Here is a 57,671-nt window from a genome sequence, read left to right as displayed (position 1 = left end):
ATTTATATTGAATATTAACGCCATAAAATAGGCCTGAACTGTTTTGGATTTTATTTACTTTGATGGAATGATAGTGAATATTAGACATAAAAACACCTCACAGACAGCAGTTTACTTCATCTGATTCAATATAAAACTGAAAATACATTATCTTATGTTTAAATTCTTATTTGTTCGTCTCAAATTGAACGTCTCTTTAATCATTTAAGCTTTTACGCCTTTTCTATGATACTTACTCCATTTACTATAAAAGTATTCCTCTCATTCCCCTTGCAGTGTATATTAATAGCTTTCCCTCTAAAATAAGCTAGCAAAAAAACCATCTGTATAAAAGATGGTTTAAGCCTGTTACTCATATATCCTCCCCACTCTGCCAAAATAACCGATTGATAGAATGCCTAATTACTTTTACTTCTTTAACTTTGTGTAACAGGAGCATTGTTGAAATCTATGTGTTCAGAAAAATTGGAATCAACGACGTCATTATCGTTAATAACATTTACCATTTGAGAGGCGAAGTTATTATAGCCAATTATTTCACCAAACCCCGTATTACTTTTCCAATTCACTTCCCAATCTGATTGAGTATTTTCTCCTGTGAAAATACCAGAGTTATTAGAAATATACGTAACATTAAGATTAGTAAATTTTATAATCAACTTTTCTCAACTTCTTTCATCTTCTTTTTCCTAGAACTGAGAAACTGGCTGAGGATTAATATTTTCAGGCTGAGTAATTGGCGTATCACAAACATCCTGATCATTAATGATATTCGTGCTGCCCAATATAGCTGAATTTATAGCAAAACCGTTTCCTAAGTTAAATTTACCTTGGGAATTCCAATCTGGCTGGCTATTTTGACCTGAAGCAATTACTGAATTGGACACCATACTTACCACGTTTATTTGGTTGAAAATGACGGAAACAGGCATTAGTCCATTCCTCCGCTTTCTAAAATTTTAATGTAGTATATGCGTCCGTTTAAAGTATGGTTCAATTGATTTTCTGCAATTAACATGTTCGTTAAATCTATCGCCACTAAATTCATATATGTTCTTCTCGTAAACCCTTTGTACTCCCCTACCTAGTAAGTTTAAAACGGGAGTTTTTTAATCGCCCTGAATAAGGTGAAGCATTCAGGCATCACTTCTTCTTTGTAAGCGGCCATGTCTTGTAATTTGTATTTAGAACATAGTTTTATCAAATAAAGAAAAGAGATTGAGACATCACGAGATCAATCCAATCCCAGAAGAAACGAACGGGATAAAAAATCGAGTATGAATCGCCTATGACACTGCTGTTGATTTCGGTGCAATACCTTACTTTTTATAGGATGATGTTGAGCTTCCTCGCCGTTTGCGCTCCTTCGGCGAGTTCTTATCTATTTAGCTTTTCTACACCTTGTCCTTCAACCAACCGCTAGAATCAGCTACATACATAAGGTCTACGTTCAGCCTATCCATGAAAAAATCCGAACGATTCACCGCTCGGATTCTTCAACTAATATACGTTTGTCTCAGCCTCTTTAAAGTTCTTTAATATATTCAATGACCGAATCTGGAAATTCGTTTCGAATTCCGCAATTCCCACAATAAAATCCGCTATATTCGTCTGTCGCAACGTACTGTCTTAAAAGAAACAATGTTAACCTGTTTGGGAGACCGCATTCTGTGCAAAACGCCAAGTACTTGCTGCGCTGTCTGTTTGCTGACATACGTTTCATCCTTTCGATTAACTATAGAAAGCGTTTTCTTATTTATATGGAGCTTTCTTATCAGTTTATGACAGCAATTACCGCCTATCTCCAATTGTTGTCGCGGCGAGAAGAGCGAAAAAAGCGCAGAATTAAATTAATGACAAGCACAATAGCCAAAATGTTAATTAATAACCCAAAAATCCCGCCCAGTGCCCCCATATGACCAAGCAAACCTCCAAATAAAAGTCCTGCTAGCCCTCCATACAGAAGTCCACGGGCGAATCCCCCCCGGTTTGAACGAGTAACACCTCGATTTACCGTTCCATTTCTGCGGTTTGAAAAATTAGATCTCGGCTCATTTTGTCTAACGCTTGGCTGTCTATTAAACGAACGCTTTCCCGAACGATACGACCTTGCACTTGCGTTATAGTCATCGTGATAGGAAATATATTCAGCTAAAGGAGATAAACTTAGCGAAAAGATTAATGCTACAGCGATCAGTATTTTTTTCATCTGTTTTTTCCTTTCTTGACCTAATAGTAACTGTTTATTATAGTGCGCTGTTTCATGCATATCATACGTTTTGGAACAAAAGGGCAATTCAGCTTCATACAAATTTTTTAATCGGGTATCATAACGTTATACTTTGTCCTAGAAAGGAGCGTGCATGTACATGATACGAAGAATTAGTATACTGCTTCTCACACTGTGCTTCTTATTTAATGGAGCCCTTCCTGCACTATGTAAAGCGGAACAAGTAAAAAATATAGCTGTGCGTGACCGTTTGCTTTATCAAGGTAATAACCACCTAAAGCAAACCGCCCTAACATTTGATGATGGACCGGATCCGCGCTTTACTCCACATGTATTGGATCAATTGAAAAAGCATGGTATTAAAGCAACCTTTTTTCTTATTGGGGCAAAAGCTCACGAACATCCTGAGCTGGTGAAGAGAATGGTAGCTGAAGGTCATGCTGTTGGGATTCATACCTATTGGCACCCCAACTTACTAAAAGAATCGACTGAAAAGTTTCACTGGGAAATTGCCAAAACTCAGGCTATTATTAAAAACATTACCGGGTTTGAAACACAGCTGTTTCGTCCTCCCTATGGAAATTTAACGCAAGAAATGATCAGCGAGCTGCCAAATGAAAATGTCTATGCGATTAACTGGTCTTCTGATTCATTAGACTGGAAGCAAATCCCAGAAGCGGAAATCACCAAGAATGTATTTAAGAACATGCACGCTGGAACAATTGTTTTGATGCACGACGGCGGCCATTGGACCATGGATCTTTCCAACACCCCAAAGTCGCTGGACACCATCATTCCTAGACTTAAACAAGAAGGATATCATTTTGTGACCGTCCCAGAACTTTTGCACATCCCTTATCCAAAAAATTAAGCTCCAACGAGTTTCTGATTTAGAAACTCGTTGGAGCTTTACAATTTTCTTTAATAGAAAGTAAATATGCCTCCCCCTACAAAAAGAGCGTGTCAAAAGATCTAATACAAATCCATCTTAAAACTCAAAAATATGCCTTATTCCTTCAAAACGTTATCATACTAAAGATACAAAAGGAGGCATTCTTTTTTTGTTCCATCACTCTACAATAGAGGGAATTTACGGATAACCTCTAAAATAGGTTTTAAGTTGCATAATTAGGAGTAAATATTACTATAACTACTCTCATATTTTTAGACAAGCTGCATATGTATAAAATGAGAGAGTCGAACGCATTCCACATATCCCTAAATTTCTTCTTCTCACAAAAAAATTGACGAACTTTTTTTGTCAACAGGTGCGTATAGATATGATAGAATTCCTATATAATGACCTGGATTCATTTCTAAACAAGGAGTTTTGACTATGATTAATGAACAAGAGACGTTGTTATTTATTAAAGAACTTGGCCGCTTGTTGAAAGACTATCAAAACTGTTCAAACGCCTCTGTAAAAAGTGAAATATATAAAGATATCGTGTTGTTGAGCAATGTTATCCAGTTAGATCACGTGAACGTTTCTTACGCTTAGAAAATCCTTTTTATTTCTTTATAAATTTCAGTTTTTCTACCATAACTACAGAAAAGGAAGAAAGGAGACGATTTCCATCCATCTCTTTTCTTCCTTTTCTCGTTCTCATATTTTTATGGTTATTTAGAACATAGTTTTATTAAAATTTCCATAGAGTTTTTCGAGTGTCTTCGGTCCAACTATTCCATCTACCTGCAAATAAAGTGCTTGTTGAAAAGCTTTTACCGCTTTGAGAGTGGAAGACCCGAATATACCGTCTGCTCCTCCAAAAAGAGAATAGCCTAAGTGAATAAGCATACGTTGAATTAACTGTACTTGATTTCCTCGATCTCCGTATTCAATTAGCACTCTTGAAACCTTTTCCGTCTGTTTCTCAGGTTTTTTTCCACTTCGAAGCTCCGACAAAGATAAACCGAATGTATATTGAAAATGAGGATAATCTTTTAAGCTTTTCCAATCTCCTCCCCATTCCAACCCGATCCTTTTTCCTACCTCTCCCGCTTTGTTCCATCTTCGATCAATGGTCCAGTCAACTTCTCCGTTGTTATCAAGCAGCGCAATATCAATAGCTAGTCCATAATTATGATAAGAATAGCCGCCTTTGGCATTAGTCACGATACTTCCTGGTGTTGTTCGGCCTTGTGAATATAGTTTGCGCTGCTGCTCTATCGATCTAAATCCTTCAGTGATCACAATAAATATACTTTCTTTATATGCTTGCCTAATGAGTTCGTACGCTTTTTCTTGCACTATTTCATGTACATTCTGCAGCTTATTTTCTGCTTTTTTTAACAGCTTGTCTAATGATAAATCGCTCATACTCCCCACTCCTTAACTAGATGGCTTCTCCTTATATATACGTATAAGACGAACTCTAAGGGAGGCATCCAGTATCAGTTTATGCGGAAAGTAGTTAAGTGGTGCAACAGTGACGCCTGCTGTGTAGAGCTGCTGTTATTTCAGTACCCAGTGGCTGATAGCCTTCGCTACTCCGTTATTGACATTTGTATCTGTCACCCAGTCCGCTGCTTCTTTTACAGCTTCCTGAGCATTTCCCATGGCGATTCCACAACCTGCCGCTTCAATCATAGCCATATCATTTAAGCTGTCTCCCATTGCAATGACTTCATCCATTGAAATGCCCAAACGTTCACATACAGTCATGATCCCTTTTGCTTTGTTAATACCAAGTGCATTAATTTCTAGATTCGTTAAACTAGAATTGCTGATTTCAAAATCTGAAATGCCTGCTATTTGTTTCAGCACTTCTTCTCGTAAAGCATCATCTGGAATATCGTAGCCAAACTTCAGCCATTCCTGTGAAGCAATATCTTCTGGAAATTCATCTCTCCATACTTTATCCGTCGTCACAGCCCAGAAGTTAAGCTTATGCTCTTGCGTTAGATTCCACATTTTCTCAATGTGTGAAGCATCAATTAACTTTCGTTCTACAAGCTGTCCAGATTCATCCCAAATTTCACTTCCGTTTACTGTAATAAGGTAAGAAGACAGCTGAAGAGACTGCGCGTATTCACGGCATGTTAAAAGAGATCGCCCCGTGCTTAATACCACATGAACACCTTGTTCTTGAGCTTTAGCAATGGCCGCACGATTTTCTTCAGAAATTTCTTGCTGATCGTTCAGCAGGGTTCCATCCATATCTAGTGCAATCAGTTTAAATTCTTTCTTTTCATTTGTTTGCATCTTTCTCTCTCCTTCTCATCAATAGTAAGTATGACATTGCGCTGAGTATTTAACTTATACTATGTAACTCTTACTATAACTGTAGCACAGGAACATTTCACTCTGCATCAGATAAGCGCTAAAATGGTCAATTATTCTATGGGGAATAATTGAAGGAAAGCAGCATACCTTTGCCGTAATTTATATTTAAAGCTTTTCATTTTTATTTATTTCAACTAGAATTTTGGTAAAAGGATGTGAATGTTATGAACACTATTATTTCACCGGCTGACTTACATACTGCATTACAGCAACCCCAACACTCCATTGTGTTGCTTGACTGCCGATTTACCCTTGGAAAGCCTGAGGCAGGAGCAGATGCTTATCAAAATGAGCACCTCCCGGATGCTCATTATTTGGATTTAGAAAAAGATTTGTCCTCTGTGGCTACTTCTCACGGAGGCAGACACCCGCTGCCCGATGTTCAAAAGCTCGCTCAGAAGCTCGGCAACTTAGGAATTAATGCTGATTCCAGAGTCGTCGTTTATGATGAACAAAACGGAATGATGGCTTCAAGAGCATGGTGGCTACTGCGATATATAGGAATTGAATACGTACAAATTTTAAATGGAGGTTTTAATAACTGGAAACAATCGGGATATGAAACAACTAAGAGCGTTCCAGCATCTTCTCCTCAAACTTTTGTACCTTTCGTTCAACAAGATTGGGGAGTTGCAGGAGTTGAATACGTAAAAGAGAATCTTCATAATCCTAATGTTGTTCTTGTCGACTCTCGTGAAAAAAAGAGATATCTCGGCTTAGAAGAACCCATTGATTTTGTAGCAGGACATATTCCAGGCGCCATTCATTCTTTTTGGCAAGATGTGTTAACTTCAGAAGGTTTATGGAAAACAGATAAAGAGTGGAAGGAGATGTTTTCAGCTATTGATTCTCACGCTGAAATCATTGTATACTGCGGATCGGGTGTATCTGCTTGCCCTAACGTTTTGGCTTTAAAATCAGCCGGTTTTCCAAATGTAAAATTATATGCCGGCAGCTGGAGCGATTGGATTAGCTATCGTGACAATCCAATCGAGAAAAACAGATAGACAAAGAAGGCTCAGTCTCACCAAAAGTATAGAGACTGAACCTTCTTTTTTTGTATTTTTCTTATTAGCCGCATGCTATTTACTGAGCCTCAACATAAAATCATGAAGCCGATCTAAGGTAAGCAAGTTTTGATTACACGCTTCGCTATCTTGACAAATATAATTTCCTCGTTGGGTAAATGTTCCTTGAACAGTTCCTTTGATTTCAGCAGTGAACATACCGACTTCCTCGTAGCTGTGGCAAAGTGTGCATATTCCCTTCTGGTTGATAGGCTTAAATGTTCCTTGAATACCTTTTAGCTTCTCGGTATACGGATCCTGCGCTACGATAAACTTTTTGTTTGAGCCTTTATCGACCCAGCTAACATATGAAATGCTCCCTAGATCAATGGTATCAACTGAAGGAATCTTTAACTTTTTCACTTTCGGAAACAATTTTTTCACGCCAGCTTCTGTAAACGATTTAAATGGAATCACGTAAGGCTTTATCGTTTCTAAAAACACCTCTGCTTGTTCTTTATTTTTAACTTCAGCAACCGGTAGCAATAACTCTTCCTGTTCCTCAGTAAGAACTTCAAACGCGTTTAATACTTTTTCTTTTGCAAGAGCTTTTAAAGCCTGCAGCACATCGGAATTGTTCACTGTTCCATATCCATTGATAAGAATTTGCGTTTGGCTTTTGATAAAGTTATATTGATCATTTCTTATAAACGCTTCCACGATCTTCACTCCTTCTTCAGGTAATCAGCTACTTTTTACTTTACCGTATGGATTCCTTTTACGAAATGTAAAAAATAAATCAGAAATAAACTATACCTAAAAAAGCGCGGGCATTCAGTCGCCCGCGCTTGATTTTTACCGTTGCTTTTTATATACAATTTTTTTGATGGTTTCGGTTGATAAGAAATATTCACGGGCTAGCTCCTCGATTGAAGCTCCTTTTTTGAACAACGTCTTAATCTGTTCGTTTCGCTCGTCAATCAACTTTCTTCCACCAGAGCAAGTGCCCCATTTCTTCCTTGCCTTCTGCGGCTTTGGAATATAAATGGTTTCTCCTTGAATATATTTTTGAATTTCACTAATCAGCTCTTCAGGTAAAATATTTGTTGCTTTTACATACGTCATTTCTGCCAGCTCCTTATGTGATTTTGCTTATACAATAAGGGGCAAAGCCGTATATATTAGAAATGAGATATGCTCGGTTAGGCGATGTCTATTACTAAACCGTCCACCCCATGCAAAGTATCGCCTCTCTAATATCAGGCTTTGCATGAGACGCTGCAGTATCCGGTAAATATCTTTTATTCACCATTTATTACACCTCCGCTTTACATCGAATGGAAACCAAGCTTGTAGAAAATTACAATTATTGGCTCAGATTTTATTATAAGCTATCTGCAATCTTGCAGACAATACCTTCTTACTTATAAAGATGACACCGTAAATAAAACGAACTTGCAGTGAGCTCGTTGTTCTCCCTGCAAGTTCGTTTTATTTTTGTTATGAACGCTTCTGCTTTTTGTTAGCTGAACTGCTTTGAACACCTTGTTCAGAAGTGGTCGTCCCTTGTCCTTCTACATTTGGTGAACCTAGCTCTGATTTTGAGCGGTCTTTTTTAATTTTACTCATGTCACTCACCTCCAGTTTGTAGTGTACCCTTTGTACAGCTACATATAAGGAGACGCGTGCTGTTTTTATTGTTTCTTGAGCATAAATAGCCATAGAAACGTTAAGGCTTGCTTTAATTCATTTGGGAGCTGTCCAATCAGCTTATCAGTAACATTTCGCTTATATACACCTTCGCCATCGATTACTTCCCAACCATTTTCTTTTGCAAGCTGTTCAAACTCCCACGGCATCATCGTATTGCAAATAACGTCTTCCCCATATAGCCTTTGATAACTGTTGGTACGAGGCTGAGCAGTTGGCCCAAGAATACCTACGCATGCATATCCTCCTGGTTTTACAACTCGGTACAATTCCTTCAAAGCTAATCGAGGATGCTCAGTCCATTCTAACGCATTGATTACCATAACCCCTTCTACTGATTCAGAAGACAGCGGGAGCTTCATAATATCAGCTTGAGCGAACGACAAATTTTCACTTTTATGCAGCTGCGATGCTTTTTGAATCATTTCTTCCGATAAATCAAGACCGATTGTTTTGTATCCAGAAGCAGCTAGAAGAGATGTCCCAAACCCATCACCGCAGCCCACGTCTGCCACTATACCCCCTGATTTAAGATGTTTTTGAACAAATGGAATCACTGTTTTCCGACTTCCGTTTTTCCACATTTCTTCACTTCGGCTATTCCAAAATGATACTTTTTGGTTCCACTCGTCTTGAGCTTGATCATGCCAATTAAATGTTGTCATTTTTTATCCCCTTTGCACTCTTTTCTTTACCTTATCACTTTTTATAATGAATAAAAACGACTATTTCAGCAACCATATAGATGTAAAGGAAGGTGTTTATTTGTATGAAAGAACGTTTCGTTGCAGTACGTAAAAATGCAGACGGTGACCTCTTAGAATTCCAAACGGCTTCAGGAGACGTTTTAACCTATGAAGAAGCGTTAAAGAAAGTAGAAGCTGGGGACGTTGAGCATGTGAGTACCTTTGTAGGGAAAGACGGCGGTACGTATATTCGCAGCATTCCTGACCATGACAAAACAAATAATCTCGATGCATTGCCATCGTTTTAAAGGAGAATGGATATGACAAAAAAGAATAACAAAGGAAGCGCTAATCAAAGTAATCCAAAAACGCAGCACCACCTTGTTGAAATGGGTGAAGAAATTTCAAGCGGGGATAATTCAAAGGGAAACAAACGCAACAAAGATCAGTCTAGTAAAACACAATAAAAAAAGCCGTGCTTTTTAGCACGGCTTTTTTTATTAATGTTGGCTTGGAAGACCTAATGTTGAAAAATCTCCTGTTGCTACGCTTGTTCCAACTGAAGCAACACCTGCTACTAATGTAAACGCTAATGCCATACCGACTAATACTTTTTTCATAATTATTTCCTCCTCTTTCTTTGATTTGACTCTAGTGTATCACAGGATAAAAGTAGATGAATTCCTTTCTATCAGCATTTATCACCTTAAAACCATGGATTTCCTCCATTTTGATAGAAATTTCTCAAAAATTATAATGATAGGAATATTTTAAACAAATAGAGCTTCAAGTTCTTTTTCTACTAGCTTGACGAATCGCTCGTTTCGCTGCAAGGTGAAAATGGTCATAGACTTTTCCATATATTCTTTACCTTGTTCAATTTTACCTAATTTGATTAAGCTCTCTCCTGCTTGGTAATGAAGTTCTCCAAATAAATACATTGATTCATTACTAATGCACAAATCGATTCCTCGGTTGCTATATATCAATGATTCATCATAGTTACTCATATCTCCAAGCGTTTTGGCAAGTGCATTTAAAATTCTAATTTTTATATTTTCGTCTTTTGTTTGGGGCAGCTCATTTAAGCTTTTGAGTGCTGTTTGATATGTATCTAGAGCCTGTTCATACTCTTTCTCTTCATAAAGAATAATCCCAATGCTATTTAAAATTTCAATTTCTCTTTCTTTATAAAACGTTGCTGATTGCTTAGTAAGCTCGATCGCTTGGTACATTTTAGACAGCGCATCTTCTTTGTTGTGATGAATGTAATACACGCAAATACCTTCGTGCCACATTAAAAACTGCTTGTTCAGCGGATTTTGAAACAGGGGACTTTCTTTTTCTTTTACAATGATATTATGAATAGCATCATAATCTCTCTGACGAATATATTGACGAATTAACGATTGAACCGCATCTACGTAATCAAGTCGAGGTGATTCTACACTATCAAAAAAGTAGTTAACATCTACGCCAAGGCGCTTAGAAATTTTATAGAGGGTAATGCTTGATGGATATTCTTCACCATTTTCAATTTTGCTGATTTGCGCTTGTGTACAAATGTCTCTTGATAATTCTTGTTGTGTCAACCCTGCCATTTTGCGAAGGTCTCTCATAACACTCCCAATTCTATACTCTCTCATCTCTTTTCTCACCCTTACTTTCACATAATATATTCTCTCTATAAACATATAGTGCTTTTATTTAGATAGTCAACTGTAAACACGTTAAAAATTTATACACTGTTTCGAAATTGACCATTCCCTATAATAGCAAATTAATCTATAAGAGTAAAATAGTGTATTATTTTTCTTCTCTAAAAAATCCGAACGATAAATCGTTCGGATTTTCCTTCAACTAACATATTTTTGTTCCAGCCTCATTTACATTTTCATTTATAAACAGGATATCCAACAAATTTAAAGTCTTTACCAATTGAAGTAACAGAAAGACGCTCCACGTCCACTGCATCCCACATCTTTTCTACGCCTTTTCCTTCTAGAAAAGTAGGAGCTTCTTTTCCTCCTGAAAGCTTTGGAGCCATATACAGCACCAATTTATCAATTAAACGATTTTCTAGAAATGCGGCATTCACTTCGCCGCCTCCTTCAATTAAAAGAGACGACACAAATTTCTCACCTAGTATAGAAAGCATATCTTCAAGATTTACTTTGTCCTCACCGCTTGTGACAAATACTTCGACGCCTTGTTTCTCAAGCTGTTCTTTTTTTTCTTTTGAATAGCCCTGACTTGTAAATACCCATGTTGGGGCTAAAGAATCCGTTGCTAGCTTGGAATCAAGGGGCATACGCAACTTCGAATCCATCACAATACGAATCGGGCTTCGGCCGCCTTCGATGCGAGTTGTCAGCTCGGGGTTGTCCTTAATGACCGTGTTCACCCCTACTAAGATACCCGCCGTTTCATGACGAAGCTGATGTACATCCAAACGAGCTGCCTCAGACGTAATCCACTTGCTGTGAGAAAAAGCAGTAGCTATTTTACCGTCTAACGTAATCGCTGACTTTAACGAAACAAACGGCTTCTTCGTTACAATATACTTATTGAAGACTTCGTTCATTTGACGTGACTCTTCTTCACATACACCTGTTATGACCTCAATGCCTGCTTTTTCTAAAATTTCAACTCCATTACCTGCTACTAAAGGGTTGGGGTCTAAAGTTGCTATGACCACTTTTTTTACACCGGCTTCAACCAGCGCTTCAGCACAAGGACCTGTACGTCCGTGGTGTGAACAAGGCTCTAGCGTTACATAAGCAGTCGCTCCTTGTGCTTGTTCGCCAGCCATTCGCAGCGCATGAATTTCAGCGTGAGGCTCTCCCGCTTTTAAATGCGTACCGATTCCAACGATTCGATTATCGTTTACAATGACAGATCCTACAAGCGGATTTGGATCTGTTTGTCCTTTTGTTGCTTTTGCGTTTTGTAAAGCTATATTCATATAAAATTCGTGATTGATCAAAGAAGAACCTCCTCTTTTAAGTGTCCTGAACGTTTAACTTTGGTGTCTAGATACTTTTCATTAAACTGAGATACATCTCCCCAAAGTGGAACGCGCCCTGATAAAAGTGCACCGTTTTTCTCAAGTGCGATTAGCTTTTTCGGATTATTCGTAATCAGCGTAACAGGTTTTTGACGCAGCACTTTTAACACACTGATGGCCTCGCTATAGCTGCGAGTATCATCTTCAAATCCTAACCCTTCATTCGCCTCTACCGTATCAAATCCGTTTTCTTGAAGAACGTATGCCATTGCTTTGCTGAATAGGCCAATGCCGCGTCCTTCATGATTTGCTAAATAAAATAGCGCTCCGCTTCCATTTTCGACAATCATTTTCATCGATTGTTTTAATTGAAAACCACAGTCGCAGCGTTTGCTTCCGAATATGTCTCCCGTATGGCAGATACTGTGCATACGAATGAGTGCCTCATGCGATTCTTGAAAATCTCCGTACACAAGAACACTCGATTGCTGCATGTCAGCTAAATTAGCTCCTTGCATTTTTTCAATAAGCTCTTCCGTACTTAAAGATCCTTCTTTTACATTATCAGAACGCAACCATGAATACCAACTAAATACTTGTGTCTCTCCATCTAGATTCACCGGAAGCGTGATAGGTCCTACTATATAAATAAAATGATCATCATTTTTTACTACATTAATCTTATCTTTTAAAATTGAAACAACTTTTTCGTTAATCACAGTCATTTCCTCCTCTTATGTGTCTTTCACTTATCTACTCTTTTCACATTGTGCTCAATCTCTCACATGAACAAATATTTTTTCTAGCACTTCACTACATTTATCTTTTTTAATTGATGTATTAGCTTACTAAAAGTAAGTAACTTTACTTGCTTAAAGTATTATATGACGATACATTTATCTTGTAAAGCTTTTATGTTCTCTTTGTTACTTTTAGTAATTAACTTCTTTAATTATATAAATTATATAATTAAAACATAAAAACGTAAAGTAATTTATGTTCTTTAAGTAATTAAATTACACAACACTAGATAAAATGCTGACTTTGTTTTATAATATAGGAAGAGAATGGAGGTAATAACATGGACGGTTTAGCACTCTGCCCGCGTTTTGAAAAGGCTGTTACTATTCTAACGAAACGTTGGACGAGTTTGATCATTTTTCAGCTACTTTCCGGCTCACAGCGGTTTTCTCAAATGCAAGAAGCACTTCCAGTAAGCGGAAGGCTCTTATCCGAGCGCTTAAAAGAATTAGAGTATGAAGGAATCGTCATTCGTACGGTTATTCCGGAAACTCCTGTTCGAATCGAGTATTCGCTATCCGACAAAGGATTAGCACTGGCGCCGGTAATTCAGGAAATTCAGACATGGTCCAGTGAGTGGATTACAAAAGAAGAAGTGGAATAAAAGAAATCTCTAAAGAAATCAGGAAGGCTTCAATATCGATGTGCTCACAGCCGTTTTCTTTAGAGCTCCATAAATAAAAAAGGCATGCTCCCCTTGAGCACGCCTTTTTTTATTTATGTTATTTTCCTAATGATTCATTTTGAGAAATAATACGCTGTTTCTGGCTTTTTCGGCCGTGCAATACAAGGTATACTGCTATAGCTAAAAGAGCAACAATGGAACAGAATACATACATGCCTTTATATCCGGCTGCTGTAGATAAAATACCTAATAAAAAGGACCCTAACCCCATTCCAGAGTCAAAAAACACAAAAAACGTAGCCGTGGCGACACCTCGGCGATGAGGAGAAGCTTTTTTTACAGCAATGGATTGAAAACTTGATGTAATCGTTCCAAATCCTAATCCAATCAATGCTCCAGCTAATAAAAACACCCAGCTTGTTGTCGCTTGGCTAAGCAAAAAGATACCGATAGCTAGAGATAAAATGGACGGATATACCACGCTGTTTTCTCCGTATTGATCAAACCATTTTCCAGTAAAAGGTCTAGAAGCTAATAAGCACACCGCGTATACAACAAAGAAAAAGCTTGAAGCTTGCGTAAAGCCCATTTCTTTTGCATACATAGACACAAACGAAATAACACTTGCATATGAAAAAGCTACCACAAGGCCAGCAACAGAAATAGGCAGCGAACGGTATTCAAAAAACGCCGCAAGACCTTTAGCTGGCTGTATTTTATTTGTTGCAGAAGAAGCTGGCTCCACCTCAGGTACACGAAGTACTAAACTGCATAATGCTGCTAAAACAGAAGATACAATCGCAACGGTAAAGACCGCTGTATGACCCAAAGTATTTGTTAACGTTAAGCCTACAAACGGACCCACTACCATCGCTAAATTCATGAACGTCGCATAGTATCCCATCCCTTCTCCTTTTCTACGCTCTGGGATCACATTTGCAACAATTGCTCCTGTAGCAGTTGTGCTCATTCCAAAACCAATACCATGAAGCACACGCAGCAGCAGCAGCGCTGATAATGAGTGGATATTCATATATAAAATAGAACCAATTAAAAAGATGAAGACACCTATTAATAGGACTTTCTTTTGTCCTAATGTTGTCATCCACTTACCGGCTAGCGGTCTGAACACAATGCCGGAGACTAAAAAAATTGTCACAATTAACCCTAAGCTTTGCTTACTTGCATGAAGTTCATCCGTTGCAAACAGCGGCAATGTGACAGTTAACATATAAAAAATGACAAAAACAAAAAAGCTAGTCAGTGAGACCGCTAAAAAATCTTTTGTCCATAATTTCGATTTCTGCATGATTTTCCTCCTTTTATCTTTTCATTCGTACCTATTTATTAAAACAAACTAAAGCATAGTCCATAAATAATATGTATACGAATTATCTCAACTCAAACTATTATAGGGTTCATATATGTAAGTGTCAACATGTATTTATCGATTTCATTTTTCTATAGAAACAAATCGATAAATGAAACCTACATTCACCATCACAATGAAAAAATCCGAACGATTAATCGTTCGGATTTCCCTTCAACTACATTACTTTTATCCCAGCCTCTTTTAGAAGCGTCACTTTTTTAAATGAGAAATAATTTGATCCGTTACTTCACCAGTAGTTGCGCTGCCTCCAACATCTGGTGTAATGATACCCGATTCCGTCACTTGCTCAATAACCTCTAACAAATGACTGCCTAATTCTTGTTCACCGAAATGATCCAACATCATTTTAGCCGTCCAAATCTGTCCGATTGGATTTGCAATTCCTTTTCCGACAATATCAGGAGCAGACCCGTGCACCGGTTCAAACATCGAAGGATATTTTCCGTTCACATTAATATTTGCAGCAGGAGCAACGCCAATACTCCCCATAATAGCAGCTCCAATATCTGTTAAAATATCTCCAAATAAATTGCTTGCCACAATGACATCAAAACGACTTGGATTTGTTACGAAGAAAGCCGCCAGCGCATCGATGTGCTGGGAATCTGTTTCAATATGAGGATAACTCTTTGCAACATCTTGAAACACTTCGTCCCAAAACGGCATGGAATGAACAATTCCGTTTGACTTCGTGGCGCTTGTAACTTTGCCTTTTCTTTTAGAAGCTAATTCAAAAGCATAGCGCATCGCTCGTTCTGTTCCTTTTCGAGAAAAAACCGCATTTTGAATCGAAATTTGATCTTCTCCTTGATATATCCGGCCTCCTACTTCACTGTATTCCCCTTCACTATTTTCACGAACAACAATTAAATCAAAGTCTTTTGGGTTCGTTAGTGGAGATGCGATGCCTTTTAGCCTCTTGGCCGGACGAATATTAATTACCTGCTGAAATTCTCGACGAATCTTAATAAGCAGACCCCATAACGACACGTGGTCTGGCACAAGATTTAAATTTCCTACGGCTCCTAAAAAAATTCCGTCAAAGTCTTGAAGCTGCTGTAGCCCATCTTCCGGCATCATTTGTCCGTACTTCAAATAATAATCACAGCTCCAAGGAAATTCTGTAAATTCAAATTTTAATCCCCCGTGAAGCTCTGCAATCGTATGAAGAACTCTAACTGCCTCTGGAACAACTTCTTTCCCTACTCCATCTCCTGGTATATTCGCTATTTTTAACGTTTTCATCAAAAGTCCCCCTGCGTCTTTTTATATAGATCTATACACAATACTTCATGCATTATACTCTTTTGATTATACGCAGGGAAAATAATCATCTCAAGAAAATTCAGAATATACAAACCGTGAAAAAGACATCCCTCAAAGAGATGTCTTTTTCAAATCGGCAAAAACACTCCAGGTGCTTCCCCATGTTCATCGTCATCGAGCCACCATTTAAAGCCTTCCTGTGCAACTAATTTTTGTGCTTCTTCAGGGCCTTGTGAACCAGATGGATATTCATAAAGCGGCAGCATATCAGCTTCAAATGCATCTAATACTGGCTGTACCCACTGCCAAGATAGCTCTACTTCTTTCCAATGGGCAAAAAATGTGGAGTCGCCGATTAATGCGTCGTAAATAATTCGTTCATATGCCTCCGGCACACTTTCTTCTTCTCTTGAAAACGTAATACGAACCGGCTCAATAACGCCATTTTTTAATGGATTTTTGCTATTAAGCTGCAAAGCGACGTTTTCGCTTGGGCTAATTTCAATAATAAATAAGTTTGGCGCTACTTTATCATAAGGAGTTTCATACAGACCTTTTAACGAATCTTTAAATTCAATGACGATACGAGTTGATTTTTCTTTCATTCGTTTACCCGTTCGAATATAAAAAGGAACACCTTTCCAAAATGGATTATCAATCCATAAGCGAGCGGCTACAAACGTGTCATTTTTAGAGTTTGCTTCTACGCCGGGCTCTTCTTTGTATCCTTTAACAGATTTGTGATCAATTTCTCCGCTTCCGTATTGTCCTCGTACAACATCGCGAGCTACTTCTTGTGCTGGAATTTTCCTCAGTGACTCCATTACTTTTTGCTTTTCTTCTAAAATGTTTTCTGAGCAAATTCGTTTTGGAAGATGCATGGCTGTCATCATGAGAACCTGCAGCATATGATTTTGAATCATGTCGCGTATGGCTCCCGTATGATCATAATACCCTGCACGATTTTCAACACCGACTGTTTCACTTGCTGTAATTTGGACATTCGCAATGTGTTTGTTATTCCACAATGATTGCAGTACAGGGTTCGTAAATTCAAGCGCTTCTAAATTTTGTACCATCGGTTTACCTAAATAATGATCAATTCGATAAATTTCTTCTTCTTTAAACGTACTGCTTAGCTTTTCATTAAGCTTTCTTGCTGAAGCAAGATCATGTCCAAATGGCTTTTCAATCATAAGACGCTTCCAGCCGCTCGTTTGGTCTAAGCCGCTTTTTTTTATATGCAGCGCAATTACATCGAAGTATTCTGGTGCTACGGACAAATAAAACAAACGATTTCCTTTACTTCTATGAGTTGTTTCTTGCTCATTCACAAGATTTAGCAGCTGTTTGTAATCTTCTGTTTTGCTTGCGTCTACTGCTTGGTAATGAAACAGCGACAAAAAATCTTCCTCGTTACTTTCCATTTTCCGTCTCGAAAAATCGTTTATAGATTGCTTTACACGCTCTTTAAAATCCTCATGAGATAGCTGCTCGTACCCTGATCCAATAATAGAAATAGCATCAGGGAGCTTTTTGTCTGTAAATAAATTATAAAGAGCAGGAAAGATTTTTCTTTTTGCTAAATCACCCGTTGCGCCAAATAAAACAAAAGTTAAGGACTCCACTTTTTTTCCTCCCGTCAGGTTGTATGTATGATGGATTTTCTCTTCTCCTAGCTTACCTCTGTTTATTTGGGAATATCCTTTTTTCATCAAAAAGGACGCTCACAAGTGCGAGCGTCCTTTGTTATTCACATTAAAATATTTGTCATTCCCCACAGCAGCAAAAAGCTAAGCAAAATGGTCATATTTGAAACGGTCCCGACAAATTTCTGATCGTATTTGAATTCTACTGCGTAAGGTAAAACGGATCCCGCTACGGGTAGAATGAAACAAACTAAAATTGTATACCGGAACATATCTTCAAATGGAAGCAAGAAAAACAGCGCAATTCCTACGCCAAGTCCGATCACGTAGCGAATGCTTAAAAACATGATAATTTTTTTTAAGTAGCTTTTTTGGAACGAAAAATTTAAATATACGCCTAAAAGCAAAAGAGAAAGCGGCATATTCGCTTTAGAGATAATACCTGAGACGTCTAATACATATGCTGGTAAATGAAGGCCTATAATCGCAAGAAGACAAATGATTACATAGGTCAGAAGCGGCATCGATTTTAATACTTTGTATAAAATCTTTTTAAATTCAATGTCAATATCATCCCCTGAGTAGTAGCTGCCAATTACGTAGCATAAAACAAAAATAACAAAAGCATTTCCGACATCAAACATACCAAAGTATTTAAGCCCTTCTTTTCCCCAAATGCCTTCTACTAACGGATAGGCAAACATTCCAATATTAAACCCTGGAATCATCATCGTCAGCATGCCTTTCACCTTTCGCTCATCTTTTCGAAAAACAAAAATTCCGACTGCAGCTAACAGCAAGCCATAGACAATCCCAATAACTAATAGTAAAATAAGCGATCCATCAATTTTAATACTGCTGAATGTAACAATAATCAAGCAAGGCATTGTAATATTAAAAATAATTCTTGCTAAAGCTTCCCCGTCTTTTTGCTGAAGGAGGTTTGTTCGTTTTAGTATGTATCCTAATAGAATAATTGTAATGGAATACAAAAACTGACTGTTAAAGCTACTCATAGACCTACTCCCTTACCTTCTTTTATACTTATTTAATCGATTGTTTTACCCTGTCTTTTTTAATCCTTGTTTCATTATAATATAAGCAGCCTAAAAAGAAACTAGAGAATTGGATGCAGTTTACCTATTTGTCAGACAAAAACAGCTTAGAAACAAACGCAAAAACTTTTTTCTAAATTGATTTTAAAACAGGACATTTTTCTTTTTTATGGAATTTACTTAAAAGGTATGAGTATTTTCATGAGGAGGAAGAAACGTGAAACGAAAAATGATAGCGCTTACTTTTTCTGCTGCTCTTTGTTTTTCCGCTTCAGGATCTCTTGCTGAAGCTGCTAACAAAACAGATGTCATTCCAAATGCTGATCAATCAGCAGAAACCTATTTTGACGGAGCGAACGGGAATTGGCTGACGACTAAAAACCCCGCTCAATATCAGCTGGCTACGCTCTATGGAAACATCGGGCTTACTCCTTATAACTGGGGAAAAGCTGAAGATGAATCAGGCTGGTATCGAATCAATCAGCCCGCTGCGGTTAAAGGAACGCAAGTAAATGGAATTTTTGAAGACGCTCAGTTCGTCATCCGGGTTCCTGATAACTGGAATGGAAAACTTGTGGTAGCCGGCATTCCTGCTACGCGCAACGAAACGTCCACCGATTTATTATTCAGCGATTACGTTCTTAAAAAAGGCTATGCGTTTGCCGCGATTGATAAAGGAACGCAAGGAGAAAGTGACCCTACCGATCCTTTTGCTAAAGTAAAAAATGCGCTTGCTAACGATGACGACAGCGTAGCAGAATGGAATATGCGCTATCGTCAAATGACAAAAGCAGCTCAGCAATACTTGACTACTCATTACTCAGACAAACTAATCAATCCGGCTAATCGAAAAAACCCTGCAAGCGATTTGATTCGAAACGATCATAAAGTACCCACGTATGCAATTGGCATTTCAAACGGCGGATACGTTGTCAGATACGCACTTGAACACGACGATCCAAAACAAACCAAAGAGCCTCGTTTATTTGATGGAGGCGTCGATTGGGAAGGCGTATTGTGGAGTGCAAAAGCGCCAAATTTAATCAGCTCACTAACACCGGTTGTAAACAACGCGGAAGAAGCGCTGTACGGAACGGGAAAAGAGCAGAAAAAAGCTATTAAACAAATGTATAAAGCCGGCCTTCCCAAAGGATCAGAAAAACTGTGGAATTACCATGATCAAGTGTACTGGGCGGTTACTTTAAACATTTACCGTGACCATTTTGATCCGACAGCTCCAGGAAGAACAAACTGGCACAACTATTTAAACTTTACTTCATCAGGCCTGCGCGACCGTTCATGGGACTATATCTTTGAAAATTATCGCTATCAAACCCGTCCAAAAAGCGTAAAAGAAAATGTAGCAAAAGTAGAAAATACGGGCGATATCGATGTGCCTCTTATCAGTATGACTGGCTCTCTCGATTCACTTATCTTCCCGTCTATTCACGCCGAAGGCTATGAAAAACTCGTTAAAAAAGCTGGCAAGGCAAATCTTCATCGCCTTTATACTGTGAAAAACGGAAATCACGTTGATAGCTTAGTGTGGAATAAACAAACGGATCCAAATCAAGAGCTTCAGCCCCTGCTCCCATATGCTCATCAATCTTTTGATTTGTTAGTAGACTGGGTAGAAAATAAAAAAGTAGCGCCTGCAAGTAAAGATATTAAAGCACCAAAAGACAGCCTTAAAGTCATCGACATAAAATCTGGACGAGAAGTAGATCCCCGCTGAGGCTGAGACATAACGAAATGAATTCAGCCTAAAGGCGAACAAATGAGATACATGAGCTGGACTGCTTGTGACACCGAAGTTGATTTCCGTGCAAGGCTTCGCTTTCCGCGGGCGGCCGCTGAGCCTCCTCGTCGCTTGCGCTCCTGCGGGGTCTCACCTGATCCGCTTTTTCCGCAGGAGTCTTCACCTTGCCCTCCAATCAACTGCTAGAGGGAACGAAACAGATAAAACGATATGTACCATCACAAAAAAACGAACCACTAATCAACATGTTGATTAGTGGTTCGTTTTTCACTTGGGCTAAAATACGTTTGTCCTAGCCTCAGTCTTCATAATAATCAAGATAGAGATGACCCGCTGAGTCTGCTTGCCCTAAAAATACTTTGTCGACTGCAGCACCTTTCTCTTTGAGCTGTTCTTTAACCCACGCTACGCTATACCCCAGCTCATGAACCGCTTCTTTCATTATATTTCCATCCATGATAATCGTTTGAGGTAATCTTGTATGTTCTTCTTTCAGTACTAAATCTTCACGCGTAACGTTCTGCTTTTCTTTTTTTAACAGCACGCTTAATTCGCCGTTTGTTTCGAGCATGGCAAAAGCTACGTCTTCCACATAAAAGATGTCTTTTTTCCGAAGCTGTTCCATGAGCTCATCTACGGTATATTTTTCTTTTTTTACATTTTCCTCAAGAATTTTTCCTTCTTTAATGAGGATCGTCGTCGTCCCTTCCACCGCCTTTCGAAAGCTAATACTTTTTAACGATACGTTTGAGACAAAAATAAGAAACGATGCCCACACTAAAATCGCGACTACCCCATGACTTGCCTGTAAATCTACGTCCATTGAAATGGTTCCCGCAATATCTCCAATCGTAATGCCAACGATATATTCAAAAAAAGAAAGTTTGGATAACTGTTTTTTTCCTAACAGCTTTGTAATAAAAAACAAGCCAAGTAAAATCAGCACCGAACGAAGTACTACTTCCATCCAATGATTCAACGCATGCACCTTCTTTACTAAAATTGATGTATCTTTTATTTTGTGCATATTTGTATGTATCAAAGCAGATTTTCATCTTCCATTATTTACATACCTTTCACGGCAGGTTAGAGTAGAAAGAAGTAGGAAACAAATTGGGGGACTTATGATGAACGATGAAGTGTTAACCATATTTAACAACCAACAGCAGCGCATAGGAACAGCGTCTCGCAAAGAAGTTCACGAAAAAGGCTATTGGCACGAAGCGTTTCACTGCTGGTTTGTCAGCCGCGAAAATGATATAGACTATATTTATTTCCAAATTCGCAGCGAGCAAAAGCAAGATTACCCCGGTGCACTCGATATCACAGCTGCCGGACATTTGCTTCATACAGAAACCGCTGAGGACGGTGTAAGAGAAATTCACGAAGAGCTCGGCGTCAACATTTCATTTGATGAATTGCTTCCTTTAGATGTCTTTAAATACGAAGTATCTCAGCCGCACTATGTTGATAAAGAATTTGCACATGTATTTTTATACTACAGCTCTCACCCTCTTAGTGCGTTTACGTTGCAGCAAGAAGAAGTATCAGGACTTGTAAAAGCGCCTTTTTCTAACTTTTGCGAACTGTGGCTTGGAAATCAAACAGAACTGATCATTGAAGGGATAACAAATGAAAAAGAGCCAATTCACCGTACAGCACATAAAAGTGAATTTGCTCCCCATCCCAAAGCTTACTATAAAACAATTATTGCATGTATTAGTCAGCAGCTGAATTCAGCAGAAAAAGCTTAGAATCCTAAGCTTTTTTTGCTGAAAAAATCATATATGTTGCACTGCCAAGCGCAACAAGCTTGCCGCTGCTGTCTTCAATTTTCACTTCTCCAACAGCAAGCGTTTTGCCGCGGTGAGACAATGTAGACTTTGCAACTAAATATTCGCCTATACCCGGCCTTGTGTAATTTACTTTTAACTCAACTGTACTGGCACTTTCCTCCTCAGAAAGAGAAGAACGTACAGCCGAACCAACAGCCGCGTCGATAAGCGTGGCAATAACGCCTCCATGAACCGTTCCTCTTCCTTGCAGAAGCTGCGGTTGAATCGTAATTTTCAACTCTGCATATCCTTTTTCAAGCAGCGTTTCTTCAATGCCAATATAATCCCAAAACGGAATCATCCCTTTACTCGTTCGTTTCATTAATCTCATCCTTTACATAAATAAGCTATGTAGGAAATTCTAGAAAGGCTGGAAAACTCCTGTTTTTACATACAAAAAGCGCCTGCTCTTTATCTTTAGCAAGCGCTTTTTATCCCTCTACTTTTCAAATAAAAACTGCACTTTGTTTTCTTTCCATTCTAACTTAGCGTTAAAAGTCTTGTCGCCTTTTTTAAAACCTTCAATCAAATCTGTCTGTCCTTCGCTTAACAGCTTTTTTAAATTAGCTTGAGTAACTGTTTTACCTAAAATCTTTTTTGATACGGTAAACGTGCATTTTGTTTTTGCATAGTTTGAGCATCCGTAAAATGAACCTTTATCGACTACTTTTCCGTCGCAAAGCTTACATGGACCAAACGATTTAGAAGAAAAACTTTTACCTTTTCCCTTGCCTTTTCGCTGAATGGATTCAGTGTCGTATCCGCTGAAATTCCACTTACTTTCTGCTTCGACAGCGTCTTCGATAATTTTAGCTGAAAGTTTCTTTGTTTGTTCCATAAAAGTAGCGGCCGATGCTGCTCCTTCTCCAATTTCAGCTAGACGCTGCTCCCACTTAGCCGTCATTTCTGGTGAAGCTAAAATTTTATCTCCAATCGCGTCAATCAATACCTTTCCTTTATCAGTCGCAAACACTTGGTTTTTTTTCACATCAATATATTTACGATCTTTAAGCATTGTAATGATTCCAGCGCGCGTAGCTTCCGTCCCTAACCCTTCTGATTTTGCTAAAATTTTCTCCAGCTCATCATTATCTAAATGCTTACCTGCTGTCTTCATCAATGTAATCAACTGACCTTCGGTGTAGCGTTTTGGAGGCTGTGTTTTGCCTTCTTTTACGTCTACCTTAATAACTTTACCTTCTTCGCCTTCTTGAACATTCGGAAGAATGACATCGTCGTCTTTCTCATTTTGAAAAATTACCTTGCGCCAGCCTTCTTGAATTTGCTGCTTTCCTTTTGAAATAAAAGCTGCTCGCTTTGCCACAAGTGTCGTAATCGTTGTGTAGTCGAAAATCGCTTTTTCGTAGTGTGCCGCAATTAACCGTCTTACGACTAAGTCATAAATTTTCTGTTCGTCTCCTGATAGTTTGCTAGGGTCCTTCACTTGTTCCGTTGGAATGATCGCATAGTGATCGCTCACTTTTTTTGCATTTACGTAGCGTTTATTTCCTAAAATTGAAGGGTAAGGAAGCGGAAATAAATGCTCATATTCAGAAAAAGTACTCAGCTTTTCTAAAATCTCAGGAAACGTTTCCGCTTCGCCTTCTGTTACGTAGTTTGAGTCTGATCGTGGATAAGAAACAATTCCTTTCTGGTACAGCCCTTGCAGCACATCAAGCGTCTTTTTAGGTGAAAACTTAAACGCTTTATTCGCCGTTGCTTGAAGTGATGATAAGTTAAATAATAAAGGCGGCTGGAACTCTTTTCGCTCCGTTACGAGTTCATGAACTTGTGCGTCTTTTCCTTCGCAAAACTGAGCAATTTTATACGCCATTTCTTTTTCTTTAAGACGCGACTCTCCGTCTTGATGCCATTTGCCTTCATACTTTTTTCCTTCAATATCAAACTTAGCAAGCACTTCCCAAAAAGGCTCTGATTTAAAATTATCAATTTCCTTTTCACGCTTTACAATTAAAGCAAGCGTTGGTGTCTGCACGCGCCCTGCTGAAAAAACATCTGACATCCCATGCTTTTTCAATAAGATGCTATACACGCGTGAAGCATTCATCCCAACGACCCAATCCGCGCATGCTCTTGTATAGGCTTCATAATAAAGGTTGCGCGTGTCGCTTTCGTCTTTTAACTGTTGAAACCCATCATAAATGGCTTTTGGCGTTAACGAAGAAATCCACAATCGTTTCATCGGCTTATGCACACCTGACAGCTGAATGATATTGCGGACGATTAATTCTCCTTCGCGTCCCGCATCTCCCGCATGTATAATTTCTGTGACCGTCGGCTTTTTAAGCAATTTTTTTACCACTTGAAACTGCTTTGCTTTTGAGCGCGTCACTTCATATTGAAAACGGTCTGGAATCATCGGCAGCGTGTCAATTGACCACTTTTTCCACTCCGGCTTATAATCTTCCGGGCTCACAAGCTGACATAAATGCCCCACTGCCCACGTTACATATGCTCCGTCTGTAAACACTTCATTCGGTGGAATCTCTAAATAGCCGTCGTGACGCTTCGGCTTGAACTGTGAAGCGAGCGTCGATCCTTGATCCGGCTTTTCTGCAATAATTAACTTCATGTATTTAATCACCTTACATTTCAAATTTCCATGTGAAACTTAGTCAGTTTTATTATTTTATCATAGAAAGAGCTGTTGGAGTATGAATGGAGAGAAAAGTAGTTTCAATGAGAAATACATAGCCCATTTTAAAAGCGTGTCAGTGTCCGTTATACTTTTTCAATAAAAAAGCTGTAGATTATTTTCTACAGCTTCGATACACATCTAAAATTTTCTAATAACAGCGATTATCCTATTGACTGAAACACATCTCTTTTAGGACATGTTATGAAATAATTAATAGCCAAATATACAAACCAACAAGCGTAATAAACAATGTCGGAATCGTTAAAATAATACCCGTTTTAAGATACGTTCCCCAGGAAATTTTCACGCCTTTTGTTGAGAGAACATGAAGCCATAAAAGCGTTGCTAAAGAACCAATCGGGGTAATTTTCGGACCTAAATCCGATCCAATGACGTTTGCATAAACGAGCGCTTCCTTGATTGTGCCAGCTGCGTGTGTTGCATCGATTGCTAGTGCATCAATCATAACGGTTGGCATATTGTTCATAATTGATGAAAGAATAGCGGCAGTGAATCCCATGCCAATTGTTGCCGCAAACAGTCCATGACTAGCCGTTGCTTGGATCACATCAGCCAGAATTTCTGTTAAACCAGCATTACGCAAGCCGTATACAACGACATACATGCCGATAGAGAAAAAGACAATCGCCCATGGAGCTCCCTTTAGCACTTTTTTTGTATGAACCGCTCGGCTTTTTTTTGCCATCATCAAAAACAGAATAGCAATAATACCTGCGATGATCGAAACGGGGACGCTAAAGAATTCTCCAATTAAATAGCCTAGCACTAGCAAAACTAAGACAATTCCAGATAGCCGGAACATCTTTTCATCTTTGATGGCATCCACTGGCTTCTGCAAATCTGCTACATTGTATTTCTTAGGAATTCTTTTGCGGAAATACAGATACAAGACCATAATACTTGCAAACAGAGAAACTAAATCTGGAACAATCATGCGTGATGCAAATTCAGAAAAGCTAATGCCAAAGAAGTCGGCTGATACGATATTCACTAAGTTACTAACAACAAGCGGCAGCGAAGTTGTATCCGCAATAAATCCACTTGCGATGATAAACGGAAAAACCATTTTGTCGTCGAACTTTAATGCCCGAACCATGGCTAAAACAATGGGTGTTAAAATCAAAGCTGCTCCGTCATTAGCAAATAGCGCTGCTACAACGGCTCCAAGAAGAGACACGTAGACAAACATACGCACGCCGTTCCCTCCTGCAGCTCTAGCCATATGAAGCGCTGCCCATTCAAAGAAACCAATTTCATCTAAAATTAAAGAAATAATAATAATAGCAATAAACGTAAGAGTCGCATTCCACACAATGCTGGTTACCTCAAGGACGTCTTGAAAATCAACAACGCCTGCCAGTAAAGCAAGGATAGCTCCCCCGCAAGCCGACCAGCCGATTGACAAATTCTTCGGCTGCCAAATGACAAAAATTAGTGTTACTAAAAAAATCAATGATGCTAGTACAACTGATGCCACTTTTTAAACCTCCAATTATTCACAACAACTAATACGCAGTCCTTGTTTTTCTAGCTCTTGTAAACGTTCGTCCTGACTTGGTACAGATTCAAGTATACCTAGAACAAACTCATAGTACTGGCTTTCTTTATTAAGAGAATAAAAAACCCATTGCCCTTTTCTTCTTTCCTTCACAAGCTCAGCATCTCTTAATTTTCGCAAATGCTGACTAATTGAAGGTTGGCTAGCTTGATAGATATCCACGAACTCACACACACAGCATTCATTGTTCTCTATTAATTTCACCATCGAAAGCCTTGTTTTATCTCCCAATAATTTTAAGATTTGAGCTGCCTTTTCAATACTATCTATAGATTTTGTACTCATTAATGAACACCTCCTACTCCCTTTCAGCTGATGTATAAATGGGCTTATGTATTAATGCTTCATTACTATAATTGATTTTTAACTGATTTACAATTTTTTAGTGAACTAAGAGTGATTTAGTAGTTGTTTAAGGATTGGATTTAAGAAATTATTTTCCCCTACTAATTTAAGTCAAATCTAACATACGATAATATAGATATGTTTTCTCGTAAAAATGCTACTAATGTCCTTGGACAAACATACATACTTATTTTGTCTATCTGAATAAAATATAGAGAAAAATAAGAAAGGATGATTACGATTAAAAAACATTATTCCTATTATAATCCGCAAGATGGTAAATATTATGTAGACAAGCCTTACTCTCTTAGAGACGATAAAGTATCCCCCTCTGCTGCCCCTAAAATGCCTTTAAAAAATACAGCCGACAGAGCTTATAAAATTCCTGTATTCCTCAGCCACCCTTCTATGCTTAATGCTACTCAAACAAGATTTCTTAATCGTTTAATTGATGAAATTGAACGTGCTCTTCTTTTCCCTCGTACACTGCCTGATACGGAGCAATATCCTAATAAAACGATTACAAGCGTTCGCCGAATGATCCTCTCTAGCTATGGATTGATTGCGGTGAATATGCAGCAAGTCTTCGCCAATTATACCATGACGAATATTCCCGGCGGTACACCTCCGCCACCATCATGGGAAGGTGCTCCATTTTTACAAATAGAGCCAAGCATGGGTTACCAACGAGGCCTGCCTTTACTTCTTATCAAAGAAGCAGGTGTCAATAGTATAGGCGTATGGAATCCATCAGTAGTTCCGTTCTTTATCATTGAATGGGATTCTTCAAAGCCGCTTGATGAGTTTTTTAACCGTGTTGAATGGAGAGAAATATTTCAAAACTGGGTAGCTCAAGTACGAAATGGCTATTTTATTCAAACACAGCCTTCCTATCAATATGGCCCGGATGATCTATAGAAATCACTTCAAACGAAGAGTACTTTCGAAAGCTATTTCTATAAACAACGTTGAAATGTGAGGTGAATATAATTGACTCTAATTACTAGTGGGACATGCGTAGGAGTTCTATATCGAGCTAATGCCGGTGCATCATGCAGAAACGGGTACTGTGTTCATAATGGAAGATTAGTAGGCGGCGTCATAAGCTCAAATGCCGGTACCTTAACGGTTACAAGAAGCATCGATAACACAAAGTTACAGACCTATAATGGTATTCTTCTAAGTCACCGAGCCGTAAATCGAACGACAGGGCAAGTCACGCAGCAATATTTGTATTTTAGAAAAAATCAATTGGAAAAGGTAGAAGTCACACCTTATACACAATATAGTGACCCTAGCTGTCAAAGAGAAAGTCATTACAACATCCCTGATATTATCTATCCCGGTGAATGTGTAGGAATCAGATATCGGTCAGAAGATGAATGGCATATAGGAAACGGGCGATATCTATATTGGACAGGCCAAGTGAATCACTGTATATTTGATGAACGTCCACAAAGTACAAACAGACAATTTTTACGTCAGATTTGGTACGTACACTGGATACTTGACCCAAAAAATGAACGAAATATTATACCTCAAAAGACCTCTCGAGGACGTGGATCCCCAAGAGGTGAACGTAGAATTTATGCTTTTAAGAATCTGCTTCCAGCTAATGGTGAGACGGTCCTTGTAAAAGCTGCTTCTCCTGTAAATTCTGCTTCTTGGCCTTTTCGTATTATCTATCAGTAAGAAAAACAGATTGTAATCCTTAATGCTATTACAACTCCCATCCTCCACCTAGTTTCCTCTCAAAATCCCACAAATAGGCCGAGGTTAATTTGAACTGCCCCTCCAATGGTTAACCATTGGAGGGGCAGTTTCTTATGACTTTCTGTTTTTATTTGTCCATACGCTTCTCTACTTTATTTCCTTGTACTGCTTCCCTTTTTCTCTTTTTTGTAAGAAAATAGAGGCACTAATCCAAGAGGTAATCGGAATAATAATGGCTACACCAATGCCCCCGCTTAAAATAGAAATGACTTCTGCACAAAAGGTTTTTGAATTGATAATGTCTCCAAACGAATACGACAATCTCTTAAACCAGATAATTAACGTCAAATATCCGCCTACAAAGGCAAAATACAGTGTATTGGTTGTGGTGCCCAAAATATCTCTTCCGATTTTCAAACCAGAATTGAAGAGATTCTTTTTAGTTACGGACGGATCATGAACAAATAATTCATTCATAGAAGACGAAATAGATAGCGAAATATCAATGATCGCTCCTATGGCACCCATAATAATTGTACAAATGGCTATTTTAGCAAAGTCAATTCCAACATAAAGTGAAAAAGCGTTAATTTCTTCTTCCTGTTCTTCTCCAAATCCTTGAATCATTGCATGATGTTCAATAATAAAAATAAAGAGTACTAAAACAGCTAAGGTAATAATCGTTGAAACAAACGCAGCAAGCGTTTTATGATTGAATTTATTAATATAAAATAAATTAATGCAGCTAATGATTGTACAAGCGATTAACGTAACAACAATCGTATTTTTTATAGACAGCATAAAGAGAATGGTGAGAAAAATAACGCCAAAATTCAAGAACAGCGCAAGGAAAGACCGGATTCCTTTTTTTCCGCCCACAACACTCATCAGAATAAATAAAATAAGAGCAAGCAATAGTAAAACGTTCACTTTCTGTTCCCCTTTCTAAAAATAAAAAGAATCGAAAGATAGAGTGTAATGGGAATCGTTAAAACAATGCCAATGCTGCCAGTAAGAGCACGGATTAACTCCAAGGAGAAATTCATCGAAAACGTATATCCTAGAGGAGAGCCATTCTTTAAATAAAGAAGAACCATTGGGATTGTTCCGCTTATATATGAAAAAAATAAAATATTCGTCATAGCTCCCATGATGTCTCCGCCAATTTCTTTGCCTGATTTCAGTAAATCTTTGCGCGCGATCTCTTTATTTTTTTCATATAGTTCATAGACAGAAGAAGTAATCGTAATCGCTACATCCATAACAGCTCCTAAAGATCCTATTAATACCTCACTCATAAATATTTTTTGAGGAGGAATCGTCACAAACTCCATTCCTTCATAATGAAGGCCATTAGAATCTGTCAGTTGCATGACACCATACGCGATTAAAAGAGAAACAAATGTACCTATTAAAGTTGAAATAATTGCTACATGCGTTTTTTCTTTATTACCGCTTACTAATAACAAAGAAATAACCGTAAAAAGAACGACCGCAACAATACATACAGCTAGCAAGCTCACATTTCCTAGTGCTAAATATACATTGAGGGCCCCGATTAAAAGAACAATATTAATAAATAAGCTAATGATTGAATAAAAACCTTGTTTTCTTCCAATAGCCAGCAAAATTAATATAAATAAACCAGCGACAGCGGTAACCTGCTTGTCCCGCTTCACTCCTTCAATCGTTCCATTTAGAGCATGCTGTGAATTCTTTTCTAAGGAGACAAAAAGATCTGTTCCGACAGTATACTTTTGATCATAAGCACCTGAATATGAGTACGTATTCTCTAAATGGATAAGCCTTCCTTTATATTTTCCGTTCATTATTTTAGCAACAATTTCCTGAGAGTATACGGTATCTTTGTTATGATTTAAATCAGCAGATTTGTTTTTTTCTACAACATTCGTCTTCACTACCTGAGCTATTGGTTTTTTATAAAGAGAATAATTGTGGTTTGTTACAATGAGCGCTATACACAAACAGCAAATCCCTAATATGTAGAGAAAAATTTGTTTCCGTGATGATTTATTGGACTTTATTTTCGAAAAAAGGTTCCTTATGTGCTGAGCATACAAAGTAGACATAAATACTTTCCTTTCTGGTTATCAGTTGAACGCAGAGCTTTTGAACATGAAGAGACTGCAAAGAGATCCAAATTCCCTTTGCAGTCTTTTCATTCGTTTATTATGAGCGTTATAGAGCAAGACATACTCCAGGTACACAAGACGCTTAAACCTGCTGTTTTTTCCTTCCGTACTGTACCAGAGAAAAATGAAATTATAGTGAAAACATAGAACGATTTATCTACTTCACTAGTTTTTTATGACTATCTTATATAATCATAGGAATATAAAAACAAATAGAAAACTGCCTGCGCTATAATAAGTTGACTTTATAGCTACTAATTAGTTATAAAGCTCATGAAAAGCGACAAATAGTTGCTAAAAACAAGGAGGTTATTTCATGTTAACGAAAAAAACACTTGTCATGCTTTCTACTCTTACGCTTGCAACAACATGCGTAGCATTCAGCACTCCAACTACTGAAGCAGCTGCTAAAGATGCCTACTCACAAAAAATTGAAGCTAAAGCAGAAACGAGGCCTACGCTTCGTAAAGGTTCCCACTCTAGCTACGTAAGAGACTTACAGCAAAGCTTAAAGGATGTGAAGTATAACACATCAGTTGATGGCATTTTCGGTACGCGAACGCAAACTGTAGTAAAAGAATTTCAAACCGATCACCGCTTGTCTCCAGATGGTATTGTTGGCCCCTTAACATGGGCAGCTTTAGATGAGAACAAGGTAGAAAGAAAGCAATTTCCTGTCAGCACGGCTATTGCATTCGGTAAAAAAGAACTCGGTGACAACATTGTCTTCAGTACAGACGACCGCTTACGGAAAGATAACAACGATAAAGCTTACTATAGATTCGTAGCAAAAAATAAAGACTGGATGGATCAAGGGGGATCAGGTACCATAGGCTGGTATCATATTTACAAAAGTGGAGATGTGATTGAAGAATCCAATTAAATCTATTTGCAGATAACCGTTCGAAAAAAGCCTTTATAATCACTCTTTTGAGTGATTTACTGCCCGCCTTACAGAATGCTAAAATTTAAAGGAATCATTCCGTAGGTATTTTACTTGAACAAGAACAGCTGCTACTCCCTTTAGCTGTTCTTGTTATTTTTTTAAGTAAACATACAAAAAGCAGCATGTAAACATTCCACACGCTGCTTTTTGCAATTACATGACTACTCTGTGGGTCGAGGTCCTGCTTCTCGTCCTGAGCTTTCTACCGTTAGTATTGGCCGAACGGTGACATCTTCATTTACACGAATTTGGCACGATAAGCGCAAATGATCTTCAATTGAACTTTCTGAGTATGCATTTTTCTCCGCATGTGTTAAATCACAATATTCACCTTCGAGCACTTCTACCCTGCAAGTCGTGCATTTAGCTTTCCCACCGCACCGATGAAGAATATTTATACCGTTGTCTTCGAGTGCCAAGACAAGCTTTTTTCCTTTTGCCACTTCAAAACTGCCGTATCCTAAAACGGTTACTCTTGGCATATATCTCCCTCTTTCCCTCTACTGTATCCAAGCGATTTGAATTACACTCTATGCAGTTTTTTTGTTGCATGCCTAAGTTGCAATCCATTATTTCTACTGATTGCGACGTCTGTTGTACGTTGCAAGCTCCTTTTACATGCCTAAATCCAATTAAGAAGACCATCATTTTGTAATACGGCCACTAAAACGACAAGCCCAAGTATAATAACAGGTATCAGTGCTTTTAAAATTTGGTACTTAGATAATTCTATGCGCTGAGGTTCCTTTAACAAATGACTTTGATTTAACTCAGTATTGCTTTCACTTTCTTTATGATTCATGTTCCTCTGCCTTTCTATTTTTTTATAGTGCGGTTCGTATCTACTTCTGCTGAAATAACAAAACTAGACACAAGGTTTCTTCATAAAAACCATCTTAACCTTTTTAAGAACATGCTATACTAACAATTCTGTTTTAAAATAAGTCTCTATCATATGTTTTAAACAAACAAATTTACCTTATTTCCCTTCTTAATAGCGTTTCTCACATCGCTAAACGCACAAGCAAGGTCGTTATTTATAATCAAAAGTAAAACCCCATAACGAGTCATGGGGTTTTACTTCGTACGTTGATTTTTTGGAATTTTAATTTGTTTAATATCTCCTAGCACATAAATATAAAAAATTAAGCCTAGCAACAATACAATTCCCGCTACCATAAAGCTTAGATTAAAAGAACCAGTTTTATCCAAAAGATATCCCGTTAAAGCTGTCGCTATAATTCCACCAAACAAATTATTAGCTAAATTAACAATAGAACTGAGAAGAGAAATAGAGCCTGCAGGCGCAATTTCAGCGGAAATAGACCAGCCGATTGGTGCCGTTGCAGATATACCTGCCAGTCCAATCGAAATACAAATCATCGCTAAGACGACACTATTAGTGAAAATAGAGCCTAAAAAAACAAACCCTAAGCATAATCCTATAACAATGATGGTGCGATATACTTTTTGACTGTCATAACCTTTTTTTATGAGGTAATCAACAAGCCACCCGCCTACTAAAATGCCAGCAAATGTAGCAATTAGCCAAGGTACTGCCGTAAGCAGGCCCGATGACATGATATCCATACCGTATTTTTCTTTTAAAAAAGTTGGCAGCCACGTTAACAGTAAATTAAACGTATATCCATAGCCTGTAAACCCAATCATTAGCCCCCAAACTTTTCGATTCGTAAATAATACTTTCAAGGTATGTAAAAATTTTGATGTTTGCTCATCGTTTGCATTTAAATTATTTTCTTGAATATACTTCAGCTCATCATCTGATATGCGTCTATGCTTTTCTGGCTTTTCGTAATAAAACCAAAACAGCAGCGTAAACAGCACGTTTATAATTCCAATAGATAAGAATGCTGTGCGCCAATCAAATTTGGTGATGAGAAACGCTACAAGAGGCGCGCCAAGTACATTCGAAAATTTGGCCGCTGAATCAAACAAAGAATTTGGTAAGCTTCTTTCATTTGGAGGAAACCATAGCGACGTAGCTTTTGATGCTGCCGGAAATGCAGAAGCACTCATTATTCCTATTAAAAATCGGACAATATAGAGAAGAAGTTTTCCTTGCAAAAAGGCCATCGACATCGTTAATAAACTCCAAATCACCATACCGACTCTTGTCACCCATGCTACTCCGAACCGATCAAGCAAGCTTCCCGCAGGTATTTGCATGATCGTATAAGAATACGTATAAATAGAAAAGACAATTCCAAGCTCTGTTCCCGTTAAGTGAAATGCATCTTGTATTGCAGGAGCGGCCACTGACACCGCTACACGATCAAAATAGTTTAAAATAATCATACTGCTTAACAAAGATGAAATGAACCATCGTGTGCGTCCTGTTCGCTTTACTGTGTGTTCACTCATAGCTAGCTCCTTTCATCAGTAGTTTGTTCGTTTTATTACCGTAGCATTCTACTTAATACCGCAGCTAGAAGACACTACATAAAACCTAAGCTCACCCTACCCATAAAAAATCCGAACGATGAATCGAGATTCTCAATCAAGAATCTTGATTCATTGTTCGGATCTTCTTTCACCAAAAATACTTCTGTCCAGCCTTTTTTCTCGCTAACAGTCTATTTTGCTGAAAGCTCATCTTCCGTTACCCACTTATGATTTTTCACTTTCTCTCCGCCTGTAGTCGGCGTGTAGTCTACCATATATACCGTTGTTTTTTCGGCTGAATCAATCGTTGCTTTTGCCCCTTTCATACCTTTCATATGATCTGCTTCAAGCGTCACTTCGCTGCCTGGCTTTAACTGCTCGTTACCCGCATCTTTTATTTCTTCTTGAATAACCCACTTATGATTTTTTACTTTTTCCCCGCCAGTCTTTGGCGTATACGAAACGGTATAGGCCGTAGTATCGTAAGCACCAACAATCGTTGCTTCAGCCTCGTTCATGCCTTTCATATGATCAGCTTTCATAACGGCTTTATCTCCAACTTTATATGTTGGATTTTCAGCTTGCTTTAATCCTTTTGGAACCTCTCCTGAACTAGAGTGATTCATCTCTGAGTGATCGTGCATGGATTCATTTTTGTCAGCTGAAGGTTTTTCATGACTAGAATCGTTTCCGCATCCGCTTAGTCCAATAATGACAGATGCACCAAGAATAAATAGCTGTTTTTTCATGACAGTCCCTCTTTTCCACCTAATAAATTTTAAAATAAAAATCCTTTAATCCTTAGAAACAACTTATCTTTGCATACTCTTCTTCTTTTCTTTATTGTAGCCAGACTTTGTGCAGATTTTGTGAAGATGAAGGTAATTAGGTACGAAAATTTCCTGTGCCTAAAAAAGGCCTTCGTATGAAACACTTACCACTAGGAAAAAGTATAAAAATAAAAGGAGGAAAGAAACATGCTAAAAATACGCTTTGCTCTATCCTCACTCTTACTTGTAGTTAGCTTGGTGATGGGAGCCCCCTTTGCTTCCGCACAGTCCACGCTCTCACCTAGCGTACAAAAGATAGAAGTAACGTCCATTAAAATGAAAACACTCAAAACGTTTATCGATGAACAAGATATGAATACATTCACCAATAGTATAAAAAAGGCTGAGCGCATGAAACTTCTCTTAGATGAAGAATCTGCTGGGAGCATCGATTGCAAAATGACCATTACCTATGGAGATGGTTCTAGCCGTCATTATTTCATTTGGATTATGGATGATGGACGTGATGTGTTAATTGCTCAGCAAAAGCATCCAGAAGACCTTCATCTTAAAGGGTATGAATTGAATCAAAAAAATTCCTTGCACCTGACAAAGCTGCTAAAGAATATTCTTTAGCAGCTTTGTTTTACATCACTTTCACCGAAAATGGCTTGGTGACCCAAATATTTTTCACTTTATATTTCCCACACAGCATATACTGCTATAACGGCAAGCACGTACAAAATAGCTGAGATGATCCACTTTTTCATACCTTATAGCCTCACTCTCTGCAATCGCAGTGCATTTAATACAACCGATACAGAACTAAAAGCCATCGCGGCACCAGCAACCCAAGGAGCTAACAGCCCAACTGCTGCAATTGGAATACCGAGCGTGTTATAACCCATCGCCCAGAATAGATTTTGCTTGATATTAGAAATCGTTTTTCTACTCATTTCAATCGCATCTGCAATGCTCATCAAGTCTCCTCGCATCAGCGTAATATCAGCGGCTTCCATCGCTACATCCGTTCCTGTTCCGATGGCCATTCCAATATCAGCTAACGCAAGTGCAGGAGCATCGTTAATACCGTCTCCTACCATTGCGACTTTTTTACCTTGCTGCTGAAGCTTTTTCACTTCTTCTGCTTTGCCTTCTGGCAACACTTCTGCTATAACGTGCTCAATACCCGCTTGCACCGCAATAGCCTGAGCTGTTTGACGATTATCTCCGGTAATCATCATCACTTCTAAGCCCATCTCTTTTAACCTAGAAACTGCTTCTTGAGAAGTCTCTTTAATAGTGTCTGCAACAGCAAGCATGCCGGCATATTTTCCGTCAAGAGCAACGAGCATGGCCGTTTTTCCTTCTCGTTCTAAATTTGTCATTTCTTCTAAAGCTGCATCAATATTCACTTTATGTTGGTTCATAAGCTTTCTTGTTCCTACTAACAGCTCTCGTTCTTGTACAGTTGCCCTTACTCCATGCCCTGGAATCGCTTCAAAAGATAACGGATCTTGAATTTCTATACCTTTATTTTTTATACCTGCTACGAGTGCTTGAGCTAGAGGATGCTCCGATAAACGCTCAGCTGATGCAACTAACTGTAATAGCTCATTTTCTTCGTAGCCCTGTGCAATACGTACATCGGTTAGCTCAGGCGTTCCATTTGTAACAGTTCCCGTTTTATCTAAAAGAATCGTATCGATTTTATGCGTCGCTTCTAAATGCTCGCCGCCTTTAAACAAAATACCAAATTCTGCTGCGCGGCCCGACCCCGCCATAATGGAAGTTGGAGTAGCTAAACCTAATGCGCATGGACATGCGATCACTAATACGGCGATAAGCTTTTCTAAAGCCGGTGCAAATTCGCCAGGCACAATCCAAATGTACCAGACAAAGAACGTAAGAAGAGCAATTCCAACCACAATTGGCACGAATATACCTGAAATATAATCAGCTAATCTCTGAATAGGGGCTTTAGACCCCTGCGCTTCTTCTACTACTTTAATAATTTGCGCAAGCGCCGTCTCTTTTCCAACGTTTGTAGCTTTTATTTTTAGAAAACCATTTTTATTGAGTGTGGCTCCAATTACTTTATCTCCAATGCTTTTATCTACCGGTACGCTTTCCCCTGTCAGCATGGACTCATCTAAAGCCGATTGTCCTTCAATAATCTCTCCGTCTACAGGTACTTTTTCACCGGGTTTAATAAAAATAACTTCGCCTTTTTGCACTTCTTCCACTGGAATTTCAATTTCCGCTCCGTCTCTTACTACAACGGCCGTTTTAGCTTGTAAACCCATCATCTTTTTAATTGCTTCTGAAGAACGGCCTTTGGCATTGGCTTCAAATAATTTCCCTAAAAGAATCAGCGTAATTAATATAGCACTCGTTTCATAGTAAAGCTGAGTAGTATGAGCAGATGAGCCAAGCGATTTAAGAGAAGAGTATAAACTATAGAAATAAGCTGCGCTTGTACCTAGTGCTACTAAAACATCCATGTTGGCACTTTTGTTACGAAGAGCTTTAAATGCACCTATATAAAATTGCTTCCCTACGACGAATTGAACAGGCGTAGCTAAAGCGAGCTGAACCCATGGATTCATCAGCATATGAGGCAAAGGAATAAACGACGTAAACGTAAAATGACTAACCATTGCCCATAATAACGGTACGCTTAAAATAAATGAAAACCAAAACTTTCCTTTTTGTTTACTCAGTTCTTTTTCTCTGTAGCTTTGCTCTTCTTCTTTTTCTTCTGACTTTAGCTTGGCTCCGTATCCAAGCTTTTCAACTCGCTGCGTTATGTCTTGCGGATCTATTTGAGAAGGGCTGTATTCAACAGAAGCCGTTTCTAAAGCAAGGTTAACACTTGCCTTTGTCACGCCTTCTAATTTGTTTAACCCTTTTTCAATACGAGTCGAACAAGCGGCGCACGTCATGCCCGTAATAGCAAATTCGGCTTTTTCACTTACAACTCCGTACCCAAGCTTTTCGATTTTTTCTTCAAAGGCCTGTGGACTTGTTTTAGACGGATCAAATATGATAGTAGATCTTTCCAAAGCCAAATTCACGTTTGCTTCTTTTACACCTTCTATTTTTTTTAACCCTTTTTCAATCCGGTTAGAACACGCTGCGCACGTCATACCCGTAACTTGCAAGGTGGCTTCTTTTTGTTTATCACTCACCGCGTTTCGCCTCCTGTTATATACCTACAAGGGGTATATTTTTCTCTTAAATCAAGCGTGCGAAGGTATTCGCACGCGATGCTGTTTATGCTACTTCATAACCTTGGTCATCAATAGCTTCTTTAATATCTTCGACCGTTACTTGACTTGGATCAAATGCAACCGTTACTTTTGCATCTTCTAAGCTTACTTCTACGCTTTTAACGCCATTAAGTTCGCCTACGCCGCCTTCAACAGCTTTGACACAATGACCGCAAGACATTCCTTGTACTGATAATGTTACGTTTTCCATTTCTAGCATCTCCTTTATTTCATTAATCGTTTAATGGTTGTTAATAATTCATCCACTACTTCTTCATCACCATCTTGCACACGTTCTACAATGCAATGCTTCAAGTGACCTTCAAGCAAAATTTTACTTACACTATTCAAAGCAGACTGCGCAGCTGCGATTTGAGTAATCACGTCGTCACAATACGTATCTTTTTCAATTAATCCTTTAATTCCTCGAATTTGTCCTTCAATTCGATTTAATCGGCTTGTTAGGTTTTTTTTCACTTCTGGAGAATGGTGACTTTTTCTTTCACTATTTATCGTACAACATTTTTCTTCACTATTCATGTGATTCGCTTCGACCATCTAACATCCTCCCTTCATAACTTCATGATACTATACCCCCCTACCCTATGTAAAGCGAAAAGCTGGCTTCTGCTTACTTTATCTTTTCACCAATTTCAGTAGCTATGCTCATATCATTTTCAACTAACATCAACCCACTTATAGCCTATTCCCCATACGGTTTGCAAGTATTCGTCTACGGGAAAGCCCGCTTTTCTAAGCTTATCCCGAACATTTCGCACATGGGAGTCAATAGTACGGTCTCCAATCTCCGCCTCATATCCCCACACTAACACAAGCAAGTCGTCTCGGCTGAACACACGATTTAAATGCTGAAGAAGTAACCCCACCAATTCAAACTCTTTAGGCGTTACTTGAATCTGCTGATCTTTATATTGTAATACGTGATTTTCCTTGCTCCATACTAACCCTTTATAGGTGATTTCATTCTTTTCTTTTGAGGAGCGTCTAAGAACCGCGCTGATACGTGCAACCAATTCTTCTTCGCTAAACGGTTTGGTAATATAGTCGTCTGCCCCTATATTTAATCCTTTTACTACATCTAACGTTTGGCTGCGGGCTGTGAGCATAATGACCGGTAGATCAGACATTTTTCTTACTTTTTGACAAGTCTCCCACCCATCTTCGCTTGGCATCATAATATCTAATAACATCAAATCTGCTTTGTTACCTTCATAAAGATAGCGCAGCGCTTCTGTGCCTTTTTCAAATTTTATACATGTAAATCCATTGGGCAGCAGATAAAGTTCTAGTAAATCCAGCATCCTTGCTTCATCATCTACTAATAAAATAGTTGCCATCCTATCCATCCTCTCTTAATACAATCTCTACAGTCGTACCTTTTCCCGTCTCGCTTGTGATTGTTATTTCTCCTCCATGAGCTTCTACAATCTCCTTTACAATTGATAAACCTAATCCGTAGCCTCCGCTTTTTCTCGAGCGGGATTTTTCCACTCGATACAGCTTGTCAAATACGTAAGGTAGATCTTTTTCTGGAATGCCTATTCCTTGATCTTTAAGAGTTATTGTCAATGATTCAGCTGATTTTTTTACACTTAAATCAATTTTGGTCTCTTCTTTTGAATAGTTCATTGCGTTATCAAGTAAATTGATAATCACTTGCTGAAATCTTTCAGGATCTAGTGAAACGTAAAGACCTTGAGGGCAGCTTATCTCCAGCTCCATCTCCTTTTCTTTTAAAGCTAAATGAAAATGCGCGCATACGGTGTGCAAATACGTAGCTAGCTCTACTTTTTGTTTTTGAATAAAAAATGTATGCTGATCCAGCTGCGCCAGCTGAAACAAATCTTTGACTAACTGTGAAATTCTTCCTGCTTCTTCTTCCACAATAGCAAGATACTTATCACGTTCTTGCGGTGTATTAGAAGGCCTTCTTGCTACGTCTGCATAGCCCTTTAAATACATCAAAGGCGTTTGAAGTTCATGTGAAATGCTGCTTAAAAATTCATTTCGCTCTTTTCGTAACCGCTGCAGCTCATTCGCTAACGACTGAATGGACATTCCTAATTGTCCGAGTTCATCTCTTGAATGAGCGCCAAGTTTCACAGACAAATCTCCTTGACTCAGCTTCTCAGTTGCTTTTTTCATTTTGATTAAAGGAGCGGTTATAAATTTAGACAGAGCAAAAATAGTCACAATGGAAAATAAAACGGACACAGCTCCCGCTACGTAAAAATGATGCTGTAGTCTCGCAATCATTTCGTGAATATCCTTTGTGTTTTTGAACATATAAACCGTTCCGAACTGTTGATGGCCTTCTTTAATAGGTGATGCCGTGGCGATATAAGGTTTGCTTTTCCAGTCGCCTTGCATAATTTCACCTTTATATGTAAGAGACTTTCCTTTCCATTTCTCTACTGCTTTTCTTGCACCTTGAATTAAAGGTCTAGATGAACTGATAATTTCCCCTGTTTTATCCGTTATGATAACATCAGTTTCTGCTTCTGATTCCATCAGTGCAACATGGTTAAGCGTAGCAGAATCATGATGCTTCTCTAATACTTCCCGGTGACTGTTTCCTCTTAAACGCAAGCTTTGCAGCTCCTCTGAAATTCGTGTATTGGCAAGACCGCTATATAAATAGAAAAAGAGAGCGGCTTCAATTAGTAAAATGAACATTAAAAACAAGAGTCCAAGCTTAATAGAAATACGATTCATTTATTCACATCCCTTGCTTTCATTATAAAAGTAATAAATGAAGAAACTGTGCAGAATAAAACATACCTAATTAAATAACGATTATTCTTTGACATTTTACCACGGGTATCTGACAGCTTAGCGTATGAAGTAAGTTTATCATACAGCAAATTTCGAACTTACGAAGCGTGCAGCAATACATAATCCAAAAGCAAAAAGAGATTGAGACATAACAAAATCACTCTAATCTAAAGACGAGCAAATTGGATAAGGGAGCTAGTATAAATTACTGGTCACACCGCAGTTGATTTCCGTGCAAGACTTCGCTTTCCGCGGGCGGCCGCTGAGCCTCCTCGTTGCTTGCGCTCCTGCGGGGTCTCACCTGTTCCGCTTTCCCCGCAGGAGTCTTCGTCTTACCCTCCAATCAACTGCTAGAAGCAACTATATACATGAAACCTACGTTCACCATACCAATAAAAAAATCCAAACGAGTTGGATTCTCCATCAAGAATCTCGATTCATCGTTCGGATTTTTCTTTAACTAAATTTGCCTCAGCCTCTTTTTATTTAACAATAATAACAGGACATTCTGCGGATTGAGCAACTTCGTGACTTACACTTCCTAGAAAGGTCTCTTTAACAAAGCCCTTTCCTCGGCTTCCTATCACAATGACGTCTTGTTGATTGTCACATGCGTATTCAATAATTTTCTTTGAAGCAGTGCCTTCTACACCGTATGCCTCATATGGAATACCTGATTGAGTTAAATGATTGTGAGCTTCAGATAAAATATCGCGGTTTTCTTCTTCTATCAGTGCGTCCAAGTCAACGCTAAAAACAGGCTGCTGCAAGTGAATTCTTTCCTTAATATGTACAATTGTCAGCTTATTAGCATTTACGCTTTCAGCTAGTTTACTTGCATGTTGAAGAGCACGAATAGAAGGTGCGGAACCATCAAAGGCGACTAAGATTTTGTTATACATATCAAGAACCCTCTCTCTTTTTGTTCTTACATGATGTATTACCATCTAGATGCTGTAGATGATAAAGCAAAAAATAATAAAGTAAGAGACTTCTTGATTTTTGCTTTATCATCCATACTATACTTTTACCGCTTTCAGAAAAAACAAAACATTTATCCGTTTTTTTCCATATAAAAAGCCTTTGCTCACTAGAAGCAAAGGCTGATTGTTTATGTTAGTAGGTTATTTAACAAACTTCTTTTAACTCTTCAGTTAAACGTAAAAAAGTTTCTTTATCTCTTTTTTCTAAAGACTGATCGATTTGCAGTAAAAGCTGTGCTTTTTTAAAGTCACGAAGAGATTTGTTTAGCACTAGTTGAGCTGCTGTCGCGTCTGATACTTTTACTTCTTCTCGTGTCATTTTGCGGGACGTATAGTTTTCCATTACAAGTCAACTCCTCATCCTTTTCGCTATTATATAAGAAATCATATAATTATTCAAATATTTTTTCTTATTTTTCATTTTAAATTTGACCCCCAAAAACCGAGATTAAGACATAGCGAAATCAATTCAATCTAAAGACAAACAAATTGGATACATGAGCTGAACCGCTTGTGACACCGCTGTTGATTTCCGTGCAAGCGCTAGAAGCATCTACCCACATAAACGAAACCTACGTTCATCACAATAACAAAAAAATCCGAACGAGTTGGATCCTTTATCAAGAATCTCGATTCATCGTTCGGATTTTCTTTCCACTAAAATAATTTTGTCTCAGCCTCTTGTTATCACAACCACTCTGGGCGTGAAGAACCTCGAGGAACGAGAACCGTCTTATATTCCCCTGGAGTTTCCGACATTTCGATTTGTTCTGTAAGCCCTTGGTACAATCCTAAAGGTGTTTGGGCTGTAAAGAGATCCGGTGCAATGTACTCATGCTTCTCTGACGAACCAGCTGTTTGATGGGCGTATGTTTTGTCATAGATGCCCATTGATAAGATCCATAAAGATACGCGATCTAATGATACACGCACGCGGTAGCTGCCTCCTTCTTTTGCTCTTCTTTCCAATGCCATTAAAGCACCAACTTCAAGCAGCCAAGAAACTGCATAATCATTGACAACTACAATAGGAGGCAGCTGAGGATTTTCTGGCGACCCTTCTAACGCCATGACTCCCGTTACGCTTCCCGCTGTCTGGTCAAATCCATTTCTTTTTGCCCACTCTCCTTGCGTTCCGTGCAGGTTAACGGTGCAGTGGATGATGCCTGGTTTTAGTTCTGCACACTCTTCAGCTGTTAGACCGTATCTCTCTAGAAATCCGTAGCGACGGTTCGCAAAAAAGATATCGGCTTCTTTTAGAAGTTCAACCATTTTTTCTTTTCCTTCTTTTTCACCGATATCCAGCGTTGAAGAGCGCATACCGACATTAGACGTAGCGTAAATCGTATCATGCTCCCAATCCGTTGGCTTCCAAATATTTAAAACGTCCGCACCGTGTAAAGCGAGAGCTCTACCGAATCCTGCTCCTGCAATAACGTGACCAAGCCCTAATGCTCGAATACCATCTAGCGGCGTTTTAGGGTTCTTGGAAAAAGGAATTCGCTCACTTTCTCCAATCTTTTCAATTTCAATTAAAGGAAGCTGAGCTATTTCTTCATACACGGCTTCTTTCATAAACTCTTCAATTGTCCGCACAACAGGCATGATCACTCCTCGCTCCGCTGCAGCTTTTTCCAATTCTTCTGCATTCCATCCGCGAATCGCTTTTGCCACTGCATCAGGGTCTTCTATACAATTTAATAGCTTGAGCGTTTCATGCTTAGAGCGTGGATACGGATTCAGCGGCATTACCCATTTGCCGTCTTTTGTTTGATAAAAGCGAAAGCCTAATGGATTATAAGGATCATTTGCTTTACTCGGGGCATACCCATTAAGCTTTTCCCATTTTTTATCGTAAAAAGGTGATAATCTTCGGATCGCTTTTCGTAAATCCATATGAATATCTTGACCTTTTCCTCCGCGTATTCTCCAAATTTTTGAGACAGCTACTGACTTAGCAACCAGTGCAATAGCTGCTGCTGAGGCAAGTCGCAGCGTACTAGGAACAATCGGATCTTCTCCGTAAAATGTAATGTTTCCTCCGCTGTCTTTTGCTGATAAGCCGACTCCTTGAAGCACATTTTCCAGCTCTTGATAGATATCAAAATCACTATTATCCGTTAAACGATTTTCATTTGCTTTCACAATAGATTTTGTTAGCTGACCTTTCGTAATGTTGCTCATGTGTAGTCCCTTCTTTCCTCATATAATTACCTCATTATGTCCCTGCTTGCTGAAGTTATGCCCTCATCGAGTTAAACCAAAACACTTTAAATATAACCTTTACGTTAACGTTAATATTATCTTAAAACGAATGTATCATATATCACTTGGGCGAACAAATAATTTGTTTCATAAACAAACAAAAGCGCTTTATGTTTTTGTACATAAAACGCTTTTTCCTATTTCATATTTTCTTTTTCGAACTACTTTTCGATTGGTTTTTTTAATGCATGTAAATTTTCTTCTGCAGAAAGCATGACCTGGTTCATAATATCTTCCGCATCTTTAATGGCTTGGTTATAAAAATGAGGACCTATATGTTCTTTAATAAACTCCAATACATTTTCCGCTGCAAATTCACTAATTTCTTCATCTCGTTCGTTATAAAAAAACGTTTGAATTTCATTCAGCATTTTATCTTTGTCTTCTTTTGAAAAATTAATAAACATAAACAAAACTCCTCTTTACATTGATATCTGTCTACCTGACATCATAGCAAGAGGAGCTGAGAAAATGCAGTCTTTTTTTCTTGTGATTTTTGTGTACAATGCTTGTGTTGATTTGAATTAGCTAGACACTTTCATAGCCGGTTTTTCTTTTATGCGGCTTGAGCGTTTTTTCATATCCTGTAAAATCTCTAAATATCTCTTTTCCGTCAACTCATATTTTACGAGTGGGACAAGTGATAACAAGCAAAGAATACCCGGAATAATCGTAAAGATTAAAGCAATCCAAATGAGCGTGCTGTGTGACTGAATTTGATTTGGCATGTACCCTACTGCTGAAAGGATGTACCCACCTACTGCTCCACCCACTGCTGAAGCGACCTTTGTTTTGAAAATATTCGTAGAAAACACCATTCCTTCTGCTCGGTTCCCCGTTTTCCATTCGCCGTATTCTACACAGTCAGCGAGCATAGATGTTTGAGCAATGTTACTAACCCCACCGCCAAAAGAAGCTAAAAAGCTTAAAATCATTACTGGCATAACGTGGAAACCCGTTGCAAACATTGTAAGAGTGGCTACAGCATTTAGGGCAATTCCCCCTATTGCTGCACGTTTCTTTCCAAATTTATTTGAAATGAAAGGAGACGCGATCGCTCCTACAATTTGTGCTGTAAAAAATAAGGTTAAATAAAGAGACGCGATATTCTCTGCATTTAAATTGTATTTAAAATAGTAAATAGAAAACGTAGTTCGAATTGTTAAAATCGTTTCAACTAAAAGCATTGAGAAAATTAGGTAGCGCAACGGTTTATTTTGAATAAATAAGTTCCAAACTGCTTTTGGCGTCTGCTTTTCCTGTCTTTTTACGGTATAGTTTTCTTTTACTCCTGAAAATGTAATAATCATTGTAATCATTAAGATACACGCATAAATAAGACTAAGCATAAACCAGTTTCCAAAATAATGAGCTAGTGGAAGAGTTAATAAACTAGCAAATAAAGACCCTACTGCTGCAATGGTTCTAGGAAAAGCCACAACTTTGTTTCGTTCTTTTACATCTTGTGTAATCGTTGCTGAAAGCGACCAATAAGGAATATCCATGATAGCAAAGCTTGTTCCCCACGCGATATAAGTGATATAAGCATAAATTAATTTTCCTGTGTGAGAAAGATCCGGACTAATAAAACACGCGACTGTAGCAACAGCTGCAAAAAATCCGCCTATTAAAAGATAGGGCCTAAACTTACCAAATCTCGTTTCTGTATTATCAACAATCATTCCGATAATAATGTCCGCAATCCCATCCCATATCCTAGCAATAAGAAATAAAGTTCCTACGGCTGCAGCATTTAATCCTACACTATCCGTATAAAAAATCATTAAATATGTACTTGTTAATGCATATATAATATTGTTTCCAAAACTCCCCATTCCGTATGATAATACGGTTTTGAGAGAAACTTTTGACTGTACCCCCATGTTCATGTAACCTAACTCCCTTCTCCTATAAAACGCTTTCATATCATATTATGAGTGACTAGAATCTCATTGCTTTATGAGATTCTAGTGTCCTGTTGCTACTACATGTTTTCTACAACTCGACTTTCGTAAGGCTGCAGAACAATATCTTTAAATACTTTTACTTCTGGCGTATGGTTCATAAGGAAGTAATAACTTGTCTCTCCAAGCTTGCGAGGATATACTTCAACTCCATCTTCACTTTCCGTATGCTCAATCTGCTGCTCTGTTACAATATCAAGCGCCATTTTTTCAAACGTTTTCCCTTCAATTCCACAGCCTACATAATAGACCGTCCCGCGACCAAACTGATTTTTTGTTACAGCCGCTTGATTATAAAATGGATCATCATACTCATACAGCACTTCAGCTGTTACAGGTGTGATAATGTCTCTCCACACGGACGCACTTGCTTGTTCTCCTTCATACGGTCCTTTTCCTTTAATAGCTGCTTTTTGAGTAGAAGACAGTGCTTCCACTTCATGAATTTCAATCCCTGTTATTTCTTTTACATATCCGGGCAGCGTCTGTTTAAAGTGAATATTATTTTGTTTGTCTTTAATGCCGGTTCTAAACGTAAAAACGATGACGCCTCCGTTTTCAGTAAATTCAGTAAATCTTTTACCTAGTTCTTTATCAATGATTTGCAAAGCCGGAACAACCAGTACTTTATAGCTTGAAAAATCTCTTGTAGCAGGAATAACATCAATGGGTGTATTCAACTTATAAAACGGTGTATACCCTCTAAGAAGCTCTTGCGTAAAGTCAAACCCTTCACTTTGCTGCTGAAAACGCCATGACCATATATTTTCATAGTCATATAAAACGGCAATCTCCGATTTAATATCAGACTCAAGCACATGTTCGTAATGAACGATTTCACTAAATAACGACTGAACTTCTTTGTAACGTTTTCCATAGTGATTATCGTGACCTACAATTCCGTAGCAGTATTGCTCAGCTCCTCTTGTCATTCCGCGCCAGCGAAAATACAGCATATTCGTGCATCCATGAGCAAAAGCTTGATAAGACCACATTTTTGCCTGATTAGGTCGCGGTAGATAACCGATGATATCATGACCTTGAGCACCCATTAATTCCTCTACAATCCAGAAATTTTTATGTAACAAGCCTCTATTAAAATCATGACCTAGTGCAATATGAGCCGGGGTAATCGGCTCTGTTTGACCGCCCCATACCGGATAATTATCATAGGATACAAAGTCCATTACTTCTAGGTTTTCTTCATGATCGAACCATTTATCAAAAAAGCCTCCTGATACGTTCGTGGTCAACAGCTGGTGATCACCTTTATATTTCTTCACAATCGCTGTTTGTTCGTGAGCGTATCTGTTTAACGAAAAAGAGCGAAAGCGGGCCCAGTCTAGCTTTAACGAAGGGCTGTGTGTCGTAATTGTTTTTACAGGCATAGGCACTTCGGTAAAGTCGTTATACGTTTGTCCCCAGAAAATAGTGCCATACTTTTCATTTAACTCATTAATATCTTTATATTTTCTTTCCAAAAACTGCTGAAACTCTTTATGACATTGTTCGCAGTAACACATATCACTGCCTTCATGGCCAAATTCATTGTCAACTTGCCATGCTACGATTGCTTCTTCTGAGCAGTAGTGCTTTACTAGTTGTTCTGTAATCTGAGCGCTATACTGCCGGTAAAGAGGAGAATTAAAACAATATTGACGTCTTCCTCCAAATGCTCTGACCGCCCCATTTTCATCTTTTGATAAAATAGAAGGATGCTGCTTCGCAAGCCAAGCCGGAAAAGTGGCAGTAGGGGTACCAAACATAACGTCAATACTCTGTTTTTTAAGCTTATTGATAACGCTATCAAAAAAAGAAAAGTCATATTGCCCTTCTTTAGGCTCCATAAGATGCCAAGCGAACTCCCCTATTCTCACCATATTTGATCCTAACTCTTTAATACCTTGGATATCTTCTTCTATCATATTCTCTGGCCAATGTTCAGGGTAATAATCGACGCCGATGTACATTTTTCTCTACTCCTATCTATTTCTTTATTTCATTAAATGAACGTTTTGCTGTTACTTGTTAAGGTATTCTTGGAAACGGTGATCAAAAGCAAAAAAATCACATTTCCTGTCTTCATAAATAATTCTCTATTCAACTTTTAAGATACATACTTTCTAATCTTTTAAAACGCTTACAAGTTTATTTTATGAACTTTATTCAAAATATTCAATGGTAAAAATTTAGAGAAAAACATCCTTTTTTTGCTCTTTATTAAAATAAAGAATAAAACGCTTACAAAGACAAATGTTTTTTATAATTCTTTTATATATCTTCCCTCACACTCCCCACATCCACATTTAGGTAATAAATTGCTTAAAAAACACTCTTCAAAAGTCATTTCTTTCATACATGTTATCTATCAATTAGTAAGAGTCATTTGACTTATCTATAAAATAGTAAAAATTCCAGAGCAGGTTTTTACCATTATTAACACATTGATCCTACGTTCACCATCACGACAAAAAAAAGACCGCACAATGAATCGATAATCTCGATTCATTGTGCGGATACTTCTTGGGCTAAAATACGTTTGTTCTACCTCTTACTTGCAGCTGATTATGAACACGCCCTTTTACGGATTTGTATTCATGCAGCTTCCATTTATACAAAACTCTTCAAACACAGGGTTCTTTACATTCTCCATTAACAATGGGGTTGCAACATGCTGGAAATTAGAATGACGAATTGTTAGGTTTGTAACGGGAGAACGTTCATAGGCTCGAATCCATAAGCCGTATTTCCCTCCATTACTTTGCAAATTTTCTATGTTGATATTACGAACAACGGGCGTAAAATTCCCTGTGTCTCCTTCTTCATAGTACATGTCTATTTGAATCACTTCACTGCCAACGCTTTTGACCGTATTGTTGCTAAAGTCGATATCTTCAATCGTTCCGCCGCGAACTGAATTTGTTTTAATACGCAGCGCCCGGTCTAGATTGGGACTGTCCATAACATTGTGCTGAGCAAATACGTTCCGGACGCTTCCTGATATTTCGCTGCCGATCACAACGCCCCCGTGGCCATCTTTCATTTCGTTTCCTTCAATAATAATATTTTCACTTGGTACGTTGATTCTTCTTCCATCTGCATTACGCCCCGACTTAATCGCAATACAATCATCTCCATTGTCAAAATAAGAATCTTTAATAAGCACATTTTTACTCGATTCAGGGTCTACTCCATCATTATTAGGACCATGACCTATAATTTTTACATCATCAATTAAAATGTTCTCGCTTAAGACAGGGTTGATTTGCCACATGGGCGAATTTAAAATGGTTACACCTTTTATCATGATATTTTTGCTGTGATAAGGCTGAATAAAACTAGGTCGCAAATAGTGCCCTTTGCCAAATACGCGCTCTTTAACAGGAACTTTCTCTTCTGCCATTTTAAACAGCAAATCGCGATCTTGCTGTTGATTGGGCTCGCCTTCTTTCCATCCAAACTCCTTTTTTCCTTTCCAGGGCCACCAATGTTCGTTATCACCCTGTCCATCTAACGTACCTTCTCCTGTAATCGCAATATTTTTTTCGTTATAAGCATAGATAAGCGGTGAATAATTATATAGCTCCACGCCTTCCCATCTTGTTAAGACAGCAGGTAAGTATTTGTCAGGATTTTGACTAAACTTAATGGTAGCTTTTTTCATTACATGAAGATTTACGTTGCTTTTTAAATAAATCGCACCGGTAACATAAGTTCCTGGTGGAACAACAACGCGCCCTCCTCCTGCTTTGTTAGCCGCTTCGATTGCTTTTTTAAAAGCAGCCGTTGAATCAGACTTTCCATCTCCTGCTGCTCCGTACCGCTTAATATTAAACGTACGGTTCGGAAATGAAGGAGGCTGAATTTGTTCTTTAACTGCTGTTATTTTTTCACTTGCTGAAAGAGCTTCTCCTTGGGCAGAAAACGGTAAAATAAGCATCAGAGTCATCACAAACAAAGAAAGCACATATTTTTTCACTAGCTTTTCCCCTTTCGTTTAACAATCTAGTAACCGACTTATTTATAAAGTAACGCCTGTTTTAAAAATGGCCATTTCTTTAAAATCATTTTTTTCGTTATTTACAAGCTCTCCGCTAGAAACCCCGATCATGTACTCAATAAAGCTTTCTAACGTAGCTTCTTCTGTGTCACCTTCAACCAGTACCCCTCCATTAAAATCAATCCAGTGCGGCTTCTTGTTATAAAGAGCGGTGTTTGTAGAAATTTTTATAGTGGGCACAAACGTTCCAAACGGCGTTCCTCGTCCCGTTGTAAACAGTACAATATGACACCCTGAAGCCGCTAAAGCAGTTGAGGCAACTAAATCATTTCCAGGAGCACTTAGTAAATTTAAACCGTTAGTTTGTAAGCGATCTCCGTAATTTAACACGTCTACGACTGGGGCCGTGCCTGCTTTTTGAGTACAGCCAAGTGATTTATCTTCTAACGTTGTAATGCCGCCTGCTTTATTGCCGGGAGAAGGATTTTCATACACCGGCTGTTTATGATTGAGAAAATACGTTTTAAAGTCATTAACCAGATGAACAATTTTATCAAATGTTTGTTCATCAACAGCTCTTTCCATTAGCAGGGTTTCTGCACCAAACATTTCAGGTACTTCTGTTAAAACTGTTGTGCCTCCTTGAGCAATGAGCCAGTCAGAGAATTTACCGAGCAGCGGATTTGCTGTAATACCAGATAATCCATCTGACCCACCGCATTTAAGACCTACTTTCAGCCTGGAAATATCAACGTCTTCTCTTTTATCATCTTTAGCAGCAGCATAAATTTCTTTTAACAAAGTGACTCCTGCCTCAATTTCATCCTCGACGTCTTGAGATTGTAAAAACTTCACTCTGCTTTCATCAATTGTACCTAGCGCTTGTTTAAATTCTGTTAAGCTATTATTCTCACATCCAAGCCCTAATACTAATACGCCTCCAGCATTTGGATGCTGTACCATTCTCGTAAGCATGGTTCTTGTATTAAGGTGATCATCACCGAGCTGAGAACATCCGTAATTGTGTTTTAAAACGGTTACATGTTCAAAAGGCGAGATATCACCTATTTCTTTTTGAAACTGTTTAATCATTTGTTCGGCTATACCATTTACGCACCCTACCGTTGGAATAATCCAAAGCTCATTTCTAATTCCAATGTCTCCGTTTTTGCGGCGATATCCTTTAAACGTTAGCGATTGTTTTTTTTCTTTAGGAGCTGCTAACTTTTGATGAAATTCATATTCGTTAACATTATTTAAATTTGTTTTTGTGTTATGCGTATGCACCCATTCACCAGGTGAAATAGAGTGCGTCGCATGCCCGATTGGAAAACCATATTTTATAATGTTGCCGCCCGCTGAAATTGGCGTAAGAGCTATTTTATGGCCCCTTTTTACTTCTTCTTTTAGAGAAATTTCTTTTCCATCAACCATAAGGTTCTCTTGTGCTAAAAAATCTCGTAAAGCTACTGCTACATTATCTTCCTCATGAATACGAATTACTTCTTTCATATGCTTCACCTCTTACTGTTTAGTTGCGGTTACATAGAGAATTTCTTTTATTGCCTGTTTCATTCCGAGAGTTTCAATGGCTAAGACTCCATTTGTTACGGCTTCTGTTAAGCTAGGAATCGTATTTAAATTCTCTCCCCAATGCTCTTTATATCCCAGTACTTCTTTTACAATGTAAGAAATGCTTTTTTCAGTACCGTCAAACGTATTCCAAAGAGATTCATACATTTCTAGAACTGCAGGGTCATCTGATAGTTCAATTTTTTCTCCTTCTCTTTTTCCTTTATAAAAAGAAATGAGGGCACTGAGAGAAAATGTAAGCAAAGCCGGCAGCGCTCCTTGCTTTTCAACGTACTCTTTAAGAGTTGGGATGTTTCGCGTTTTAAACTTTGTCATGCTGTTCAAAGAGATGCTCATTAATGCGTGGTGGATAAACGGATTTTGAAAGCGTTCTAATGCAGATTTAGCAACTGGCAAAGACTCTTCTTCCGAAACTGGTAAACTAGGAATAATTTCTTCATACAGACACTTTCGAATAAACGTTCCGATTACATCATCTTCGACTGCTTCTCTGACCGTATTTAGTTCCGCTAAATACGCAACAGGCATCATAGCAGTATGAATCCCATTTAAAATTCTGACTTTCTGCAGCGCATATGGTGCAATGTCGTCCACAAATTTCACATGTAAACCAGCTTCTTCCGCGGGAAACTCTTCTTTTACCCACTCAGGTCCCTCAATAACCCATAAGTAAAATGGCTCTGCGATCACAAAAAACTCATCTTCATAACTCAGTTCATTGAGCAGATTTTCATCGTTTGGATAACCTGGCACAATTCGGTCAACAAGCGTGCAGCAAAAAGCATTTGCTTCGTGTATCCATTCGGTAAACTTTTTCTCTAAATTCCATTTGTCGGCATAGCGCAATACCATTTTCTTTAACAAATCCCCGTTTCGCTCCACTAATTCACAAGGAAGGATAATAAGTCCCTTTGTTGGATCTCCTTGAAAAGCTTGAAACCGCTTATATAGAAATGCCGTAACTTTACCAGGAAAACTCGTTTGCGGTGCATGTTCCAAGCGGTCTTCTTCTAAAAATGCGATACCTGCTTCTGTTGTATTAGAAATAAGAAATCTTAGCTCTTCTTTCTCCGCTAATTGCATATACGCCTCATAATCTTCATATGGATTTAGACCTCGGCTAATAGATTCAATTACTTCATGTTCTTTGACTGCTTTACCGTCTTGAATTCCTTGAAGAGAAACCGTAAACAAACCGTCTTGCTCATTCAATTTACCTGCATTTCCCGTAATTCTCGGATTGACAGCTACTATACTGCCTTTAAATGCAGTGCGTTTGTTCATTTGATGAATTTGCCAATCAGCAAACCCTCTTAGAAATACGCCTTCTCCAAACTGCAGTACTTTTTCTGGGTATATACGTGTGTTAGCTTGCATCTGACGGTTTAACTTCATGTTAGCATCTCCTTTTTTGCACACATTAACATTGTTATTTTTATAGCTTTTTATATTGTTTTATTTCTTAAAAATGTTAACGTTAACATTTTTGGGCCGGTTATACTAAATAACCGGCTACATAGATGAGCGTGACTTTACAGACTGGCGAACCATTAATTCGGTATTAATTAAAACTTTATTTTGCAGCATCTTTTTGTCATCTTTGTCCATTAATGATAAAACTGCTTCTGCTCCGGTCATGCTGATTTTCTCGATTGGTCTTTTAACGGTTGTGAGTGAAGGAGTGGTGTATTTGGCTAATTCAATATCATCAAATCCAATAATTGAGATATCACTCGGTACGTTTAGCCCAGACTCGAATGCGGCGTTCATAGCACCGATTGCCATATCATCATTTGAACAAAAAACAGCAGTAGGCGGCTGCTTTAACCTTAACAGTGCTTTCATTCCTTCATATCCGCTTTGCATATCGTAATTTCCTTGAATCATATACTCTTGGCGAATGGAAACATTGTGATCAATTAACGAGTTAAGAAATCCTTCCTTACGCTGTTGAGTTGATTTAAAACCTTCTATTCCTTCTATGATTGCAATATGCCTGTGACCTAATTCAATCAAATATTCGCCGGCTTTGTAGGCTCCTTCTTTGTCATTTGACAAAATATTAATAATCGATGAATCGTCAACTTGACGGTTGAGCACAATCAACGGGATGCCTTTTTCTACTACGTTATATATAAAAGCGTTATCACGGTCGCTTTGACTCATTAAAATAATCGCATCAAAGCGTTTATTGTTGATGTACGTATAATCATCATAATCGTCAATGCCTCTTACAAATAAATTATACTGAACATCAATTACTTTACTTACCCCTCTAATACTATCTACTAAAAAACTTGGTGACGTACCGTTTGCCATGCTCGTAAAAAACAATCCAATTGTATGAGATTTTTGAAGCACTAAATTTTTCGCATGATAATCAGGAATATAGTTAAGCGTATTTGCAATCTCTAAAATTTTCTTTTTTGTTTTTTCTTTAATAAGCGGACTATTGTTTAATGCACGTGAAACCGTTGTATGTGATACGTTTGCTAGTTTTGCAATATCCTTAATTGTAACACCCATTTCATTTACCTTCCTTTAATGAATCAGTATCGATTTTTATTATAAGGATATCACAAGTTAGTAGGAATAATAAGCAAATGGTGAATGTTATGACAGTTTTGACTAAGACCTAGCATGAATATCTTGGACAATCTCCGCGTGTTTCTTATCCGTTAGCTTATACATAAAACCAATAATCACTGCAGCAATGGATAAAGCAATAGCAGGATATAGTAACAGCAAACTTTTAATTCCCACTAATGTACCTGCCTTTTGTGCCACGTTTGGGATATACCCAACTAACCCTAAACCAATACCTGATAAGAAGCCGGATAGCGACTGAGCAAGCTTTCGAGAAAAGTTGAACAATGAATACGTTGTGCCTTCTTTTCTTTCGCCTGTTTTCCATTCACCATAATCAATAATATCTGATACAAATGCCCATGTAATCCCGTTAGGAATGCTGATACCTATAAAGGCAATACTTGCTAAAATCGTAAAAATTATGACGTTAGAAGGCATAAAGAAATTTACTGTGTCCGCTGCAATACTGATTCCTAAGCCAATCATTGCAGCTTGCTTTTTTCCAAATCGGCTAACAAGCTTTGGCAGCATAATGACTCCTAGAAAGGATGAACCAATAATAATAAAGTTCATGTAAGCCATCAATTTAACATTTCCTAAATTATACTGTGCAAAGTAAATAAGCATAGCTGATTTAATATTGTAAGCTGAAATGGTAAATACCGTCATAAACACTAAAATTAAAAGAGGTTTGTTACTTACAAACGTTTTAAAAATAGACTTAACTGATAGTTTTTCTTTTGGACTCTCTTTTACGACAATGCGTTCTTTGCAATTGCGATAGCATACATAAAAAGCGATGATGCCAATGACCGACATAATTCCCATGACAACGGGATAACCGATTTTTTCATTTGGAAATAACAGAATGAGCGGTACAACAGCAATGCTGGTTACAAACAGTGCACCTAATGATCCTGTTTGACGAAAAGCAGCAAGAGACGTGCGATCAGAAGTATTTTGAGTCATGGATGCGCCTAGCGATCCGTATGGAATATTGACAAATGAATAGCCAATTCCCCAAATCATATAAGAAGTGTACGCATAAATTAATTTACCCGCCGGTGAAAGATTTGGCGAAATAAACGTGAGTACGGTTAAAATGGCTAACACCATACTTCCGAATAGTAAATACGGCCGGAATTTTCCTTTAGCTCCGATGTTTTTTCGGTAATCAATGGACGAACCAACAATGGGATCACAAACTGCTGCAAATAACTTACTTACTAGAAAAATCCCTCCCGCAGCCGCGGCAGGGATGCCTGCCACATCTGTAAAGAACTTCAACAAATAAAGCTGCCCTAAATCAAACATGAAACCGTTACCAAAATCACCCATACCATAAGATATTTTTTCTTTTACACTAAGATTTTTCTTTTCTACTTTTATTTCAACCTTTCTTTCTGTTGCCACAACACTCATGGTAATCCCCCTTCTCCCCTTGCAATTCTTTAAACTATTTTGCCCCTTTATTTTTGCAGCGTATAGGCTGGGAAGCTAAAGTAGTCTTTAGCATTTTCATAACATATTCCTTTTACAATTTGCTCAAGTAGCTGTTGGTCATTAGGTACTTCCCCTTCTTCTACCCACGTACCAATTAAGCTGCATACTAGTCTTCTGAAATATTCATGCCTTGTATACGAAAGAAAACTTCGGGAATCTGTTAACATACCGATAAACCGACTAAACAACCCAACATTTGATAACGCTTTCATCTGTTCTAACATACCTTCTCGTTGATCATTAAACCACCAAGCCGTGCCAAGCTGCAGCTTGCCAGGAATACCGTCTCCTTGAAAGCTGCCAATTATACTTGCTAATACATAATTATCTTTTGGATTTAACGAATATAAAATCGTCTTTGGCAAACTATTTTGTACGTCCATTTGATCAAGAAGCTGTACGAGAGGCTCTGCCACTTGTCCGTCATACATCGAGTCATACCCTGTATCTGGACCTAACTGACGAAACATTTTGGTGTTATTGTTTCTAAGAGCATGAAGGTGAAATTGCATTGCCCAACCTAGCTCATTATACAGCTTCCCTAAAAAGATTAACGTATATGACTTGTATTTACTTTCTTCTTCAGTACTTACGCCTTCACCTTTTAAGGCTTTTAAGAAAATCTCCGAAACTTCTTCTTTCGAAGTCTTCGTATATACCATTTTATTTAGTGCGTGATCAGATAAACGCCCTCCCATGGAATGAAAAAAACGAGCTCGACTTTCAAGAGCTTTTAACAAATCCTCATAGGTGTGAATGGAGCGGTTTGAACAATCTTGCAACTTTGCAATCCAGCTCTTAAACCCTTCTTGGTTGATTTCAAGCCCTTTATCCGGACGAAAACTTGGAAGTACTTGGGTCTCAAAACCTTGGACATCTCTTAGTTTCATATGATACTCTAATGAATCTGTTGGGTCATCCGTTGTACAGATAACTTTTACGTTAGAACGTGTAATAAGATCTCTTGCACCAAACTTACCGCTGCGTAATTTCTCGTTTGCTTTTTCCCAAATAAACGGTGCCGTCTGTTCATTTAATATCTCATCAATATTAAAAAAACGCTTTAACTCTAGATGCGTCCAATGATATAGTGGATTCCCAATCGTCATCGGAACTGTTTTAGCCCACGCGAGAAATTTTTCATAGTCACTCGCTGATCCTGTTATCTTTTCTTCTTCAATTCCGTTCGCTCTCATCAGTCTCCATTTATAGTGATCTCCATCTAGCCAAACGTTAGTTAACGTTTTAAACTGTTTATTCTCATAAACTTCCTGCGGGTTTAAGTGGCAATGATAATCAATAATCGGCATATCTTTTGCGTAAGTATTATACAAGTGTGCTGCTGTTTCATTTGTTAATAAAAAATGGTCATCCATAAACTGTTTCATTTCTACCTACTCCTTTACTTTTTTGTTAACGTTAACAAAATTTTATATGAGGATAAATAATCTTATTTATAGATAACTATTTTAATAAGATATAATCTTCAACAACAAAGATGTTAACGTTAACATTTTATTTAATTCTATTACTTATTTCTAAATTTTACAACAATTTATCTTTATATTTTTTCGATTTTTTTCTTTTCTTGTTTTCATATACTGATTCTTTAATTTTAAAAACACGATTTCTGACATGATTCCATAAGAATTAAAGCAAATTTTTTTACATAGAGCTTATAAGGTTACTAAGACGAATAGCTATCTTTAATGCTATAATTAGCGTCGGATGCGAAAGGAAAAAATATCACTACAAGCATTTAAATCATACATAGCCGCTCCACCTTGTTTTCGTATCATTTAAAATAAAGGAATTTTAAAGAGAAA

At 38.1% G+C, this 57,671-nt stretch carries 58 protein-coding genes (1 of these 58 cut by a window edge); 12 read left to right on the top strand and 46 right to left on the bottom strand.

Features of this window, described 5'->3' with window-relative positions:
• The 4 genes from CEQ83_RS09585 to CEQ83_RS09570 all read right to left on the bottom strand — a co-directional run.
• Nucleotides 1–88, bottom strand: the 5' portion of a protein-coding gene (locus CEQ83_RS09585) for a hypothetical protein (RefSeq protein ID WP_014460478.1). 110 nt of this gene lie to the left of the window's left edge; 88 of the gene's 198 nt are visible here — the first part of the coding sequence; it begins with the start codon at nt 86–88; the stop codon falls past the left edge of the window.
• Between the two features lie 601 nt (nt 89–689).
• A complete protein-coding gene (locus CEQ83_RS09580; RefSeq protein WP_223260161.1) occupies nt 690–890 on the bottom strand; it encodes a hypothetical protein in 201 nt (66 codons plus the stop codon).
• Between the two features lie 635 nt (nt 891–1,525).
• Entirely contained in the window at nt 1,526–1,714 is a 189-nt protein-coding gene (locus tag CEQ83_RS09575) for a hypothetical protein (protein ID WP_014460480.1), read from the bottom strand.
• A gap of 84 nt (nt 1,715–1,798) precedes the next feature.
• On the bottom strand, nt 1,799–2,209 hold the full coding sequence (locus CEQ83_RS09570; protein ID WP_029321326.1) for a hypothetical protein: 411 nt from the start codon (nt 2,207–2,209) through the stop codon (nt 1,799–1,801).
• Between the two features lie 160 nt (nt 2,210–2,369).
• On the opposite strand from CEQ83_RS09570, the gene CEQ83_RS09565 reads away from it, so the two are divergent.
• Both CEQ83_RS09565 and CEQ83_RS27020 read left to right on the top strand, forming a co-directional pair.
• A complete protein-coding gene (locus tag CEQ83_RS09565) occupies nt 2,370–3,101 on the top strand; it encodes a polysaccharide deacetylase family protein (RefSeq protein WP_049164204.1) in 732 nt (243 codons plus the stop codon).
• A 465-nt stretch (nt 3,102–3,566) separates the two neighbouring features.
• Nucleotides 3,567–3,731 carry a hypothetical protein gene (locus tag CEQ83_RS27020; RefSeq protein WP_013056680.1) on the top strand — a complete coding sequence of 55 codons (165 nt, stop codon included), beginning with the start codon at nt 3,567–3,569 and terminating at the stop codon, nt 3,729–3,731.
• A gap of 123 nt (nt 3,732–3,854) precedes the next feature.
• Here the strand turns inward: CEQ83_RS27020 and CEQ83_RS09560 are convergent, their stop codons facing one another.
• Together CEQ83_RS09560 and CEQ83_RS09555 are read right to left on the bottom strand one after the other, a co-directional pair.
• Nucleotides 3,855–4,550, bottom strand: a complete 696-nt coding sequence (locus CEQ83_RS09560; RefSeq protein ID WP_154991428.1) for a peptidoglycan-binding protein — start codon at nt 4,548–4,550, stop codon at nt 3,855–3,857.
• Between the two features lie 135 nt (nt 4,551–4,685).
• Nucleotides 4,686–5,435 carry a Cof-type HAD-IIB family hydrolase gene (locus tag CEQ83_RS09555; protein ID WP_028413660.1) on the bottom strand — a complete coding sequence of 250 codons (750 nt, stop codon included), beginning with the start codon at nt 5,433–5,435 and terminating at the stop codon, nt 4,686–4,688.
• A 245-nt stretch (nt 5,436–5,680) separates the two neighbouring features.
• Between CEQ83_RS09555 and CEQ83_RS09550 the strand changes: the two genes are divergently transcribed.
• Nucleotides 5,681–6,523: a sulfurtransferase gene (locus tag CEQ83_RS09550; protein WP_063247259.1), complete on the top strand. Its 843-nt coding sequence runs from the start codon at nt 5,681–5,683 to the stop codon at nt 6,521–6,523.
• Nucleotides 6,524–6,598: 75 nt separating this feature from the next.
• Here the strand turns inward: CEQ83_RS09550 and CEQ83_RS09545 are convergent, their stop codons facing one another.
• The 4 genes from CEQ83_RS09545 to CEQ83_RS09530 form a co-directional block, all read right to left on the bottom strand.
• Nucleotides 6,599–7,243: a FusB/FusC family EF-G-binding protein gene (locus tag CEQ83_RS09545; protein ID WP_154991429.1), complete on the bottom strand. Its 645-nt coding sequence runs from the start codon at nt 7,241–7,243 to the stop codon at nt 6,599–6,601.
• A 135-nt stretch (nt 7,244–7,378) separates the two neighbouring features.
• Nucleotides 7,379–7,657 carry a CD3324 family protein gene (locus CEQ83_RS09540; RefSeq protein WP_285852074.1) on the bottom strand — a complete coding sequence of 93 codons (279 nt, stop codon included), beginning with the start codon at nt 7,655–7,657 and terminating at the stop codon, nt 7,379–7,381.
• 366 nt (nt 7,658–8,023) lie between these two features.
• Nucleotides 8,024–8,152, bottom strand: coding sequence for a YuzL family protein (locus tag CEQ83_RS09535; RefSeq protein WP_013056674.1), 129 nt, complete (start codon nt 8,150–8,152; stop codon nt 8,024–8,026).
• 65 nt (nt 8,153–8,217) lie between these two features.
• The gene (locus tag CEQ83_RS09530) at nt 8,218–8,898 is read right to left on the bottom strand and encodes a class I SAM-dependent methyltransferase (protein ID WP_028413664.1); all 681 of its coding nucleotides are present in this window, start codon (nt 8,896–8,898) and stop codon (nt 8,218–8,220) included.
• Between the two features lie 104 nt (nt 8,899–9,002).
• On the opposite strand from CEQ83_RS09530, the gene CEQ83_RS09525 reads away from it, so the two are divergent.
• Nucleotides 9,003–9,227: a DUF3892 domain-containing protein gene (locus CEQ83_RS09525; RefSeq protein ID WP_013056672.1), complete on the top strand. Its 225-nt coding sequence runs from the start codon at nt 9,003–9,005 to the stop codon at nt 9,225–9,227.
• Nucleotides 9,228–9,239: 12 nt separating this feature from the next.
• Nucleotides 9,240–9,386: a hypothetical protein gene (locus tag CEQ83_RS27015; RefSeq protein ID WP_013056671.1), complete on the top strand. Its 147-nt coding sequence runs from the start codon at nt 9,240–9,242 to the stop codon at nt 9,384–9,386.
• A gap of 303 nt (nt 9,387–9,689) precedes the next feature.
• Here CEQ83_RS27015 and CEQ83_RS09520 read toward each other — a convergent pair whose 3' ends face one another.
• The 3 genes from CEQ83_RS09520 to CEQ83_RS09510 all read right to left on the bottom strand — a co-directional run bounded on the left by CEQ83_RS09520 (nt 9,690) and on the right by CEQ83_RS09510 (nt 12,651).
• Entirely contained in the window at nt 9,690–10,565 is an 876-nt protein-coding gene (locus tag CEQ83_RS09520; RefSeq protein WP_014460489.1) for a helix-turn-helix domain-containing protein, read from the bottom strand.
• A 248-nt stretch (nt 10,566–10,813) separates the two neighbouring features.
• On the bottom strand, nt 10,814–11,905 hold the full coding sequence (gene ribD / locus CEQ83_RS09515; protein ID WP_033578754.1) for a bifunctional diaminohydroxyphosphoribosylaminopyrimidine deaminase/5-amino-6-(5-phosphoribosylamino)uracil reductase RibD: 1,092 nt from the start codon (nt 11,903–11,905) through the stop codon (nt 10,814–10,816).
• Nucleotides 11,902–12,651 (bottom strand): GTP cyclohydrolase II, encoded by a 750-nt coding sequence (locus tag CEQ83_RS09510; RefSeq protein ID WP_028413666.1) that lies wholly within the window; start codon nt 12,649–12,651, stop codon nt 11,902–11,904. Before CEQ83_RS09510 ends, ribD begins: the two co-directional genes overlap by 4 nt.
• A gap of 356 nt (nt 12,652–13,007) precedes the next feature.
• On the opposite strand from CEQ83_RS09510, the gene CEQ83_RS09505 reads away from it, so the two are divergent.
• Complete coding sequence (locus CEQ83_RS09505; protein ID WP_154991431.1) at nt 13,008–13,331, top strand: winged helix-turn-helix transcriptional regulator; 324 nt, start codon at nt 13,008–13,010, stop codon at nt 13,329–13,331.
• Between the two features lie 118 nt (nt 13,332–13,449).
• Here the strand turns inward: CEQ83_RS09505 and CEQ83_RS09500 are convergent, their stop codons facing one another.
• The 4 genes from CEQ83_RS09500 to CEQ83_RS09485 form a co-directional block, all read right to left on the bottom strand.
• Nucleotides 13,450–14,661 (bottom strand): MFS transporter, encoded by a 1,212-nt coding sequence (locus CEQ83_RS09500; RefSeq protein WP_154991432.1) that lies wholly within the window; start codon nt 14,659–14,661, stop codon nt 13,450–13,452.
• A 273-nt stretch (nt 14,662–14,934) separates the two neighbouring features.
• Entirely contained in the window at nt 14,935–15,990 is a 1,056-nt protein-coding gene (locus CEQ83_RS09495) for a tartrate dehydrogenase (RefSeq protein ID WP_154991433.1), read from the bottom strand.
• Between the two features lie 149 nt (nt 15,991–16,139).
• Nucleotides 16,140–17,639 (bottom strand): glucose-6-phosphate dehydrogenase, encoded by a 1,500-nt coding sequence (zwf, locus tag CEQ83_RS09490; RefSeq protein ID WP_047751128.1) that lies wholly within the window; start codon nt 17,637–17,639, stop codon nt 16,140–16,142.
• Between the two features lie 125 nt (nt 17,640–17,764).
• The gene (locus tag CEQ83_RS09485; RefSeq protein WP_028413669.1) at nt 17,765–18,676 is read right to left on the bottom strand and encodes an AEC family transporter; all 912 of its coding nucleotides are present in this window, start codon (nt 18,674–18,676) and stop codon (nt 17,765–17,767) included.
• Nucleotides 18,677–18,932: 256 nt separating this feature from the next.
• Here CEQ83_RS09485 and CEQ83_RS09480 point away from each other — a divergent pair, with 256 nt between their 5' ends.
• A complete protein-coding gene (locus CEQ83_RS09480) occupies nt 18,933–20,450 on the top strand; it encodes an alpha/beta hydrolase (RefSeq protein WP_154991435.1) in 1,518 nt (505 codons plus the stop codon).
• Nucleotides 20,451–20,473: 23 nt separating this feature from the next.
• Here the strand turns inward: CEQ83_RS09480 and CEQ83_RS09475 are convergent, their stop codons facing one another.
• Together CEQ83_RS09475 and CEQ83_RS09470 are read right to left on the bottom strand one after the other, a co-directional pair.
• Nucleotides 20,474–20,653, bottom strand: coding sequence for a hypothetical protein (locus CEQ83_RS09475; RefSeq protein ID WP_154991436.1), 180 nt, complete (start codon nt 20,651–20,653; stop codon nt 20,474–20,476).
• Between the two features lie 119 nt (nt 20,654–20,772).
• Nucleotides 20,773–21,462 carry a DUF421 domain-containing protein gene (locus tag CEQ83_RS09470; RefSeq protein ID WP_228123063.1) on the bottom strand — a complete coding sequence of 230 codons (690 nt, stop codon included), beginning with the start codon at nt 21,460–21,462 and terminating at the stop codon, nt 20,773–20,775.
• A 136-nt stretch (nt 21,463–21,598) separates the two neighbouring features.
• On the opposite strand from CEQ83_RS09470, the gene CEQ83_RS09465 reads away from it, so the two are divergent.
• Nucleotides 21,599–22,228 carry an NUDIX hydrolase gene (locus CEQ83_RS09465; RefSeq protein WP_049164191.1) on the top strand — a complete coding sequence of 210 codons (630 nt, stop codon included), beginning with the start codon at nt 21,599–21,601 and terminating at the stop codon, nt 22,226–22,228.
• Nucleotides 22,229–22,232: 4 nt separating this feature from the next.
• Here the strand turns inward: CEQ83_RS09465 and CEQ83_RS09460 are convergent, their stop codons facing one another.
• The 4 genes from CEQ83_RS09460 to CEQ83_RS09445 all read right to left on the bottom strand — a co-directional run bounded on the left by CEQ83_RS09460 (nt 22,233) and on the right by CEQ83_RS09445 (nt 26,832).
• A complete protein-coding gene (locus CEQ83_RS09460; RefSeq protein WP_098626762.1) occupies nt 22,233–22,631 on the bottom strand; it encodes a PaaI family thioesterase in 399 nt (132 codons plus the stop codon).
• A 117-nt stretch (nt 22,632–22,748) separates the two neighbouring features.
• A complete protein-coding gene (locus CEQ83_RS09455; RefSeq protein WP_154991437.1) occupies nt 22,749–24,902 on the bottom strand; it encodes a DNA topoisomerase III in 2,154 nt (717 codons plus the stop codon).
• A gap of 265 nt (nt 24,903–25,167) precedes the next feature.
• Nucleotides 25,168–26,466, bottom strand: coding sequence for an arsenical efflux pump membrane protein ArsB (locus CEQ83_RS09450; RefSeq protein WP_033578744.1), 1,299 nt, complete (start codon nt 26,464–26,466; stop codon nt 25,168–25,170).
• 15 nt (nt 26,467–26,481) lie between these two features.
• A complete protein-coding gene (locus CEQ83_RS09445; protein WP_049164181.1) occupies nt 26,482–26,832 on the bottom strand; it encodes an ArsR/SmtB family transcription factor in 351 nt (116 codons plus the stop codon).
• 291 nt (nt 26,833–27,123) lie between these two features.
• Between CEQ83_RS09445 and CEQ83_RS09440 the strand changes: the two genes are divergently transcribed.
• Both CEQ83_RS09440 and CEQ83_RS09435 read left to right on the top strand, forming a co-directional pair.
• Complete coding sequence (locus CEQ83_RS09440; protein ID WP_228123048.1) at nt 27,124–27,810, top strand: hypothetical protein; 687 nt, start codon at nt 27,124–27,126, stop codon at nt 27,808–27,810.
• Between the two features lie 72 nt (nt 27,811–27,882).
• Entirely contained in the window at nt 27,883–28,584 is a 702-nt protein-coding gene (locus CEQ83_RS09435; protein ID WP_033578742.1) for a hypothetical protein, read from the top strand.
• A gap of 168 nt (nt 28,585–28,752) precedes the next feature.
• On the opposite strand, the gene CEQ83_RS09430 is transcribed toward CEQ83_RS09435, so the two are convergent.
• On the bottom strand, nt 28,753–29,535 hold the full coding sequence (locus CEQ83_RS09430) for a YibE/F family protein (RefSeq protein WP_048021337.1): 783 nt from the start codon (nt 29,533–29,535) through the stop codon (nt 28,753–28,755).
• On the bottom strand, nt 29,532–30,524 hold the full coding sequence (locus tag CEQ83_RS09425; RefSeq protein WP_034264529.1) for a YibE/F family protein: 993 nt from the start codon (nt 30,522–30,524) through the stop codon (nt 29,532–29,534). The genes CEQ83_RS09430 and CEQ83_RS09425 overlap by 4 nt, the downstream gene beginning before the upstream one ends.
• Nucleotides 30,525–31,074: 550 nt before the next feature.
• On the opposite strand from CEQ83_RS09425, the gene CEQ83_RS09420 reads away from it, so the two are divergent.
• Nucleotides 31,075–31,641 (top strand): peptidoglycan-binding domain-containing protein, encoded by a 567-nt coding sequence (locus CEQ83_RS09420; RefSeq protein WP_098999860.1) that lies wholly within the window; start codon nt 31,075–31,077, stop codon nt 31,639–31,641.
• Between the two features lie 224 nt (nt 31,642–31,865).
• Here the strand turns inward: CEQ83_RS09420 and CEQ83_RS09415 are convergent, their stop codons facing one another.
• The 4 genes from CEQ83_RS09415 to CEQ83_RS09400 form a co-directional block, all read right to left on the bottom strand.
• On the bottom strand, nt 31,866–32,186 hold the full coding sequence (locus tag CEQ83_RS09415) for a 2Fe-2S iron-sulfur cluster-binding protein (protein ID WP_048021341.1): 321 nt from the start codon (nt 32,184–32,186) through the stop codon (nt 31,866–31,868).
• Nucleotides 32,187–32,326: 140 nt separating this feature from the next.
• The gene (locus tag CEQ83_RS09410; protein ID WP_033578739.1) at nt 32,327–32,506 is read right to left on the bottom strand and encodes a hypothetical protein; all 180 of its coding nucleotides are present in this window, start codon (nt 32,504–32,506) and stop codon (nt 32,327–32,329) included.
• 275 nt (nt 32,507–32,781) lie between these two features.
• Complete coding sequence (locus tag CEQ83_RS09405; RefSeq protein WP_034264501.1) at nt 32,782–34,089, bottom strand: MFS transporter; 1,308 nt, start codon at nt 34,087–34,089, stop codon at nt 32,782–32,784.
• A 212-nt stretch (nt 34,090–34,301) separates the two neighbouring features.
• Complete coding sequence (locus CEQ83_RS09400) at nt 34,302–34,859, bottom strand: YdhK family protein (protein WP_155017209.1); 558 nt, start codon at nt 34,857–34,859, stop codon at nt 34,302–34,304.
• Nucleotides 34,860–35,087: 228 nt separating this feature from the next.
• Between CEQ83_RS09400 and CEQ83_RS09395 the strand changes: the two genes are divergently transcribed.
• Entirely contained in the window at nt 35,088–35,516 is a 429-nt protein-coding gene (locus CEQ83_RS09395) for a YhfM domain-containing protein (protein ID WP_028413685.1), read from the top strand.
• A 137-nt stretch (nt 35,517–35,653) separates the two neighbouring features.
• Here CEQ83_RS09395 and CEQ83_RS09390 read toward each other — a convergent pair whose 3' ends face one another.
• The 17 genes from CEQ83_RS09390 to uxaC all read right to left on the bottom strand — a co-directional run bounded on the left by CEQ83_RS09390 (nt 35,654) and on the right by uxaC (nt 57,233).
• A complete protein-coding gene (locus CEQ83_RS09390) occupies nt 35,654–38,071 on the bottom strand; it encodes a heavy metal translocating P-type ATPase (RefSeq protein ID WP_155017208.1) in 2,418 nt (805 codons plus the stop codon).
• A gap of 85 nt (nt 38,072–38,156) precedes the next feature.
• Nucleotides 38,157–38,363, bottom strand: coding sequence for a copper chaperone CopZ (gene copZ / locus CEQ83_RS09385; protein ID WP_033578734.1), 207 nt, complete (start codon nt 38,361–38,363; stop codon nt 38,157–38,159).
• A gap of 14 nt (nt 38,364–38,377) precedes the next feature.
• On the bottom strand, nt 38,378–38,710 hold the full coding sequence (locus CEQ83_RS09380) for a metal-sensitive transcriptional regulator (protein WP_013056612.1): 333 nt from the start codon (nt 38,708–38,710) through the stop codon (nt 38,378–38,380).
• 119 nt (nt 38,711–38,829) lie between these two features.
• Nucleotides 38,830–39,510 (bottom strand): response regulator transcription factor, encoded by a 681-nt coding sequence (locus CEQ83_RS09375; RefSeq protein WP_155008187.1) that lies wholly within the window; start codon nt 39,508–39,510, stop codon nt 38,830–38,832.
• A gap of 1 nt (nt 39,511) precedes the next feature.
• Complete coding sequence (locus tag CEQ83_RS09370; protein ID WP_155017207.1) at nt 39,512–40,888, bottom strand: sensor histidine kinase; 1,377 nt, start codon at nt 40,886–40,888, stop codon at nt 39,512–39,514.
• 542 nt (nt 40,889–41,430) lie between these two features.
• Nucleotides 41,431–41,850 carry a universal stress protein gene (locus tag CEQ83_RS09365; protein ID WP_155017206.1) on the bottom strand — a complete coding sequence of 140 codons (420 nt, stop codon included), beginning with the start codon at nt 41,848–41,850 and terminating at the stop codon, nt 41,431–41,433.
• 226 nt (nt 41,851–42,076) lie between these two features.
• Nucleotides 42,077–42,274: an IDEAL domain-containing protein gene (locus CEQ83_RS09360; protein ID WP_013082792.1), complete on the bottom strand. Its 198-nt coding sequence runs from the start codon at nt 42,272–42,274 to the stop codon at nt 42,077–42,079.
• Between the two features lie 344 nt (nt 42,275–42,618).
• Complete coding sequence (locus CEQ83_RS09355) at nt 42,619–44,115, bottom strand: CoA transferase (RefSeq protein WP_155017205.1); 1,497 nt, start codon at nt 44,113–44,115, stop codon at nt 42,619–42,621.
• A 242-nt stretch (nt 44,116–44,357) separates the two neighbouring features.
• Complete coding sequence (locus tag CEQ83_RS09350; RefSeq protein ID WP_013082790.1) at nt 44,358–44,603, bottom strand: DUF2164 domain-containing protein; 246 nt, start codon at nt 44,601–44,603, stop codon at nt 44,358–44,360.
• Between the two features lie 117 nt (nt 44,604–44,720).
• Nucleotides 44,721–46,085, bottom strand: a complete 1,365-nt coding sequence (locus CEQ83_RS09345) for a glycoside-pentoside-hexuronide (GPH):cation symporter (RefSeq protein WP_155017204.1) — start codon at nt 46,083–46,085, stop codon at nt 44,721–44,723.
• 95 nt (nt 46,086–46,180) lie between these two features.
• A complete protein-coding gene (locus CEQ83_RS09340) occupies nt 46,181–48,130 on the bottom strand; it encodes a beta-galactosidase (protein WP_154991441.1) in 1,950 nt (649 codons plus the stop codon).
• Between the two features lie 611 nt (nt 48,131–48,741).
• Nucleotides 48,742–50,139: a glycoside hydrolase family 28 protein gene (locus CEQ83_RS09335; protein WP_223546531.1), complete on the bottom strand. Its 1,398-nt coding sequence runs from the start codon at nt 50,137–50,139 to the stop codon at nt 48,742–48,744.
• Nucleotides 50,140–50,181: 42 nt separating this feature from the next.
• Nucleotides 50,182–51,672 (bottom strand): UxaA family hydrolase, encoded by a 1,491-nt coding sequence (locus CEQ83_RS09330; RefSeq protein ID WP_034264545.1) that lies wholly within the window; start codon nt 51,670–51,672, stop codon nt 50,182–50,184.
• A 12-nt stretch (nt 51,673–51,684) separates the two neighbouring features.
• Complete coding sequence (locus CEQ83_RS09325; RefSeq protein ID WP_099330863.1) at nt 51,685–53,148, bottom strand: tagaturonate reductase; 1,464 nt, start codon at nt 53,146–53,148, stop codon at nt 51,685–51,687.
• A gap of 117 nt (nt 53,149–53,265) precedes the next feature.
• A complete protein-coding gene (locus CEQ83_RS09320; protein ID WP_099330862.1) occupies nt 53,266–54,279 on the bottom strand; it encodes a LacI family DNA-binding transcriptional regulator in 1,014 nt (337 codons plus the stop codon).
• A gap of 102 nt (nt 54,280–54,381) precedes the next feature.
• Complete coding sequence (locus tag CEQ83_RS09315; RefSeq protein ID WP_099330861.1) at nt 54,382–55,764, bottom strand: glycoside-pentoside-hexuronide (GPH):cation symporter; 1,383 nt, start codon at nt 55,762–55,764, stop codon at nt 54,382–54,384.
• A 47-nt stretch (nt 55,765–55,811) separates the two neighbouring features.
• A complete protein-coding gene (gene uxaC, locus CEQ83_RS09310; protein ID WP_099330860.1) occupies nt 55,812–57,233 on the bottom strand; it encodes a glucuronate isomerase in 1,422 nt (473 codons plus the stop codon).
• Nucleotides 57,234–57,671: the final 438 nt, after the last annotated feature.

The sequence above is a fragment of the Priestia megaterium genome, assembly GCF_009497655.1.
Classification (GTDB): Bacteria; Bacillota; Bacilli; order Bacillales; family Bacillaceae_H; genus Priestia; species Priestia zanthoxyli.
The sequence above is the reverse complement of the archived record's forward strand: the minus strand, read 5'-3'. Positions and strand labels throughout refer to the sequence as shown.

What these genes read in the sequence shown, in the direction of transcription:
- CEQ83_RS09465 (WP_049164191.1), top strand. Translation starts at nt 21,599, where the DNA reads ATGATGAACGATGAAGTGTTAACCATATTTAACAACCAACAGCAGCGC.
- CEQ83_RS09410 (WP_033578739.1), bottom strand. Translation starts at nt 32,506, where the DNA reads ATGAATCATAAAGAAAGTGAAAGCAATACTGAGTTAAATCAAAGTCAT.
- CEQ83_RS09560 (WP_154991428.1), bottom strand. Translation starts at nt 4,550, where the DNA reads ATGAGCGATTTATCATTAGACAAGCTGTTAAAAAAAGCAGAAAATAAG.
- CEQ83_RS09440 (WP_228123048.1), top strand. Translation starts at nt 27,124, where the DNA reads ATGATTACGATTAAAAAACATTATTCCTATTATAATCCGCAAGATGGT.
- CEQ83_RS09505 (WP_154991431.1), top strand. Translation starts at nt 13,008, where the DNA reads ATGGACGGTTTAGCACTCTGCCCGCGTTTTGAAAAGGCTGTTACTATT.
- CEQ83_RS09460 (WP_098626762.1), bottom strand. Translation starts at nt 22,631, where the DNA reads ATGAAACGAACGAGTAAAGGGATGATTCCGTTTTGGGATTATATTGGC.
- CEQ83_RS09365 (WP_155017206.1), bottom strand. Translation starts at nt 41,850, where the DNA reads ATGTATAACAAAATCTTAGTCGCCTTTGATGGTTCCGCACCTTCTATT.
- CEQ83_RS09550 (WP_063247259.1), top strand. Translation starts at nt 5,681, where the DNA reads ATGAACACTATTATTTCACCGGCTGACTTACATACTGCATTACAGCAA.
- CEQ83_RS09455 (WP_154991437.1), bottom strand. Translation starts at nt 24,902, where the DNA reads ATGAAGTTAATTATTGCAGAAAAGCCGGATCAAGGATCGACGCTCGCT.
- CEQ83_RS09495 (WP_154991433.1), bottom strand. Translation starts at nt 15,990, where the DNA reads ATGAAAACGTTAAAAATAGCGAATATACCAGGAGATGGAGTAGGGAAA.
- CEQ83_RS09325 (WP_099330863.1), bottom strand. Translation starts at nt 53,148, where the DNA reads ATGAAGTTAAACCGTCAGATGCAAGCTAACACACGTATATACCCAGAA.
- CEQ83_RS09420 (WP_098999860.1), top strand. Translation starts at nt 31,075, where the DNA reads ATGTTAACGAAAAAAACACTTGTCATGCTTTCTACTCTTACGCTTGCA.
- CEQ83_RS09355 (WP_155017205.1), bottom strand. Translation starts at nt 44,115, where the DNA reads ATGAGCAACATTACGAAAGGTCAGCTAACAAAATCTATTGTGAAAGCA.
- CEQ83_RS09345 (WP_155017204.1), bottom strand. Translation starts at nt 46,085, where the DNA reads ATGAACATGGGGGTACAGTCAAAAGTTTCTCTCAAAACCGTATTATCA.
- CEQ83_RS09415 (WP_048021341.1), bottom strand. Translation starts at nt 32,186, where the DNA reads ATGCCAAGAGTAACCGTTTTAGGATACGGCAGTTTTGAAGTGGCAAAA.
- CEQ83_RS27015 (WP_013056671.1), top strand. Translation starts at nt 9,240, where the DNA reads ATGACAAAAAAGAATAACAAAGGAAGCGCTAATCAAAGTAATCCAAAA.
- copZ (WP_033578734.1), bottom strand. Translation starts at nt 38,363, where the DNA reads ATGGAAAACGTAACATTATCAGTACAAGGAATGTCTTGCGGTCATTGT.
- CEQ83_RS09575 (WP_014460480.1), bottom strand. Translation starts at nt 1,714, where the DNA reads ATGTCAGCAAACAGACAGCGCAGCAAGTACTTGGCGTTTTGCACAGAA.
- CEQ83_RS09565 (WP_049164204.1), top strand. Translation starts at nt 2,370, where the DNA reads ATGATACGAAGAATTAGTATACTGCTTCTCACACTGTGCTTCTTATTT.
- uxaC (WP_099330860.1), bottom strand. Translation starts at nt 57,233, where the DNA reads ATGAAACAGTTTATGGATGACCATTTTTTATTAACAAATGAAACAGCA.
- CEQ83_RS09525 (WP_013056672.1), top strand. Translation starts at nt 9,003, where the DNA reads ATGAAAGAACGTTTCGTTGCAGTACGTAAAAATGCAGACGGTGACCTC.
- CEQ83_RS09405 (WP_034264501.1), bottom strand. Translation starts at nt 34,089, where the DNA reads ATGAGTGAACACACAGTAAAGCGAACAGGACGCACACGATGGTTCATT.
- CEQ83_RS09570 (WP_029321326.1), bottom strand. Translation starts at nt 2,209, where the DNA reads ATGAAAAAAATACTGATCGCTGTAGCATTAATCTTTTCGCTAAGTTTA.
- CEQ83_RS09370 (WP_155017207.1), bottom strand. Translation starts at nt 40,888, where the DNA reads ATGAATCGTATTTCTATTAAGCTTGGACTCTTGTTTTTAATGTTCATT.
- CEQ83_RS09555 (WP_028413660.1), bottom strand. Translation starts at nt 5,435, where the DNA reads ATGCAAACAAATGAAAAGAAAGAATTTAAACTGATTGCACTAGATATG.
- CEQ83_RS09330 (WP_034264545.1), bottom strand. Translation starts at nt 51,672, where the DNA reads ATGAAAGAAGTAATTCGTATTCATGAGGAAGATAATGTAGCAGTAGCT.
- CEQ83_RS09400 (WP_155017209.1), bottom strand. Translation starts at nt 34,859, where the DNA reads ATGAAAAAACAGCTATTTATTCTTGGTGCATCTGTCATTATTGGACTA.
- CEQ83_RS09530 (WP_028413664.1), bottom strand. Translation starts at nt 8,898, where the DNA reads ATGACAACATTTAATTGGCATGATCAAGCTCAAGACGAGTGGAACCAA.
- CEQ83_RS09580 (WP_223260161.1), bottom strand. Translation starts at nt 890, where the DNA reads ATGGTGTCCAATTCAGTAATTGCTTCAGGTCAAAATAGCCAGCCAGAT.
- CEQ83_RS09510 (WP_028413666.1), bottom strand. Translation starts at nt 12,651, where the DNA reads ATGACTGTGATTAACGAAAAAGTTGTTTCAATTTTAAAAGATAAGATT.
- CEQ83_RS09360 (WP_013082792.1), bottom strand. Translation starts at nt 42,274, where the DNA reads ATGGAAAACTATACGTCCCGCAAAATGACACGAGAAGAAGTAAAAGTA.
- CEQ83_RS09520 (WP_014460489.1), bottom strand. Translation starts at nt 10,565, where the DNA reads ATGAGAGAGTATAGAATTGGGAGTGTTATGAGAGACCTTCGCAAAATG.
- CEQ83_RS27020 (WP_013056680.1), top strand. Translation starts at nt 3,567, where the DNA reads ATGATTAATGAACAAGAGACGTTGTTATTTATTAAAGAACTTGGCCGC.
- CEQ83_RS09395 (WP_028413685.1), top strand. Translation starts at nt 35,088, where the DNA reads ATGCTAAAAATACGCTTTGCTCTATCCTCACTCTTACTTGTAGTTAGC.
- CEQ83_RS09315 (WP_099330861.1), bottom strand. Translation starts at nt 55,764, where the DNA reads ATGAGTGTTGTGGCAACAGAAAGAAAGGTTGAAATAAAAGTAGAAAAG.
- CEQ83_RS09320 (WP_099330862.1), bottom strand. Translation starts at nt 54,279, where the DNA reads ATGGGTGTTACAATTAAGGATATTGCAAAACTAGCAAACGTATCACAT.
- CEQ83_RS09375 (WP_155008187.1), bottom strand. Translation starts at nt 39,510, where the DNA reads ATGGCAACTATTTTATTAGTAGATGATGAAGCAAGGATGCTGGATTTA.
- CEQ83_RS09380 (WP_013056612.1), bottom strand. Translation starts at nt 38,710, where the DNA reads ATGGTCGAAGCGAATCACATGAATAGTGAAGAAAAATGTTGTACGATA.
- CEQ83_RS09485 (WP_028413669.1), bottom strand. Translation starts at nt 18,676, where the DNA reads ATGAGTAGCTTTAACAGTCAGTTTTTGTATTCCATTACAATTATTCTA.
- CEQ83_RS09500 (WP_154991432.1), bottom strand. Translation starts at nt 14,661, where the DNA reads ATGCAGAAATCGAAATTATGGACAAAAGATTTTTTAGCGGTCTCACTG.
- CEQ83_RS09340 (WP_154991441.1), bottom strand. Translation starts at nt 48,130, where the DNA reads ATGTACATCGGCGTCGATTATTACCCTGAACATTGGCCAGAGAATATG.
- CEQ83_RS09535 (WP_013056674.1), bottom strand. Translation starts at nt 8,152, where the DNA reads ATGAGTAAAATTAAAAAAGACCGCTCAAAATCAGAGCTAGGTTCACCA.
- CEQ83_RS09350 (WP_013082790.1), bottom strand. Translation starts at nt 44,603, where the DNA reads ATGTTTATTAATTTTTCAAAAGAAGACAAAGATAAAATGCTGAATGAA.
- CEQ83_RS09445 (WP_049164181.1), bottom strand. Translation starts at nt 26,832, where the DNA reads ATGAGTACAAAATCTATAGATAGTATTGAAAAGGCAGCTCAAATCTTA.